This is a genomic window from Roseovarius roseus, from assembly GCF_043355935.2.
Lineage (GTDB): Bacteria > Pseudomonadota > Alphaproteobacteria > Rhodobacterales > Rhodobacteraceae > Roseovarius > Roseovarius roseus.
This window is the reverse complement of sequence record NZ_JBHFPE020000011.1, coordinates 1-55,848: the sequence shown is the minus strand read 5'-3', so window position 1 is coordinate 55,848 and position 55,848 is coordinate 1. Positions and strand designations below refer to the sequence as shown.

Here is a 55,848-nt window from a genome sequence, read left to right as displayed (position 1 = left end):
TGTGCAATGGGTTTCATGATATCTCCGGTATTGGGGTTTCTGGACATGATCGTAAAACGGGCGGTGGCGGCGGCCAGTTCCCATGTGGCCCAACGGGGCAGGCGGCTGGACGCGGGCGCGCCCTGCGCATAGGGTCCGCGCATCTCAAATGACCGGAGCGTGCCCCATGCCTTTCACCCTTGCCACCTGGAACATCAATTCGGTGCGGCTGCGGGCGCCGCTGGTCTGCAAGCTCTTGGCCGAAGAAGGGCCGGACATCCTGTGCCTGCAGGAATGCAAGAGCCCGGTCGACAAGATCCCGGCCGAGGAGTTTGCCGCGCTGGGCTATACCCACATGATCGCGCGCGGGCAGAAGGGCTATAACGGCGTTGCGATCCTGTCGAAGTTGCCGATCGAGGATGTGGGCGCGCATGATTTCGCGGGCCTTGGCCATGCGCGCCACGTCGCCGGGAGGCTGGAGAATGGCGTGACCATCCACAATTTCTACGTCCCCGCCGGGGGTGATGTGCCTGACCGCGACGTGAACGCGAAATTCGGCCAGAAGCTGGATTACCTGACCGAGATGCGCGATTGGGCCAGGGGCGACGGCGTCGCGCGCTCAATCCTGGTGGGCGATCTGAACATCGCGCCGCGCGAGGATGACGTTTGGAGCCACAAGCAGCTCTTGAAGGTGGTCAGCCATACGCCGATCGAGGTGGACCATTTGAACGAGGCAATGGAGGCGGGCGATTGGCGCGACGTGACGCGCGCCGATATCCCCGAAGGTCAGCTTTACAGCTGGTGGTCCTACCGCGCCAGGGATTGGGACGCCGCTGACAAGGGGCGGCGGCTCGATCACGTCTGGGCGACGGGCGATATCGCCGCCGCGGGCCATTCCAGCCGCATCCTGCGCCCTGTGCGCGGGTGGGAGCAGCCGAGTGACCATGCGCCGGTCTTTGCGACTTTCGACCTGTGAGCGTCGCTGGCCGCCGGGGGCGCTGCCTTCGGACCCTTGCAACGACGGGGGCGCCGGGCCATTTAAGGGGCAACGCGAAATTCAGCGAGCGAGGCGAGACGAGATGATAGAACTTGGTGGCCAGGCCCCCGCAACCGATCTGATCAAGGACGTATCCGAGGCCGATTTCATGGCGGAGGTCGTCGAACTGTCGCAGACCGTGCCTGTGATCGTCGATTTCTGGGCGCCGTGGTGCGGCCCGTGCAAGACGCTGGGCCCCGCGCTGGAGGCGGCGGTGACCAAGGCCAAGGGCGCGGTGCGCATGGCCAAGGTGAATGTCGACGAGAACCAGGGCATCGCGGGCCAGTTGCGGGTGCAATCCATCCCGACGGTCTATGCGTTCTGGCAGGGCCAGCCGATTGACGGATTTCAGGGCAATGTGCCCGCCTCCGAGCTGGACGCCTTTGTCGCGCGCGTGATCGAGGCGTCGGGCGGCGCCGCAGGTGAGGAAGACGGTCTGGCCGAGGCGGTCACGGCCGCCGATGAAATGCTGGAGGCAGGCGACGCGGCTGGCGCGCTTCAGGTCTTCGCCGCCATTGCCGCCGAGGATGAGACCAGCGCCGCTGCATTTGGCGGCATGGCGCGCGCGCATATCGCCGCAGGCGATCTGGATCAGGCCGAGGCCGTGCTGAACGGCGTGCCCGCCGATCTGCACAGCAAGCCCGAGATCGAGGCCGCTCATGCGCAGCTGGCCCTTGCCCAGCAGGGCGAGGATGCAGGCCCCGTGGCCGATCTGGAGGCCGCTGTCGAGGCCGACCCGGACAACCATCAGGCGCGGTTCGATCTGGCGCAGGCGCTGGCCGCCAAAGGGCGCAGCGCGGAGGCGGTCGACCATCTGCTAGAGCTCTTTCGCCGCGACAGGGAATGGAATGACGGTGCGGCCAAGACGCAACTCTTCACCGTGTTCGACGCGCTCAAGCCGAATGATCCGGTGGTGTTGAACGGGCGGCGCAAGCTCAGCTCCCTGATCTTTGCGTGAGCGTTTGTGCGCGGTCAAATGGCCGCGCTTGTCCGGTCTGCGGGGCGGGCTAAGTGCATGACCATGACACGCAAGATCGACCTTCCGGACATCATTCCGATCTTTCCGCTGCCCGGCGCGCTATTGCTGCCCCGGGCGCGGCTTCCCTTGCACCTGTTCGAGCCGCGCTACCTGGCGATGCTGGAAGACGCGCTGAAAACGCCCGAGCGGCTGATCGGCATGATTCAGCCCAACAAGCTGCCGGGCCGCGCGGGCCCCGGCCTGCACAGCATCGGCTGCGTCGGGCGGGTTACCCAATTCTCGGAAACCGAGGACGGCCGCTATATGGTGACGCTGGCCGGCGTGTCGCGCTTTCGTCTGATCGAGGAAGTCGAGGGGTTCACGCCCTATCGGCGCGCCCGCGTGTCCTGGGCCGGGTTCGAGCGGGACCAGGGCGGCGAGGAAACCGATGCCGCGTTCGACCGCGAGGCGTTTCTGGCCTCTCTGGCGCAGTTTTTTGACGCGCAAGACCTGCAGACCGATTGGGACAGCCTCAAGGAGGCGGATGAAGAGTTGTTGATCAACTCTCTCTCCATGCTTTTAGGGTTCGAGCCCGAGGACAAGCAGGCATTGCTGGAGGCGCCATCGCTGAGCACGCGCCGCGAGACGTTGATCACCCTGATAGAGTTCACCATGCGCGGCGGAGACGATGAAGGGATCATGCAATGAGTGATGAAGTGGCGGGCCCGGCCTTTGACCGGCGGATGCTGGAGGCACTGGTCTGCCCGCATACGCATCAGCGGCTGGAATACGATGCCAAGGCGGGCGAGTTGATCAGCCGGGCGGCTGGTATGGCCTTTCCGATCCGTGCCGGCATCCCGATTTTGCTGACCAGTGAGGCGCGCGCGCTGGACTAGGGGCTAGCGCGGGGCGGCAGCCCGGCGCAGGCGGTCATTGATCGCGCGGCCCAGTCCCTTATCGGGAATGGGCGCGACGGCGATGGCCTTGGTGCCGCCCTTATCGAGCTGGTGAAGGTGGTCAAAGAGATTGGCCGCCGCCTCGACCAGATCCCCTGACCGTGACAGATCCAATGCCGCGCCCTCCGTGCCGCCAAAACCCAGCAACGTCTCGCCAGGATGTCCGGTATCGGCATTGAGCCGCATCGGCGCATTCGGCGCGTAATGTGATGAGAGTTGGCCCGGCGCGGTAATCGCATCCCCCGCCGCGCGCAGGGCAAGGGGGGCGCCGAGGGCAGCCTCGAGCGCCTCGGCAGGCAGGCCGCCCGGTCGCAGCAACGTGGGCGCGCCCGTGAGGCCCAGAATGGTCGATTCCACCCCAACATCGCAGGCGCCGCCATCCAGAATGGCGGCGATGCGCCCGTCCAGTCCGGCGCGCACATGCTCGGGCCGGGTCGGGCTGATACGTCCCGACGGGTTGGCCGACGGCGCGGCGAGGGGCGCGCCGCTGGCCCGCAAGAGCGCCTGGGCCGCGGGATGCGCAGGCATGCGCAGGGCCACGCTGCCTTGGCCCGCGGTGACAAGAGGCGAAAGGCCCGAGCCACCCTGCAGCGGCAGGACCAGCGTGAGCGGGCCGGGCCAGAAAGCCTGCGCAAGGCGGTCTGCCTCATTGCTCCAGACGGCGTAGTGCCGGGCCGTCTCGATATCCGGAACATGCACGATCAGCGGGTTGAAGCTGGGCCGACCCTTGGCCTCGAAAATGCGGGCCACGGCAGTGCCATTGCGCGCGTCACCGGCAAGGCCGTAGACCGTTTCGGTCGGTATCGCGACCAACTGGCCCTCAGCGATCAGCGCGACGGCGGCGGCGATCCCGGCGGGGTCGGTGGCAAGCTCGCGGGTCTGCATGATTGCTGGGATCCTTGGCGCGGAGGGGATAGATAGGACTGAACCCCGTGACTACAGCGCAGCCGCCCGATTGCCAAGGAGGCCCGATGACCCGACCCGACCCCGAGACACAGGCCGAAGGCGGCATCCGCTATCCGTGGCCCGACCCGCCCGAGGAAGGAACCGCGACCGAGGTGGCGCCAGACGTTCTGTGGATGCGCCTGCCCCTGCCGATGGCGCTGGATCACGTCAATATCTATGCGCTCGAGGATGGCGACGGCTGGACCGTCGTCGATACCGGCATCCACTCGCGCCGCGGCATTGCCCTCTGGGAGGCGCTTATGGCCGGTCCGCTGAAGGGGCGCCCGGTGCAGCGGGTGATCGTCACGCATCACCATCCCGATCATGTGGGCATGGCTGGCTGGCTGATGGAGCGGTTCGGAGCCGAGCTGATCACCACACGCACCGCGTGGCTGATGGCGCGCATGCTGATCCTCGATGCCGAGGAGCGCCCGACGCCGCAAGCGCTGAAATACTGGCGCAGCGCGGGGATGGACCCGCAGATCTACGCCGAGCGCAAGGACGCGCGGCCCTTCAATTTCGCCGATAGCTGCGCGCCCCTGCCGGTGGGCTACACGCGCCTGCAAGAGGGGGACACCCTGCGCGCGGCGGGACGCACCTGGGATGTGCGCATCGGCAACGGTCACGCCCCCGAGCATCTGACCCTGTGGAGCCGCGATTGCAACCTGGTCCTCGCCGGGGATCAGATCCTGCCGTCGATCAGCCCTAACCTCGGCGTCTACCCGACCGAGCCTGAGGCCGACCCGGTGGCGGAATGGCTGGAGGCATGCGGGCGGCTGGCGGATCATGCGCGCGCGGATCACCTCGTTCTGGGCGGTCACAAGCTGCCCTTCACCGGGCTGCCCGTGCGGATGCGGCAACTGATCGAGAATCACCACGGCGCGCTGGTGCGGTTGGAGGCGCATCTGGAGCGGCCGCGCACGGCGGCCGAGTGCTTTGCGCCGCTCTTCAAACGCCGGATCGACGCCGGCACATATGGCCTCGCGCTGGTCGAGGCGGTTGCACATCTCAACCACTTGCATAAGCTGGGTCGGATCACACGCCACCGCCGCGACGACGGCGCATGGCTGTGGCACCGCCGGGGAGACCGCATGTGAGCGACGAGATCATGACCACCGCCGAAGCCGCCGAGGCCGACGCGTTGCCGCGCTGCCACGAGGTGCATACGCGCGAGGATCGCGTCAGCCCGGCCGCCGCCGCGCCGGACAGCATCAAGTCGAAACCCGGCGAGAAGAAAAGCGCGGCACAATGGGCCTACGAGCGGTTGATCCTCTATATCCAGAATTTCGAGAAGACTCTGGATAACGAACATGAGGTCGCGATGGGCTTTGTCGGCGGCGATGCCGGTGTGCTCAAGATCGAGGGGATGGGATATTTCGATCCCGATATCGTCACCTTCTACGGCAGTGACGCGGCGGGCAGCAAGACGCAGCTGGTGCAGCATGTCAGCCAGCTGAGCGTCATCCTGCGGGCACTTCCCAAACCGCGCGCGCAGGCCGAACCGGAACGGATCGGATTTCGCCTGGCTGCGGATCTTGAAAAGGCGTGAGGCGCGCGCGAGCCCCGCTTTGAGGGTGACAGGGCGCTGCAAATAAAGTAATCAGCCGAAAAATTCGGCATGTATAGGACGGGACTACTGATGGCGGACCACGAGCACGGTGAGATGGATATCAAGGATCACGAAAAGACGTTCGACGCCTTCGTGAAATGGGCGACGCGCGTTGCGATCTTTGCGGTCTGCGTCCTGCTCTTCATGGCGCTGGTCAATAGCTAAGCGGCTGGGGCTGCAGCCCTTGGGAGTGTCGTCATGCGCGCAATGATCGTGGCTTTCTGTGCCATTCTGGCCCTTGCGGGCTGTGCGGCGCCTCCGGGCGTCTGGGCCACCAAGGACGAGGTCACGCGCGTCGCCTATCGCCATGAAGGTCCGCCGCGCCTGACGCTGTTCACCATGCTGAACAACAATTCCGGGGCGGGCGCTCATACGTCGCTGATGATCAACGGCTCTCAGCGGATCATCTGGGATCCGGCCGGCTCGTTCAAGCACGAGACGATCCCCGAGCGCCACGACGTCATTTTTGGCGTGACGCCGGGCATCGCGGATGTCTACACGCGGTTTCACGCGCGCAAGACATTTCACGTCAAGATCCAGGAACTTGACGTGACCCCCGCGCAGGCGGAAAAGGCGATGCAGCTGGCCCAAGCCTATGGCCCGGTGCCGCAGGCGCAATGCTCTCGCAGCACGTCCAGCATCCTTGCACAGATATTCCCCGGTCAGATCAGCCAGACCTGGTTCCCGAAAGCCTTGGCCGAGGAGTTCGGCAAGCTGCCGGGCGTGACCGAGCAGGTGCTGTATGAATATGACAGCGACGACAATTCCAAGGTGCTGGCCGCCTGGGATCCGTCGAAGGTCTGAGAAGGTCTGAAATTTTCTGAAAGTCAAAAAATTGGCGCGCGGCCGGGGCTGCGCGCCATTTCTCTTGTTCGTGCCGGTTGCCGCGTTGGAGCCTCCGGCGGGAGTATTTTTGCCAAGATGAAGGATCGGCTGACCTCTGCCGCGCCGAGGGGTTGGGCGGCAGAGGCTTGTGCGATATCAGCCAAAGACCTTGGTCAGCGCCTTGTCGGTGGCGGTGATCAGCTCGTCAATATCGCTTTTTGTGGCGATCAGCGCGGGCGAATAGCAGAGCGTATTGTTGAGGCCCGGAAGCGAGCGGTTGGTCATGCCGATGATGACGCCTTGCGCCATGCAGTCTGCGGTGACAGCGGCGACGGATTTCTCGTCCATCGGCTCGCGGGTGCTGCGGTCCTTGACCAGCTCGGCGCCAAGGAAAAGGCCCTTGCCGCGCACATCTCCGATGACCTTGTGCTTGTCCTTGAGGGCGTGCAGCTGGTCGAGCATGTAGTCGCCCATCTGGATGGTGTTCTCCAGCAGGCCTTCCTCTTCGATGATGTTCATGTTCTCCAGCGCTGCCGCCGGACCGGCCGTGCAGCCGCCGAAAGTGGAGATATCGCGGAAATAATCCATCGGATCGTCCGCATTCTCCTTGAACATGTCGAATACGCGCTCGGAGGTAACGCAGCAGGCGATGGCGGCATAGCCCGAGGCAACGCCTTTGGCCATGGTCACGAAGTCGGGCTCGATGCCGTAATGTTGGTAGCCGAACCATGTACCGGTGCGCCCGACGCCGCAGACGACCTCGTCGATGTGCAGCAGCACATCGTATTTGCGGCAGATCTCCTGCACTCGGGGCCAGTAGCCCTCGGGCGGGACGATGACGCCGCCGCCGGCCGTCACAGGCTCGAGGCAAATGGCGCCGACGGTGTCGGGGCCCTCGCGCAGGATGACCTTCTCGATCGCGTTGGCGGCTGCAAGGCCGTATTCCTCGCCCGTCAGGTCCCATTGTGCGCGGTATTCGAGGCAATGGGGCACCTCGACGAAGCCGGGCGTGAAGGGGCCGTATTGCGCGTTGCGCTCGGGCTGGCCACCGGCCGAAAGGCAGGCGATGGTTGTGCCGTGATAGTCGCGCTCGCGGAAGAGGATCTTGTGCTTCTTGCCGCCATGGCGTTTGTGCGCGATCTGGCGGACCATCTTGAACGCCTTCTCATTGGCCTCGGAGCCGGAATTGGTGAAATAGACGCGGGTGAGGCCCGGCATCTTCTCGATCAGCCGCTCGGAGAACATCGCGCCGGGGATCGAGCCTGCGGAGCCGGCGAAATAGTTCAATTTGATCAACTGGTCGCGCACGGCATTGGCGATACGCTCGCGGCCATAGCCGACATTCACGGTCCAGACGCCGCCCGAGACGCCGTCGATATGCTCCTTGCCCTTCTGGTCCCAGACGCGCATGCCCTTGCCTTCGACGATGATGCGCGGATCGGACGTCTCGTAGGGTTTGTGCTGGCTCAGGTGGTGCCACACATGGGCGCGGTCGGCTGCGACGACCTTGTCGATATCATTATCCTGAAACTTGCCGTCCATGTCTGTCCTCCATCGAGATTCGGCCCGGCGCGTCAGGGCCGGGGCAGGGCTATTACTGTATCATAGCACCTTGACCCGCGATTCGGGGATAAGTCCAGAGAGGCGTTGGCGCGCGCGCGAAATCGGCGCGGTTTCAGCCCTCCGGCAAATCGTCCGACGGGATGAAGCCAAAGAACTCGCCCTGCGACCAGAGGCCGAACCAGCCCTCGTGATGCGCGCCGATATCCACCAGCCGGTAGAAGGATTTGCGGTCGATCAGCGCCTCGAGGTTGTGGCGCACGAGCACATAGGGCGACGGCTCGCCCGTCTCCTCGTCCCGGACCACGCGAATCGGGGCGTCTGGCCCGGCGGAGACGCTGTCATCCACATTGGTGTGAAATGTGATGCGCTGATCCTTGCCGGACCCCTCTACGTCGAAATCAACTGCGACGAAGGGCGCGTCCTCGACGGTGATGCCCACTTTTTCGACGGGCGTGACGAGGAAGTAATCATCGCCATCACGCCGCAGGATGGTCGAGAAGAGGCGCACAAGCGCGTGCCGCCCGATGGGCGTGCCAAGGTAGAACCACGTGCCGTCGCGGGCGATGCGCATGTCCAGGTCGCCGCAGAAGGGCGGGTTCCAGTCATGCACGGGCGGTATCTTGCGGCCCTTGGCTGCGGCGCGGGCCGAGGCGGCGATGCCGTCTGCTGACGGGGTCGTGATCGGTTGGTCGCTCATTGCTTTTGCCATTTTTGTCATGCGCTATACACTCGTCACAAGACTATAGCCCAATCCGGAGAATTTCCATGATGCAGAGCGCCGATAGCCAGACGGGCCCCAATGATGCCGACCTAGTCGCCGATATCGACGCGCTGCAATCGCGGTTGGCCGAGGCGCGTGCGCAGGTGGCGCGGCGCTTTATCGGGCAAGAGCGGGTGGTTGACCTCTCGCTCGCCGCGCTGCTGAGTGGCGGGCACGGCCTGCTAGTGGGCCTGCCGGGCCTCGGCAAGACACGGCTGGTCGAGACGCTGGGCGTCGTCATGGGGCTGAACACGGGCCGGGTGCAGTTCACCCCCGATCTGATGCCCGCCGATATCCTCGGCAGCGAGGTGCTGGAGACCGGGGCGGATGGCAGTCGCGCATTCAAGTTCATTCCCGGCCCGATCTTTTGCCAGCTTCTGATGGCCGATGAGATCAACCGCGCCAGCCCGCGCACGCAATCGGCCCTCTTGCAGGCCATGCAGGAGCGGCAGGTGACCGTCGCCGGCGAGAGCCGCCAGCTGGAGGCGCCGTTCCACGTGCTGGCGACGCAGAACCCGATCGAACAGGAGGGCACATATCCGCTGCCCGAGGCGCAACTGGACCGCTTTCTGGTGCAGATCGACGTGCCCTATCCTGACCGCGCTGCCGAGCGCGACATCCTGCTGGCCACCACCGGCGCCGCCGAGGATCTGGCCGAGCCGGTGTTTACCTCGCCCGAGCTGATCGCCGCACAGGCACTGCTCCGGCGGATGCCTGTTGGCGAGGGGATCATGGACATGATCCTCGATCTGGTGCGCGCCTTCCGTCCGGATCAGCCGGGCGCGTCGCAGCGCGTGCAGGAAAGTGTTGCATGGGGCCCAGGCCCGCGCGCCGCGCAGGCGCTGATGCTGACGGTGCGGGCGCGGGCGCTGCTGCAAGGGCGGCTGGCACCCAGCGCCGAGGATGTGATCGACATGGCACAGCCGGTGCTCATTCACCGCATGGCGTTGACCTTCGCGGCGCGGGCGCGGGGTGACAGTCTGAGTGCGCTGATCGCGGATACGCTGGCCGATCTGGGCCACACGCGCGCCGCCGCTGCATGATGGACACCGCCGCCCTTCCGGCTGCCGATCTGCGCGCGAGGGCCGAGGCCGAGGCCGCGCGCCTGCCTGCGCTTTTGGCGCGGGCGGATCGTCTGGCGGGCGCGGTCCTGCTGGGTCAGCATGGGCGCAGGCGCTCGGGCCTCGGCGATGATTTCTGGCAATACCGCCCGGTGCAGGAGGGCGATCAGCGCCGCCAGGTGGATTGGCGCCGCTCGGCGCGCAGCGATGTGGAATACGTGCGCGAACGAGAATGGCAGATCGCGCAGACGGTGATGCTGTGGGTCGATCCCGCGGCCTCGATGCGCTTTGCCAGTGCTGCCGCGCTGCCGGAAAAGGCGGATCGCGCGCAGCTATTGGCACTGGCCGCCGCCATCGTGCTGGACCGGGGCGGCGAGCGTGTGGGGCTTTCGGGCCATGCGCTGCCACCGCGGCGCGGTGCGGCGCAGATCGCGCGGCTGGCGGCCATGCTGAGCGGCGCAGAGGGCGGCGAGGATTATGCCGCCCCCGATGCCCGGGGCCTGCCGCCACGGGCGCGGGCACTCTTCATATCCGACTTCCTCGGTGATCTGAACGCGGTGCAGCGCGCCGTGGGCGAGGCGGCCGACCGGGGCGTGGGCGGCGTTCTCTTGCAGATCCTCGATCCTGCCGAAGAGAATTTCCCCTATCGCGGCCGCGCCATTTTCGAATCTATTGGCGGCACGCTGGCGCATGAGACGCTGAAGGCCAGCGATCTGCGCGAGCGTTATCTGGAGCGGCTGGCCGCGCGCAAGGATGCACTGCGAAGCCTCTGCCGGACGACCGGCTGGGAGTACGCGTGCCATCACACTGACGCCAGCCCGCAGGCGGCGCTTTTGCATCTCTACCGGATGCTGGGCGAGGGGGCGCGATGACCATCGGTGCCCTCGGTTTCGCCGCGCCCTGGCTGCTGATCGCGCTGGCGCTTCTGCCGGTGCTCTGGGTGCTCTTGCGCGCGGTGCCGCCCGCGCCGGTACGGCGGCGCTTTCCGGGTGTTGCGCTGCTTTTGGGCCTGCGGGACGAGGATAGCGCGGCGGATCGCACGCCCTGGTGGCTGCTGCTCCTGCGGATGCTGGCGCTCGCGGCGGTGATCATCGGGCTGGCGGGTCCGGTGCTGAACCCGCGCAGCGAGGATGCGGCGCAGGGCAATCGCCCCCTGCTGATCGCGCTCGATGCCAGTTGGGCCGCCGCGCGGGATGATCGCGCCGCGCGGGCCCTGCTGGACAGCGTGCTGGCCGAGGCGGGGCGCGACGGGCGCACCGCCGCCGTGATCGAGCTGAGCGATCCCGAAGCGCCTGCCTTTCAGGCCGCCGATGCGTGGCGGAGCCGTCTGACGGGGCTGGCGCCCGCGCCTTGGGCGCCGACTGGCGAGACGATGGAGCGCGCCGCCGCGCTGCTGCCCGAGGGGCCATTCGACACGCTCTGGCTATCGGATGGGCTGGAGCGGGATGGGCGGGCCGCGCTGCTTTCGGCGCTGGAGGCGCGGGGAGGTGTGACCATTCGCGAGGGCGCGGCGCCCCTTGTCACGCTGGCGCCGCCTCGCAGTGACGGTGGCGCGCTGGAACTGACGGCGCAGCGCCTTGCGCCCGGCGCCGCCCGGCAGATCGACGTGCTGGCGCATGGGCGTGACCCGGCAGGCGCGCCGCGCATTCTGGCAACCCTGCCGCTCACGTTTGAGGAGGGCGCAGGCGAGGCGACCGAGGCGCTCAGCCTGCCATCCGAGTTGCGCGCGCGTCTCACCCGGTTCGAAATCGCGGGTCAGGGCCATGCGGGTGCCGTGCAACTGGTGGGCGATGCGTTGGGCCGGCGCGAGGTGGCGCTGATCGCGGGCCGCGAGGATCGCGAAGGGCTGGAGCTGCTCTCGCCGCTGCATTACCTCGAGCGCGCTTTGCGCCCTTCGGCGGACCTGCTGACCGGCGCCCTGATGGAGGTTCTGCCCGCCAATCCCGATGCCATCATCCTTGCCGATGTCGCTACGCTGTCGCCGGACGAGGCCGAGGGCCTGCGCAGCTGGGCCGAGGAGGGCGGCACGCTGGTGCGCTTTGCCGGGCCACGGCTTGCCGCCAGCGATATCTCTCGCCGGGCCGAGGACCCGCTGATGCCCGTCCGCCTGCGCGCCGGGGGCCGCAGCGTCGGCGGCGCGATGAGCTGGGGCGCGCCCAAATCGCTGGCCCCCTTCGCCGAGGACAGCCCCTTTGCAGGGCTGGGCATCCCCGAGGATGTGACCGTTACCGCGCAGGTCATGGCGCAGCCCGACCCGACGCTGGCCGACCGCGTGATTGCGCAGCTGAGCGACGGCACCCCGCTGGTCACGCGCAAGCGGATCGGGCAGGGGCAGGTCGTGCTCTTTCACGTCACCGCCAATGCCGAGTGGAGCAGCCTGCCCCTCTCGGGTCTTTTCGTGCAGATGCTGGAACGGCTGGCCGTGTCGGACAATGACGGCACGCCCGCGCCCGAGGAGCTGGCGGGCACCACATGGCAACCGGCCGAGGTGCTGGACGGCTATGGCATCCTGCGCAGCGGCGATACCCTGCCCGGCGTCGCGGGCGAGGCGCTGTTGTCGGATGCCCTTGGCCCCGATCTGCGCCCCGGCCTATACGAGGGCGAGGATCGCCGCATCGCACGCAACGTGATGGCCGAGGGCGACGTTCTGACCCCGGCGGCATGGCCCGCGGGCGCCAATGTGATCGGGCTGGAGCGGCAGGAGGAGACGCCTCTGGCGGGCTGGCTCCTCGCCGCTGCGCTGCTGTTGCTCAGCGCCGATATCCTCGCCTCGCTGGGCCTGTCGGGGCGGCTTTTGCCCGCGCGCGCCGCCGCGCTGGTGGCGGCGGCGCTGCTGCTGTCGGATCCCTCTGCCGCGCAGACCCGCCCGCCCGAGGCGCTGGCCAGCGAGGTGACGCTGGCGCATGTGATCACCGGCGATGCGGCGGTGGACGATCTGGCGGCGGCGGGCCTCGAAGGGCTGGGCCAGACGCTGTTCTTTCGCAGCACGGTCGAGCCTGCATCCCCACAGGGCGTCGATCTGGAAACCGACGAGCTGGCGTTTTTCCCGCTGCTTTACTGGCCGATCACCCCTGCGCAGCCGATTCCCTCGGATGCCGCCTATGCCAAGCTGAACGAATACCTGCGCAGCGGTGGCATGATCCTATTCGACACGCGCGACGCGGATATCGCGGGCTTCGGCGCATCCTCTCCCAATGGCGCGATGCTGCAACGGCTGGCCGCGCCGCTGGACATCCCCCCGCTCGAGCCTGTGCCGAGCGATCATGTGTTGACGCGCGGCTTCTACCTTTTGCAGGATTTTCCGGGCCGCTATTCAGGCCGCCCCGTCTGGGTCGAGGCCGCGCCAGAGGACGCCGAAGCCGCCCCCGGCATGCCCTTTCGCAATCTCAACGACGGTGTGACGCCTGTGGTGATCGGCGGCAATGACTGGGCTTCGGCCTGGGCGGTGGACGAGAACGGTAATGCGATGCTGCCCGTTGGGCGCGGCTATGCGGGCGAGCGTCAGCGCGAGATGGCCTACCGCTTTGGCGTCAATCTGGTGATGCATGTGCTGACGGGAAATTACAAATCCGACCAGGTCCATGTGCCTGCGCTACTCGACAGGCTGGGCCAATGACGAGCGAGATTGTCTTCGATCCGGCGCTGCCGGTCTGGTTGATCGCTATGCTGGGCGGCATGGCGCTGACCGCGCTGGCGCTGGCGGCGTGGCGGGGGCTTTCGGGCTGGGCGCTGCGGGGCGCGGGGGCGCTGATCATTCTTGCGGCGCTGATGGGCCCCAGCCTTAGCCGCGAGGATCGCGAGGATCTGACCGACATTGCCATTCTGGTCGAGGATGCCAGCGCCAGTCAGCAACTCAGCGATCGCGCGGCCATGACCGCCGAGGCCGCCGAGACGCTGGAGGCACGGCTGGCCGCGCGGGGCGTCGAGGTGCGGCGCGTGCAGGTTGCCGATGGCGCCGACAATAGCGGCACGCAGTTGATGACAGCCCTCTCAGACGCGCTGGCAAGCGAGCCGCAGGGCCGCATCGCAGGCATGTTTCTGCTGAGCGACGGGCGCTTGCACGACCTGGAGCGCGCGCCGGGCCTGCCTGCGCCGCTGCACCTTGTCCACACAGGCCGCGAGGCGGATTGGGACCGCCGCCTGATCGTGGAGGGCGCGCCGGCCTTCGCCATTCTGGACGAGGAAATTACGCTGACACTGCGCATCGAGGATAGCGGCGCCGCGCCCGGCGACGTCGAGGTGCCGCTGGATATCTCGGTTGATGGCGAGACGCCGCAACGCTTTACCGTGCCCGTGGGCCGCCCCATCGAGCTGCCCCTTGCGCTGCCCCATGGCGGGCGCAATGTGCTGGAGTTCGTTACGCCCGAGGGCGAGGGCGAGCTGACCGGGCGCAACAATACCGCGCTGGTCCAGATCAACGGCGTGCGCGATCGGCTGCGCGTCCTTCTGGTCTCGGGCGAGCCGCATGCGGGCGGGCGCACATGGCGCAACCTGCTGAAATCCGACAGCTCGGTCGATCTGGTGCACTTCACGATTTTGAGGCCGCCAGAGAAGCAGGATGGCGTCCCGGTGGACGAGCTGAGCCTGATCGCCTTTCCGACGCGCGAGCTCTTCCTTGAGAAGATCGACGATTTCGATCTGATCATCTTTGACCGCTACAAGCGGCGCGGCATTCTGCCTGCGCTCTACCTCGAGAATGTGGCCGATTACGTGCAAAAGGGTGGCGCCGTCCTCTTTGCCGCCGGGCCGGATTTTGCTGGGGCGAACAGCCTCTATCGCTCGCCGCTGGAGGCCATCGTGCCCGCCGCGCCCACCGCCCGCGTGATGAGCGAGGCGTATCGCCCGGAGGTCACGGATCTGGGCGAGCGTCATCCGGTCACGGCAGGGTTGACGCAGATGCATGACGGGTCATGGGGCCGCTGGCTGCGCCAGATCGAGGTCGCGCAGCCGACCGGCGATGTGCTGATGTCGGGGGCCGAGGATGCACCGCTTTTGATGCTCGACCGTGTGGGCGAGGGGCGCGTGTCGCTGCTGGCCTCGGATCACGCCTGGCTGTGGAATCGTGGCTACGAGGGGGGCGGGCCGCAGCTGGAACTGCTGCGACGCCTTGCCCATTGGATGATGAAGGAGCCGGAGCTGGAGGAAGAGGCGCTCTGGGCCGACGCGACGGGCCAGACCATGCGTATCATCCGCCGCTCGCTGGGCGATGATGTGGAGGACGTGACCATCACCGGGCCGGATGGCGCCGAGGTGACGCTGCCGCTGGAGGAAGTGTCCCCTGGCCGCTTCGAAGCGATCTTCGAGGGGCCGCAGATCGGCCTTTATCGCCTCTCCAGTGGCGATCAGAGCGCGGTGATCGGCCTCGGCCCCGCCGCCCCGCTGGAATTCGAGCAGACTATTGCCACAGGAGACGCGCTGGAGCCGCTGATCGAAGGGACCGGCGGCGGTATCCGCGCGATCGAGGACGGTGTGCCCGCCATCCGCGAAGTGCGCGAGGGCCGCCCCGCCGCCGGGCGCGGGTGGTTGGGGATCACGCCGCGCGGCGCGTATCAGACACGCTCGGTCACGCAGATCGCACTTTTGCCGGCTTGGCTGGTTCTGGCGCTGATCGCCGCGCTGGTCACAGGGGCATGGCTGCGCGAGGGGCGACGCTGACTGATCGGAAGCTGGCGAGCGTCAGAACTGAAGATCGACCGGTGTAAGCGGCTCCGATACATCCCCGTGCGAGCAATGAGCCCGGATATAGACGCGCCGCGTGCCATCGGGCAGCATCACCTGCCGCAGACTGCGGGTGAACGGCTGCTCGTTCACATGGGGGTGATGGAGCGTGCGGCTAGCCAGCACCGTGCCATCCTCGTTCAGCACGTCCCAGCCATCGGCATAGTGATCCCAGCCGGTATCGTCATGGCGGATCGCGACCGAAAGCTGCCATCCCATGCCGTCGCGCTGGGCCGAGGCGGCGGTCACGACAGGCGGCTCGGCCAGGGCCGGGACTGTGGCAAGGGCGGCGACAAGCGCCGACAGGGCGGGGACGAGAATCGATTTCATGCGCCCCTTCTACACGCCGCCGGGTGCCTGCGCACGCCTGCCCCTGTGACAACCGCGTGTCTTGCGCCCGCACGGCGCGCACAATACCGTGACACTTAGGAGGACATCTCATGGATATGCCAGCCCCCGACGCGGCCATCATCGCCGCCAAGGACAGCATCGTCGCGCGCCTGCTGCAGGTGCTGCCCGCCGATGCCGTGATTTCGGACCCGGCCGAAACACGCGCCTATGAATGTGACGCGCTCGCCGCCTATCGCTGCGCGCCTCTGGCGGCGGTGCTGCCACGCACGACCGCCGAGGTTTCGGCGGCGCTGCGCGTCTGCCATGAGATGGGCGTGCCGGTGGTGCCGCGCGGGGCGGGCACGTCCCTGGCCGGTGGGTCTTTGCCCACCGCCGATAGCGTGATCCTCGGGACCGCGCGCATGACCGAGGTGCTGGAGACGGATCTGGACAGCCGCATCATCCGGGTCGAAGCGGGGCGCACGAACCTCTCCGTCACCGGCGCGGTGGAAGAGCACGGATTTTTCTACGCGCCCGATCCGTCGAGTCAACTGGCCTGCGCCATTTCGGGCAATATCGCGATGAATTCGGGCGGGGCCCATTGTCTGAAATATGGCGTCACCACGAACAACCTTCTGGGTGTCACGCTGGTGCTGATGGACGGTACCGTGACCGAGATCGGCGGCGCACATCTGGATGCGGGCGGGCTGGACCTTCTGGGGCTCATATGCGGCAGCGAGGGACAGCTGGGCGTCGTGACTGAGGCGACCTTGCGCATCCTGCCCAAGCCCGAAGGCGCGCGCCCCGTGCTGATCGGATATGACAGCAACGAAGTGGCGGGCGCTTGCGTGTCGGACATCATCAAGGCGGGCGTTTTGCCTGTCGCCATCGAATTCATGGACCGGCCCATCATCCGCGCGACCGAGGAATATGCACATGCCGGCTATCCCGATTGCGAGGCGCTGCTGATCGTCGAGGTTGAGGGCAGCCCCGCCGAGATCGACGAGCAACTGGCGATTATCCTGGAGATAGCGCGTCGCCATGACCCGGTGGAGCTGCGCGAGAGTGGCTCGACAGATGAATCGGCGCGCATCTGGCTGGGCCGCAAATCAGCCTTTGGCGCGATGGGGCAGATGGGCGACTATATGTGCCTCGACGGCACGATCCCGGTCAGCCAGTTGCCTTTCGTGCTGCGCCGCATCGGCGAGCTGAGCGAGGAATTCGGGCTGATGGTGGGTAATGTCTTTCATGCCGGTGACGGCAACATGCATCCGTTGATCCTCTATGATGCCAACACGCCCGGCCAGCAGGAGAAATGCGAGGGTCTGGGGGCCGAGATCCTGAAGCTCTGCGTCGAGGCGGGCGGCTGCCTGACCGGCGAGCATGGGGTCGGCATCGAGAAGCGCGACCTCATGAGCTATCAATACGCGCCCGAGGATCTGGACATTCAGATGGCGGTCAAGGATGTGTTCGACCCCGGCTGGCTGCTGAACCCGGCCAAGGTGTTTCCGCTCGGCGTGAGCGAGGCTCGGCGGATGGCGGCGGAATAGAGCCTGCGGCCCGGCGCCCCGTGGCGGGCGTCCTTTGGATATTTGAGGCAAGAAGAACGTGATGCGTCCCGAGACCGAAGAAGAACTGGCGCGAATGGTGGCCGAGGCGACCGGGCCGGTGGCCATCAAAGGCGGCGGCACGCGTGGCTTTGGCGGTGCGCCGGGCGAGGTCCTGTCGACGGGCGGGCTGTCGGGCATCACGCTTTATGAGCCCGGGGCGCTGACGCTGGTGGTGCGCGCGGGCACGCCGCTGGCCGAGGTCGAGGAGGCGCTGGCGCAAGAGGGTCAGAGGTTGGCTTTCGAGCCGATGGATCACCGCCCGCTCTTGGGCACCGAAGGCGTGCCGACGATCGGCGGCGTCGTGGCGGCGAATGTTTCGGGGCCGCGCCGAATCGCGGTGGGCGCGTGCCGCGATTTCATGCTGGGCGTGCGGTTTGTCGATGGGGCAGGGCGCATCGTCAAGAATGGCGGGCGCGTGATGAAGAACGTGACCGGCTACGACCTGACCAAGCTGATGGCGGGCAGCCATGGCACGCTGGGGGTGCTGACCGAACTGTCGCTCAAGGTGATGCCGATCCCGCGTGCGTCTGTGACGCTGGCGCTGGACGGGCTGGAGGAGGCCCGCGCCGTTGCGGCGCTGTCGCGGGCGATGGGATCGCCCTTCGAAATATCGGGTGCTGCGCATGTGGCTGTGGGCACGCCGCGCACCCTGCTGCGGCTTGAAGGGTTCGAGGCGTCGGTCGCCTATCGCGCCGAGCGCCTTCGGACGCTGTTGGGCGAGTTCGGGTCCTGGGACGTGATCGAGGACGGCGCGTCGCTGTGGCAGGGCATCCGCGACGTCACGGCCCTGCAGGGCGGCGGTGATGTCTGGCGCGTGTCGGCGCGGCCCACAGAGGGACCGACGCTGGCTGCGCGGGTGCCGGACGCCGACGCGGTCTATGACTGGGGCGGTGGCCTGATCTGGCTGCGCGTGCCCGAAGGGTTTGATCTGCGCGCCGCGCTGGGCGATTTTGGCGGCCATGCAACGCTGATGCGGGCGGCGCCGGTGACCAAGGCGCGGCTGGGCGTCTTTCATCCGGCATCCGGGCCGGTGGCGACGCTTGAGGCGGGGCTGCGCGCGCGGTTCGATCCGCGCGGCCTTTTCAACCGGGGCCTCATGGCCCCCCGGAAAGGATTCGCCTGATGCAGACGCATTTCACACCCGATCAGCTGAGCGATCCGGATGTCGAGCGTTCGAACCAGATCCTGCGCGCTTGCGTGCATTGCGGGTTCTGCACCGCAACCTGCCCGACCTACCAGATCCTTGGCGACGAGCTCGACAGCCCGCGCGGCCGCATTTATCTGATCAAGGACATGCTGGAGAACGAGCGCGTTCCAGACGCCAAGACGGTCAAGCATATCGATCGGTGCCTGTCCTGCCTTGCTTGCATGACGACCTGCCCGTCGGGCGTGCATTACATGCATCTTGTCGACCATGCGCGCGCCTATATCGACCAGCATTACCAGCGGCCCTGGTCCGACCGCGCGCTGCGCTGGCTGCTGGCGCGCATCCTGCCCTATCCGGGGCGCTTTCGGGTGGCCCTTCTGGGGGCCAAGATAGGGCGGCCTTTCGCGCGGCTGATGCCCGATGTTCGCCTGCGCGCGATGCTGGAAATGGCGCCGAAGCGCATCCCGCCCGTCAGCCGCAATGACGATCCGCAAACGCACAAGGCCAGCGCGCCGCGGCGCAAGCGTGTGGCGCTGATGACGGGCTGCGCGCAAAAGGCGCTGAACACCGATATCAACGACGCCACCATTCGCCTGCTGACGCGGCTGGGCTGCGACGTGGTGGTGGCACCCGGTGCGGGCTGTTGCGGTGCGCTGGTGCATCACATGGGCAAGACCGGCGAGAGCCATGACGCCGCCGCGAAGAACATCCGCGCCTGGAGCGCCGAGATGGATGGCGGCGGCCTTGATGCCATCGTGATCAACACCTCGGGCTGCGGCACGACCGTCAAGGATTACGGGCATATGTTCCGCAATGATCCGCTGGCCAAGGATGCGGCGCGGGTGTCGGACATCGCGATGGATGTGTCCGAACTTCTGATGCAGCTGGACCTGCCGGAGGGTGCGCCTAAGGGGATGACGGTGGCTTATCATGCCGCCTGCTCGCTGCAGCATGGCCAGCAGATCAAGACCTATCCCAAGGACCTTCTGCGCCGCGCGGGGTTCGACGTGGTCGAGCCTGCTGAGAGCCATCTGTGCTGCGGCTCGGCGGGCACCTACAACTTGATGCAGCCGGTGATTTCAAAGCAGTTGAAGGCGCGCAAGGTCGCGGCAATCGAGGCGCGCGCACCCGATGTGATCGCGGCGGGCAATATCGGCTGCATGATGCAGATCGGCAGCGGCACGGCCATCCCGATGGTGCACACAGCCGAGCTGCTGGACTGGGCAACCGGCGGCCCGCTGCCCCCCGCGATGAGCGACGCTGAGCGCGTACCGGATTTGCGCCGAAGCGTGGAGGGCGCCCAAATTTTGCCCTGAATCGTTGATACCAGAGCCGAACCTGACCGCCCCTCAATCCCCGGAGACCTTATGCTGCGTATCCTGCTGACCGCCCTGACGCTGGGCCTGATCTTCGGTAGCGCGCCGGTGATGGGGTATGCGCAGGAGGCCGGGCTCAAGCGTCTGGATACCGGCGATGACGGGCGCGGCTGGGAGGCGGTGGGCCGGCTGGAGCTGGCCGGGCGCGGGTTCTGCACCGGGGCGCTGATTGCGCCCGATCTGGTGCTGACGGCGGCGCATTGCCTTTTCGACAGCGACACGGGCCTGCGTCTCGACCATGAAAAGATCGAGTTTCTGGCCGGCTGGCGCAATGGACGCGCCTCGGCCTATCGATGGGTGCGGCGGGCTGTGGTGCATCCCAGCTATGTGCAGGATGGCGAGGTTGCGGCCGAGCGGGTGCGCAATGACGTCGCCCTGTTGGAGCTGCGGCACCCCATTCGCAATGCACGCGTCGCGCCCTTTGCAACCGACGAGCGCCCCGAGCCGGGGCAGCGCGTGGGCGTCGTCAGCTATGCGCGCGGTCGGTCGGATGCGCCTTCCCTGCAGGAGGTTTGCGAGGTGATGGCGAGGCAGGAGGGCGTGCTGGTGATGTCCTGCGACGTGGATTACGGCAGCTCGGGCGCGCCCATTTTCACCTTTGACGGCGGCGCGCCGCGGGTTGTGTCGGTGGTGTCGGCCATGGCCGAGGTCGACGGACAGAAAGTGTCCCTCGGCACGCAGCTGCAACTGCCGTTGGAACTGCTCAAGGCCGAGTTGGCCGCCGGGCAGGGCGCGCGCGTGGGTGTGGGCCCGATCATGGCCGAGGTTGGCCAAGCGCGCGACACAGGCGCCAAATTCGCCAAGCCGTGAGAGGGCTGCGGAATATCCTGGCGGCCTGCGCCGCGCTGGTCGCCCTGGCGGTGCCGCTCAGCGCGGGCAGCAACCTGATCCGGCTAACGGACCGCGAGGATCTTTTCGGTTGGGAAGCGGTCGGGCGGCTTGACCTCGAGGGCAAGGGATATTGCAGCGGTGCGCTGATCGCGCCTGATCTGGTCCTGACTGCAGCGCATTGCGTTTACGATGATACCGGCGCACTGATCGCGCCTGATCGCATCACCTTCAGCGCCGGCCTGCGCGATGGCATATTCATCTCGCAAACCGGAGTCGCCCGGATCGCGGCGCATGACGGATATTCTCCCGGACGCCGCATGGATGCGGAGATGATCCGCCACGATGCCGCTCTTCTCAAACTCTCGAAGCCGATCCCGGCAGCGGTGGCCAGCCCGTTCGCCCTGTCCAGCGCCGAGGCCGAGGCGGGCCTGACGGTGAGCGTCGTCAGCTATGGACAGGGGCGAGACGCGGCCCTGTCGTGGCAGCGCGAATGCGGGGTGACGGCGGCGGGGCAGGGCCTGATGGCGTTCGATTGCGACGTGACCTTCGGCAGTTCCGGTGCCCCCGTCTTTGCGCGGGGCATGGGGCAGCGCGTGCGGATCGTGTCGCTGATCTCGGCGGGCACGCCCGACACCGCTTACGGGATGGAGCTTCCGGGCCTCGTGAAGGATCTGAAACGCGCTCTGCGCACCACCCCGCGCGCGGTGGGCACGATCCCCCGCAGCAACAATCTCGGCCTTGGCGGCGCGGCCAATGGTGCGAAATTCGCCAAGCCGTAGGGCCATCCGGCAGGTCTTGAAACCGGGCTCAAACTCTCCCAGATATTAAGGGCGGGACGCTTCACGGGTCCGCGCGAAGACCGCCTGTCCCATATGGGAAGGCATTTCATAATGGTATCGCTCAATGGAGGATGACCCATGCGAAACTTTGATCTGGCCCCGCTTTACCGGGCCACTGTCGGCTTTGACCAGATCGCGGACATGATGGACCGCGTGCTGACTGCGGATACGCCGCAGCCGACCTATCCCCCCTACAATATCGAAAAGACCGGCGAGGATGCTTGGCGCATTTCGATCGCTGTCGCAGGCTTTGCCGAGGATGACCTGTCGGTCGAGCTGCGCGAGGGCGCGCTGATCGTCTCGGCCCGCAAGGCAGATGACGGCGAAGAGCGCACCTACCTGCATCGCGGCATCGCCACTCGCGCCTTTGAGCGTCGGTTCCAACTGGCCGATCACGTGCGCGCGCTGAACGCGGCCCATGCGGACGGCATGCTGCATATCGACCTCGTGCGCGAAGTGCCCGAGGCGCTGAAGCCCCGCCGCATCGCGATCAAGAGCCGCAAGAGTGCGGACAAGGACGCGATCGACGCGAAATCGGTGAACTGAAACGACAGCGCCCCGCCGGATAACCGGCGGGGCGCATGATTTTCTCTGAAGAAAATCGAGAAGAAAATTCAGGGAATTTTCTTAGACCGACATGCAGATGTATTTCATCTCCAGATAATCCTCGATGCCGTGATGGCTGCCTTCGCGGCCCAGCCCTGATTGCTTGACGCCGCCAAAGGGCGCCAGTTCGGTCGAGATGATGCCGGTGTTCACGCCCACGATGCCATATTCCAGCGCCTCGGCCACCTTGTAGACGCGGCTGAGATCCTTGGCGTAGAAATAGCTGGCAAGGCCGAAGATCGTGTCATTGGCCATCGCGATCACGTCATCCACATCCTCGAACTTGAAGAGCGGCGCAAGCGGGCCGAACGTCTCATCCGTGGCGAACTGCATGTCCTGCGTTGCGCCGGTGATGATGGTGGGGGGAAGGAAGTTGCCCTCGCGCTGCGCAGGCTCGCCGCCGCCCAGGATCACTTTGCCGCCTTTGGCCTTGGCGTCTGCCACGTGCTCTTGCACCTTGGTGATGGCGTCCTTGTTGATGAGCGGACCGAGGTTCACGCCCTCTTCCATGCCGTCGCCCATCTTCAGCTTTTCAACAGCCGCCTTCAACTTCTCGGCGAAGGCATCATAGACACCGGCCTGCACATAGATCCGGTTGGCGCAGACGCAGGTCTGGCCGTTGTTGCGGAACTTGCACATGATCGCGCCTTCGACGGCGGCATCGAGATCGGCGTCGTCGAACACGATGAAGGGCGCGTTGCCGCCCAGCTCCATCGAGCATTTCATGACCTGATCGGCGGCCTGTTTCAGCAGGATCCGCCCCACTTCGGTCGACCCGGTAAAGGTCAGCTTGCGCACGGCGGGATTCTCGCAGAATTCCTTGCCGACGTCGGAGGAGCGCGACGAAGTCACGATGTTGAAGACGCCTGCGGGGATGCCCGCACGCTCGGCTAGCACGCCGAGGGCGGTGGCGCTCAGCGGCGTCTCGGCGGCGGGGCGACCGACAAAGGCACAGCCGGCGGCCAGCGCCGGCGCGGCCTTGCGGGTGATCATCGCGTTGGGGAAGTTCCAGGGCGTGATCGAGGCGGCGACGCCGATGGGCTGCTTGATGACCATGATGCGTTTATCGCGCTGATGGCCGGGGATCGTTTCGCCGTAGACGCGCTTGGCCTCTTCGCCAAAGAATTCGACGAAGGACGCGCCATAGGCGATCTCGCCCTTGGCCTCGGCCAGCGGCTTGCCCTGCTCGGCGGTCATGATGGTGCCCAGATCATCCTGGTTCTCCATCATCAGGTCGAACCACTTGCGCAGGACGGCCGCGCGCTCCTTGCCGGTCCACTTTGCCCAGTCCTTCTGCGCCTTCTCGGCGGCGGCGATGGCCTTGGCCACCTGATCGCGGCTGAGATCGGCCACCTGCGCGATGACATCGCCGCGCGCGGGGTTCATCACGTCGAACGTCTTGTCGCCGCTGACCCACTCGCCGTTCACATAGGCCTTGTCGGCCAAGAGGCTGGGGTCCTTGAGCAGTGATTTGAGATCTGTCGTGCTCATGTCATGCATCCTTTCGGGTTGATTTTGGCGCAAGGCAAAGCACCTTGCGCCGGTCTTGTCCAGCCTCGGGCGCGTTTGGCGGCCATAGGCGTCAGTTATTGCCGAGATACCTGCTTTGAACATCGGCCCAGCGGTTGCTGCGCAAATACTCCAGAAGGGCCTGGTTCATCGGCTCGCGCAGGGGCGAATCGGCCTGAAGGGCGATGCCGTAATCCTGCCGCCCCACCGCATCCTCCAGCACGCGCACCTCGCTGTCATACTCCTGCAAGGCGACCCATTGTAGCAGCGGGCGGTCATGCACCACGGCGCCGACATGGCCGGCAAGCAGCGCGTCAAAAGCCTCCTCGACATCGTCATAGCGCGCGATACGAACTCGGCGGGCGACCATTTCCTCGGCGCCGGTGGTGCCGTCGATGACGCCCACGCGCACGTCGCTGAGATCCGTGACGCTCTGAATCGGATTGCCAAGGCTGCCCACTGTCAGGGATGCCGCGATTGCGGCGGTAAAGCTGGCGACAATCAGCATCGAGGTGAACATCCAGATCAGCCCGACGATGCGCCCGCCCAGGCTGCGCGGTGCCTTGTCGCCATAGCCCACGGTCGTCATGGTCACGGCGGCCCACCAGAACCCGTCGCCAAGGCCGCGCGCCGCGTCCTTCGGGAACTCCTCGTTATGGCCCCGCTCAAAGGCCCAGACGGCGGCACCCGCCGACAAAAGGACCGCCGACAGCGTCGCGATAGCGACCGCGAATTGCCAGGTAAAGAAGTTGCGCAACACCTGCATCCAGCCGCTTCCGGCCTCGGGGTCGACCGCGATGCCAAGTCCTGTCGTGTAGTACGGAAATGTGAAATCCAGTTTGGCCTCGCGTGCCGGGGTGATCGTGATGGCGGCGGCAGCGGCATCGACAGCGCCGGCTTCGACAGAGTCCAGCATGCCCTCCAGCGTATCGTCTCGCCATTCGACAGTGCGGCCCAAATCGGCGGCGACGGCAGTGACCACGTCGATGGCGATGCCGGTCCACTCGCCTTCCGCCCCCACATAGGCAAAGGGCGGGGTCGTCTTGGTGGCCACGATCAGCGGGGCCTCCACGGTCTCGCTGGCGGCATTCTGAGCTGTGACGGTTAGCGGTGAAAGGATGCTTGCGGTCAAAAGAATGAGACAGGCGGCGAGGCGGCGCAGTTGGGATCTTGGCAAGTCGTAAAGCTCCGTATCAATTCGTCGAATAGTGGGCGCAACAGGCCCGCGCTGGAGGTGGTTCATGCGTCATCGCCCGTGAAGATCGCTCCAGCAGGGCACAGTATCACCATCGGCAGGCTGCGCCAGCCATACCGCCCGCGCGATGGCGCGCGCAAGGCAGGTGGCGGCGGCATGGCCCAGCATCATCGCCTCGCTTGGATCACCAAGGGGCCGCGCGCCCGTGCTGGCGGCAAAGACCAGATCGCCATCCATCGGCGTGTGCGACGGGAGTAGCGCGCGCGCCATACCGTCATGCGCCGATGTGGCGAGGCGCGTGCATTGCGACTGATCCAGCGTAGCATCGGTGGCGACGATGGCGATGGTGGTGTTGCCGCCGCCCATCTTGGTGCGCGGCCGATGCACCTCACCGAAATCCCCCGCCGCGCCCAGCCCGCCGAACTCGCCCGCGATCTCGAACGGAGCGGCCCAGAAATGCGGGCCTGTCCCGACGGTGGCCGATCCCAGGGCATTGACCGCGACGAGCGCGCCAACCGTATGCCCCGATGGCAGGATGTAGGAGGCCGAGCCGAGGCCGCCCTTTAGCGCCACCGTCAGCGCTCCGGTGCCCGCGCCGAAACTGCCCAGATCGAAACCCGTATTGCAGACGGCCAGCGCCTCGGCCCCGAGGCGTTTGTAAGGGTTCTCGGACCAGTCCTTGTCGCCGCCATTCAGCAGATCGAAAAGGATCGCGCCCGGCACGATGGGCACCTGCACCGTACCCACGGCAAAGCCGCGCCCCGCGGCGGCCAGCGCATCAGCCACGCCCGAGGCGGCATCAAGGCCGAAGGCCGACCCGCCCGAGAGCACCAGCGCATCGACCTGCTGGACGGTGCGGTCCGGCGCCAGCAAATCCGTCTCGCGCGTGCCGGGCGCGCCGCCCATCACATGCACGCCTGCTGTAAACGGCGCATCTGCCGTCAGAACGGTGACGCCCGTCTTGATGCGCGCATCCGAGGCATTGCCGACGCGCAGCCCCGCGACATCGGTAATCAGGTTCAGCGGGCCGGGCCGCGCCAAGGAGGATTGATCCATCATGCGAAACATCTTGCCAGAATGCGCGGGATCGGCAAGAACAGCCTTGGCCGGAGCGGTGGCGCCGCTCGCCCGTCCCGGGCCAAGGCCTCATATCCCAACAGTCCTGAACGCCGGGACCTTTTCTGAACAAGGAAAGGTTTATTATGACTGCACGTCCCGAAATGTATCGCTTTCACAATGGTGAAAAGGCGCCTCTTCAATTCGAGGCCGCCGAATACGAGACACGCCTGCGTGGCCTGCGCGCCCGCATGAATGATCTGGGTGTCGAGGTGGCCGTCTTCACCTCGATGCACAACATCGCCTATTACTCGGGTTTTCTTTATTGCGCCTTCGGTCGCCCCTACGGCCTTGTCGTCACCGCCGATCAGGACGTGACGATCAGCGCGGGCATCGACGCGGGCCAGCCTTGGCGCCGCTGCCATGGCGACAACATCACCTATACCGACTGGCAGCGCGATAATTATTGGCGCGCGATCGTCTCGGTCTGCGGTGAGGGCCGCGTTATCGGCTACGAGGCCGATCATCTGACGCTGGTGCAGAAGTCCAAGCTTGATGGCTTCCTCAAGCCCTCCAAATCGGTCGACGTCGCGCCGACGACGATGGTGCAGCGGATGCACAAGAGCGCAGCCGAGATCGCCCTCATTCGCCGTTGCTGCAAGGTCGCCGATGTGGGCGGCTATGCGGTCCGCGATGCCGTCAAGGTCGGCACGCGCGAGATCGACGTGGCGATGGCGGGCCGCGACGCGATGGAGATGGAGATCGCCCGCGAGTTCCCGGACGCCGAATATCGCGACACCTGGGTCTGGTTTCAGTCGGGCATCAACACTGACGGCGCGCATAACCCGGTGACTGCGCGCGAGCTGGAGCGCGGCGATATCCTGTCGCTCAACACCTTCCCGATGATCAGCGCCTATTATGTCGCGCTGGAGCGCACAATGTTCGTGGGCGAAGTCGATGATGCCTCGCTCAAGATCTGGGAGGCGAATGTTGCCGCGCATGAATACGGCATGAGCCTGCTCAAACCCGGCGCCTCCTGCGCCGAGGTGACGAACAAGATCAACGACTTCCTCGAAGAGCGGCAGCTCCTGCAATACCGCACCTTCGGCTATGGCCACTCATTCGGTGTGCTCTCGCATTATTACGGCCGCGAGGCAGGTCTGGAGCTGCGCGAGGATATCGATACTGTCTTGGAGCCCGGCATGGTTATCTCGATGGAGCCGATGCTGACGATCGCCGATGGCCAGCCCGGTGCCGGCGGCTACCGCGAGCATGACGTGCTGATCATCACCGAGGACGGCAACGAGGACATCACCGGCTATCCCTATGGCCCGGAGTTCAACGTCATCGGGTGAAACCGGCAAACCGGAAAGGGCGGGCCGTTGCGGGCCGTCCTTTCCCGATGGCGCGTGTCATTTGCGCTCGAACATGATGGTGACCTCGCCCACCGGAATGCCGTATCGCTCCATATAAGCGCGGTTCAGCAGGCGATCTTCGGTCAAGAGCCACATCCAGTCATCGAAGGTGACGCGCGTCGTCTCGCCATCTCCGGTCGGCAGATCGATCGTGTAGTGCCAGTTGAACATATCGGCCCGCTCGCGTCCGCGCGCGGTGCCGATGACGCCCGGCGCGGTGCCTTGCCACGTATCCTCGCCGGTTTTGCGCAGCGTCCAGATGCGCTGTTCGGTTGATTGGTCCTCGTAGACGAAATCCTCGACCAGCCTGAGCGTTTCGCCATCCCATCTCCCCTCCACCTCGACGGTAAAGCGGCGACTGACATTGCCGAGGATATCCTGGAACTGACCATGGGCGACCAGATCACCGGCAAAGAACTCCTCAAGGTTCAGCTTGCGCTCGGACAGGGCCGGATCTTCGAGCGAGGGCCGGCCCGCGCAGGCCGCGATGGTCAGTAGAGCGGCGGTGAGGATGAGGGCGCGAAACGGTCTCATGATGCAGGTCCTTTCCAGGTGGTAGTAGGGAAACTGAGCGCACCGGACGGAAAATCAAATCAAATCTCCACGACGCGCCCGGCGTCCCTGCGGCAAAGCGCGCGCCAGGCTCTGGCCGGATGTCCCCAAACCCTGTTTCCATATCCCCCCGATCCGCCCTACAAAGGGGCAGCGCATCCGGAGGGGACGTATCATGGTCGCACTCTTGAAACTGGTCCTTGTCGGCGGGATCATCCTGACGGTGATCTACGTCCTGCTCTCTATCTATTCGCGCCGGGTGCGGCGGGGCAAGCTGGAGGCGGAGTGGCTGATCGCGGGCAAGCCGGGCGATGAGGACGCATTTGTCGAGGCGGGTCTGAAGGAATATGACGCCTCGTTGCGACGAAAACTGATCCTGGGCGTTTACGTGGTGCCGGTAACGGTGGTGGCGATTATCGTCTACCTGACGAATTTCAACTGAGGGGGCCCGAATGGTCTATGTGAAATGGGTTTTCTGGGGCGTGTTCTGGGCGGTGATCCTCGCCTTTCTGCACTACACGCTGCCGCAGCACGATGTCGTCCGCATCACCGACACCTATGAGACCCGCGAGGATTTCGATTACCCGTTTTTTTGGGCCAATCCCCCCAGCAGCGACACGGGGGCACCGACCAACCGCGATGTCTTCTTCATCCAGACCTTTCTCGAGAGCGGCAAGCCGATGATCTATCGCAACGAGGACACCGGCTGGGGCTGGCCGCCCTATTTCAAGTTCGACACGGCGAACCTTCAGGCCGAGGCGTCAGACCTCGTCTCGACGCGCAGCGCAAGCGTCGCGCAATGGGTGTCCATCACGCATTACGGCTGGCGCAACGAGTTCCTGTCGATCTATCCAAACGCCGTTTCCGTAAGGCCCGTCGCCGGCTCGGACGTGCGCATCATCCCGTGGTTTAACATCATCCTGCTAACGGTCCTTGCGGCCTTCGCCTGGGGTATCTGGGCGCGCTGGCGCAAGTTCCGCGCCCGGCGCGAGCAGCGCAAGGTGGATGAATTCACCGAAGGCTGGGGCTGATCGCCGGGTGCCATCCCATCGCCGCGTGCGCCGCCAGTCCGCTGACCGCGCAGAAGGACCGTGACAAGAGCGGGGCGGTTCTGCTTAGATCGGGCTGACCAAAGGCCGCTTCTGCCCGCGCGGCGCCCCAGATGAAAGGCACCACGCCCGCCGTGACGCACCGCCAGCCTGACCTCGACCTCAGCCCGCACGTCTCGGACGAGGTGCGCAAGACCACCTGCTACATGTGCGCCTGTCGCTGCGGCATCGACGTGCATATGAAGGATGGAAAGGTGGCTTATATCGAGGGCAACCGCGACCACCCGATCAACAAGGGCGTGCTCTGCGCCAAGGGCAGCGCGGGGATCATGCAGCACAACTCGCCCGCCCGCCTGCGCGCGCCGTTAAAGCGCATCGGGCCGCGTGGATCGGGTAAGTTCGAGGAAATCAGCTGGGACGAGGCGCTATCGCTGGCAACCGAATGGCTCGCCCCCCTGCGCGAAAAGGCGCCGGAGAAGCTTGCGTTTTTCACCGGGCGCGACCAGTCGCAGAGCTTTACCAGCTACTGGGCGCAGAATTTCGGCACCCCGAATTACGCGGCGCATGGCGGCTTTTGCTCGGTCAACATGGCGGCGGCGGGCATCTACACGGTTGGCGGCTCCTTTTGGGAGTTCGGCAGTCCCGATTGGGAGAACACCAAGCTCTTCATGCTGTTCGGCGTGGCCGAGGATCATGACAGCAACCCGATCAAGATGGGGATCGGCAAGATCAAGGCGCGCGGCGCCCGCGTCATCGGCGTCAATCCCATCCGCTCAGGCTATAACGCCGTGGCCGATGACTGGGTCGGAATTACGCCGGGTACCGATGGTCTTTTTATCCTCGCTCTGGTGCATGAGTTGATGAAGGCGGGCCGGATCGACGTCGATTACCTCTCGCGCTACACCAATGCGCCCGTGCTGGTGAATTGTGATCCGAAATCGCCCGAACATGGCCTCTTCCTGCGGAATGCGGACGGCAAGCCGCAGGTAATCGACCGGAACACAGGCAAGCTGGCCGCTTTTGACGCCAAGGGCATCCGCCCCGATCTGCACGCGACTCACCGCGCGGCAGGCGTGACGCACCGGCCGGTGATGCACCTGATGGCCGAGCGCTACCTCGATCCGCAATACGCGCCCGAGGCAGTGGCCGAGCGCTGCGGTGTCACCCCGCAGAAGATCAAGGCAGTCGCCGCCGAGCTGGCCCGCGTCGCCTTCGATGAGGCGATCACGCTCGATCGCGAGTGGACGGATTTTCGCGGCGAGACGCACCAGACCATGACAGGCCGCCCGGTCAGCTTTCACGCGATGCGCGGTATCTCGGCCCATTCCAACGGGTTTCAGACCTGCCGGGCGCTGCACTTGCTGCAGATCCTTCTGGGCACGGTCGAGGTGCCCGGCGGCATGCGGTTCAAGCCGCCATACCCCAAGCCCGCCTATGCCCATCCCAAACCGCATTCAAACAGCACCCCCGGCAAGCCGCTGGATGGCCCGCATCTGGGATATCCCGCCGGTCCCGAGGATCTCTGCCTCAAACCCGATGGCAGCCCCGCACGCATCGACAAGGCTTTTACCTGGGAAAATCCGCTGAGCGCGCATGGCCTGATGCATATGGTCATTTCCAACGCCCATGCAGGCGACCCCTACCGGATCGACACCCTCTTCATGTATATGGCGAACATGGCGTGGAATTCGTCAATGAACACGTCGGGCGTGATGCAAATGCTGACCGACAAGGGCGAGGATGGCGAGTACATCATCCCGCGCATCATCTATTCCGACTCCTATAGCAGCGAGATGGTGGCCTATGCCGACCTCATCCTGCCTGATACGACCTATCTTGAGCGCTACGATTGCATCTCGCTGCTCGATCGCCCGATCAGCGAGCCGAACGGCGCCGCCGACGCCATCCGCTGGCCCGTGGTCGAGCCGGACCGCGATGTGCGCAGCTTCCAATCCGCGCTTTGCGAGCTGGGCGCGCGCCTGAAGCTGCCGGGCTTCGTCAATGAGGACGGCAGCGCGCGATATGCCGATTATGCCGACTACATCACCCATCACGAGCGCAAGCCCGGCATCGGCCCGCTGGCCGGCTGGCGCATGGGCGCCAATGGCCTGACCCACGGGCGCGGCGCCCCGAACGAGGCGCAACTGGACAGCTATATCGCGAATGGCGGCTTCTGCGTGCAGCACATCCCCGAAGAGGCGCAATACTACAAGCCGTGGAACATGGCCTACCAGGAATGGGCGGTGAAGATCGGCCTTTTCGACGCGCCTCAGCCCTATCTCTTCGAACTCTACTCCGAGCCCCTCCGCCGCTTCCAACTGGCCGCCGAGGGCCATGGCGACCGCCAGCCTCCCGATGACCTCCGCGAACGCATCAAGGCTACGATGGACCCGCTGCCCATCTGGTATGCCGCGCTCGAGGATGGCTATGTAGACGAGGCCGAATACCCGATCCACGCGCTGACTCAGCGCCCGATGGCGATGTATCACAGCTGGGGCAGTCAGAACGCATGGTTGCGGCAGATCCACGGGTACAACCCGCTTTACCTGCCCGCGCACGTCTTCGAAGAGCATGGGTTCAAGGATGGCGACTGGGCGCGCGTCACCTCGCCTCATGGCGAGATCACTGTGCCTGTCGCGCATATGGCCGCGCTCAACCCGCATACCGTCTGGACTTGGAACGCCATCGGTAAGCGCAAGGGCGCCTGGGCGCTCAAGGACAATGCCCCCGAGGTCACCAAGGGCTTTCTCTTGAATCACCTCATCCACGAATTGCTTCCGCCCAAGGGCGACGGCCTGCGCTGGTCAAACTCCGACCCCATCACCGGCCAAGCCGCTTGGTTCGACCTGCGCGTGAAGATCGAAAAAGTGCCCGCCCCCGCCGAGGCGCATCCTGTTACCCCGGCGCAAGCCTCCCCCGTCGGCCAAGGCCCGGATAGCCTGGCATGGAAGGTGGGCACATGACCGGCCCGCAACGCACCCTCCTCATCATCCTCGCCTTTGTGGCCCTCGTCGTCGGCTCCTTCGTCTGGTTCATCTCCACATGGGACGCGGATCACGAAGAACCTGTGACCCTCCGCACCGCCGCCCCCATTCTTCTTGCGAGAAATATCCCGGGGTCCGGGGCAGCGCCCCGGTCCGCCGCCGCAAAAGGAGCCGGCACATGACCGCGCTCCCCCCGTCCACTCCGCGCAAGCTCGGCCTCGTGATCGACCTCGACACCTGCGTCGGCTGCCATGCCTGCGTCATCTCCTGCAAGGGCTGGAACACCGAGAATTACGGCGCCCCCCTCAGCGACCAGCGCCCCTACGGCGAGGACCCCACCGGCACCTTTCTCAACCGCGTGCACAGCTACGAGGTGCAGCCCGAGGCGGGAGCCGCCCAGCTCGTCCATTTCCCGAAATCGTGTCTTCATTGCGAGGATGCGCCCTGCGTTACCGTCTGCCCCACGGGGGCCAGTTACAAACGCGCGGAGGACGGCATCGTTCTGGTCAACGAGACCGACTGCATCGGCTGCGGTCTCTGCGCCTGGGCCTGCCCCTATGGTGCGCGCGAGATGGATGCCGAGGAAGGGGTGATGAAAAAATGCACCCTCTGCGTCGATCGCATCTACAACCAGAACCTGCCCGAGGTTGACCGCGTCCCCGCCTGCGTGCGCAGTTGCCCCGCCGGCGCGCGCCATTTCGGCGATCTCAATGACCCCGAAAGCCATGTCAGCCAGCTGACCGCCGAGCGCGGCGGGTTCGACCTGATGCCCGAGCAAGGTACAAAGCCGGTCAATAAGTACCTGCCAGCCCGCCCGCGCGATCAACTAGATCAGGCGCCTCAGACCGATATCCTCGCTCCTTTCCTCGATACGCCCATGACCGAGCCCAAGGGCTTCGTCGCCTGGCTCGACCGCGCGCTCTCGAAGGTCTGACATGCATCCCGCACCGTCCGTCATCATCTTCACCACGCTCTCGGGCCTCGGCTTTGGCCTGCTTTTCTGGCTGGGCGCGGGCCTCATCGTGCCCACCGGCTGGGCCGGCTTCGCCTTCTTCGCCATCGCCTACCTTCTGGCGGTGGGCGGCCTTCTGGCTTCTGCCTTCCATCTCGGTCACCCCGAGCGTGCACTCAAGGCGTTCACCCAATGGCGCACCAGCTGGCTCAGCCGCGAGGCGTGCGCGGCGGTGGCGGCGCTCATTGTCATGGCACTCTACGGCGCAGGTCTGGTCTTTTTCAATCAGCGCTGGGCGCCCCTTGGCTGGCTTGGCGCGGCGCTCAGCCTCGGTGTCACCTTCATCACCTCGATGATTTACGCCCAGATGCGCCCTGTGCCGCGCTGGCATACATGGCTGACGCCGGCGCTTTACCTCTCGATCTCGCTCGCCGGCGGGGCGCTCATGGCCGGGCAGGTGACGCTGGCCATCACGCTCCTGCCCATCGCGGGGCTGATCCAGATCGCATGGTGGGTGCGCGGCGATGGCGCGCTCGCCCGGTCAGGCACCGATCTGAAGACCGCTACCGGCCTCGGCGCCACCGGCACGCCCCGCGCGTTCGAGCCGCCCCATACCGGCACCAACTACCTCTTGCGCGAATTCGTGCATGTGGTCGGCCGCCGCCACGCGTTCAAGCTGCGCCTCATCGCGCTGACTCTGGGCTATGTGCTGCCGGTCATGCTGCTGGGCCTGCCGGGCGGCCATGTCACGGCGGCGATCGCGGTCCTCAGCCATATCGCCGGTATCGCCGCCTCGCGCTGGCTCTTCTTTGCCGAGGCCGAACATGTCGTCGGCCTCTACTACGGCAAGCGGCAGGCCTGACCGGCCCTCTTTCATTGTTCCGAAAATACTCAAACACCGCCCGTGCGACAGGCGCGAGATATCTATTTCGCGCAGGACCTTGCAGTCCGGCGGCCGCGTTGTCACTTGCAAGCGATCAACAGCCCGGAAGCGGAGCCATCATGGATTATCTCTACGTCGCCCTCGGCCTCATCGGCCTTTTTCTGGGGGGTGATGCGCTGGTGCGCGGCAGCGTCGGTCTGGCCCGGCGCATGGCAATTTCGCCCCTGCTGATCGGGCTCACCGTGGTCGGCTTCGGCACGTCCACGCCCGAGCTTCTGGTGTCGGTGGACGCCGCACTAGGTGGCGTGCCGGATGTGGCGCTGGGCAACGTGGTGGGCTCGAACATCGCCAACGTCCTGCTGATCGTGGGCGCGACGGCGCTGATCTGGCCAATCACGGTATCGGGGGCGACGCTGCGCCGCGACACGATGGTCATGGTAGCCGCCGCGCTGGCGCTGGTGCCGATCCTGGCGCTGGGCGAGGTGGGGCGCCTGCCGGGCGCAGCGTTGGTCATGGCGCTCGCCGGATACCTTGTCTGGGCCTATCTGCATCCGGGCGATGCCGCACCGGACGAGGCGGATCTTCCGCCACCCATGCCGGCCCTGCGCGCCGGACTCTGGCTCGGGGGCGGGCTGGCCGCGCTGATGCTGGGCGCGCGGTTTCTGGTCGATGGCGCCGTGGCCATCGCGCAGGATTTCGGCTTGTCGGAGGCGTTCATCGGCCTCACCATCGTGGCCGTGGGCACGTCGCTGCCCGAGCTGGCGACATCGGTGGTCGCCGCCTTCCGCCGCCAATCGGCCATCGCCATCGGCAACGTCATTGGCTCGAACATCTTCAACGTGCTGGGCATTCTGGGCCTGACGGCCGTCATCTCGCCCATTCCGGTCGCGCCGCGCTTCCTTGGCTTCGATCTGCCGGTGATGATCGCGGCGTCGCTACTGCTGACCGCACTCTTGCTGCTGCGTCCGGTGATCGGGCGCGCCATGGGTGTAGGGATGCTGATCGCCTATATCGCCTATATCCTCGCCGCGCAGGGCTGACGCGGCACACACGAAAAAGGCCCCGCAGTTTCCTGCGGGGCCTTTCCCAATTCAAGCCTTGAGGCAGATCAGTCCTTTTCGGACTTCAGCGCCGCGCCAAGGATGTCGCCCAGCGACGCACCCGAGTCGGACGAGCCATACTGCTCGACGGCTTCTTTCTCTTCGGCGATCTCGCGTGCCTTGATCGACAGGCCCAGACGGTGCGATTTGCTGTCCACGTTGGTCACGCGCACATCGACCTTGTCACCGACCGAGAAACGGTCAGGGCGCTGCTCGGCGCGGTCACGGCTGAGGTCCGAGCGGCGGATGAAGGACTTCATGCCCTCATATTCCACTTCGACGCCGCCATCCTCGATCGAGGTCACCGTCACGGTGATGATCGAGCCGCGCTTCACGCCGCCAACCGCTTCGGCAAACTTGTCGCCGCCGAGGTTTTTGATCGAAAGCGAAATGCGCTCCTTGTCGGTGTCGACTTCCGAGACGACCGCCTGAACCATATCGCCTTTGCGGTAGTTCTGGATCGCATCCTCGCCACGCTCGTCCCAGCTGATGTCGCTGAGGTGAACCATGCCGTCGATCTCGCCTTCGAGGCCGATGAACAGACCGAATTCGGTGATGTTCTTGACCTCGCCCTCGACCTCGGTGCCCTCGGGATGGGTCTCGGCAAAGACTTCCCACGGGTTGCGCATGGTCTGCTTGAGACCAAGGCTGACGCGGCGCTTGGCCTGGTCGATTTCGAGCACCATGACCTCAACCTCTTGCGAGGTGGACACGATCTTGCCGGGATGGACGTTCTTCTTGGTCCAGGACATTTCCGAGACGTGGACGAGGCCCTCGACACCCGGCTCCAGCTCGACGAACGCGCCGTAATCGGTGATGTTGGTCACGCGGCCCGTATGGGTCGATTCCAGCGGGTACTTGGCCGCAACCATGTCCCACGGATCTTCCTGAAGCTGCTTCATGCCCAAGGAGATACGGTGGGTTTCCTTGTTGATCTTGATGACCTGAACCTTGACCGTCTCGCCGATCGACAGGATCTCGGAGGGGTGGTTCACGCGGCGCCATGCCATGTCGGTGACGTGCAAGAGGCCGTCCACACCGCCCAGGTCGACGAATGCGCCGTACTCGGTGATGTTCTTGACGACGCCGTCCACGTTGTCACCCTCGGTCAGCTTGCCGATGACTTCGGCGCGCTGCTCGGCGCGGCTCTCTTCGAGGATCGCACGGCGCGAGACCACGATGTTGCCACGGCGGCGGTCCATCTTGAGGATCTGGAACGGCTGCTTGAGACCCATGAGCGGGCCGGCATCGCGCACGGGGCGCACATCGACCTGAGAGCCGGGCAGGAAGGCCACGGCGCCGCCGAGATCGACGGTGAAGCCGCCTTTGACGCGGCCAAAGATCGCGCCTTCGACGCGCTCTTCTGCGGCATATGCCTTCTCGAGGCGATCCCATGCTTCTTCGCGGCGGGCCATTTCGCGGCTGATGACGGCTTCGCCACGCGCGTTTTCGGCCGAACGCAGGAAGACTTCGACTTCATCGCCGACGTTGATGTCGGGCTGCTCGCCGGGGTTCGCGAATTCCTTGAGATCGACGCGGCCTTCCATCTTGTAGCCTACGTCGATGATGGCCTGGCCCGCTTCGACAGCGATGACCTTGCCCTTGACGACTGTGCCCTCTTCGGGCGTGTCCATTTCGAAGCTTTCGTTCAGGAGGGCTTCGAATTCCTCCATAGATGTATCTTGAGCCATGTGGTCTCGGGTTCCTTTATGGGTTTATTCGGGCCGTGCGGTTGTCTCCGCCGGTCTGGGTGACGTCCACGGGATCGTGGAGCGGGTTTCGTTGGTCAGGCGATATGCGAAAACCCGAAAGAGGCCGCGGGGTGAGCCGGGCCCTGCTCGGGTACTTTCGGAATCGCGATAGGTATCGCCCTAGTGACAGGCGCGCGTATACGGGCAATCCGCCCGATTGGCAAGGGCAGGCGAGTGGCCTAGCCCTGTTGCACGCGCTCCACCTCGGCGATGGCGGCGGCCACCGCCTCTTCGATGGTCATGCGCGATGTATCCAGCTGCACGGCATCCTCGGCGGGTTTGAGGGGCGCGGCGGCACGGGCGCTGTCGCGGGCATCGCGCTGGCGCAGATCGGCCAGCACGTCCTCATAGGTGACATCATGGCCGGTGCTGGTCAGCTCGGCCAGGCGCCGCGCCGCGCGCACCTCGTCCGAGGCGGTGACATAGAGCTTCACATCGGCGTCAGGGCAGATGACAGTGCCGATATCGCGCCCATCCAGAATGGCGCCGCCCGCGCGCGCCGCGAAGGCCCGCTGAAAATCGATAAGCGCCTGGCGCACTTCGGGGATGGCGGCCACGCGGCTGGCGGCCTGGCCGACCTCGGGGGTGCGCAGATCGGGCGCTTCCAGATCCTTGGGCTGAAGTTTGAGGGCCGCCTCGACCGCGCCCTCGCCGTCGAGCATCCGCCGCCCCGTCGCGCGGTAAAGGAGCCCGGTATCGAGATGGGCAAATCCGAAATGCGCGGCCAGCCTGCGCCCGACGGTGCCCTTGCCCGCCGCTGCCGGTCCGTCGATCGCGATCGTGAATGCCATAGCCTGACTGCCCTTGCCGCTGCGCCCTCTGCATGGGTACTGCAACGCGGTCCCGGCCTCAAGCGAGGGCGCGAAAATATGCGCGACCCGTGCGCCGGCCGCGTAGCGCCATGGGTATTTTTACTAAGAAAAACCGTGGCGCTCGGCGCTTGATGTGTCTGGAAAAGGCGGGTGACCTATCCTTCGTCCATCGGAAGGTTCAGGGTCACGATCAGGCCGTCCGGCTGCCAGTCGAAGTGAAGCGCGCCATTCGATGCGGCGATCAGCTTGCTGACGATATCCGCGCCGCTTTCCCTTGTGGGGGGCGTGACCTCGGGGCCGCCGACCTCGTGCCAGACCATTTGAAACTCGTTCGCTTCGGTCAGGGACCATGACAGATCGACCCGCCCCGTTTCACTGCCAAGGCTGCCGTGCTTGACCGAATTCGTCGCCAACTCATGCAGCAAGAGCGTCAGGGACGTGACCATGTCGCCGGTCAGATCGATATCGGTGCCGCTGAAGCGAACCTGCCGCTCACCCAGTGGCGCATAGGCGAGCAAGAGTGTGCGCGCCAGATGTTCGAATTTCAGCTGGCTGGGCCGGGTGCTGGTCAGAGTGTCGAAATGGGTCTGGCCGAGGGCGACAAGCCGCTCGATGACCTTTTCGCTGTATTCCTCGGGATCGGTTTCTGCGCGCCCGGTCATCTTGATAACGACGCTCATCACGTTGACGATGTTCTTGAGCCGGTGCAGCAATTCCGAGGTGCGCAACTCCGCCTCGCGGCGCTCCTTGGCGCGGGCCTCGGAGATATCCAGTTGCGAGCCGAAGCGGAAGATCAGCTGCCCCTCTTCGTCGTAGATCGGACCGATCTGAAGCGCGTTGATGAATTTCTCGCCACCTTTGCGATAATTCACGATCTCGATCATCGCCACCTCGCGCGAGGTCATTGCAGCGCGGATCGCTTCCACGCTTTCGCGGGTGGTCTCGGGGCCTTGCAGAAACCGGCAGTTCCGTCCGACGAATTCATGCTCGTCATAGCCGGTCAGATCGCAAAATGCCTGATTGGCAAAGACGATCGGTTCGTCCGGCCTGGTCGGATCGGTGATGCAGAGGGGCAGGCGGCTGTGTTTGATGGCATGGGCGAAAACGTCGTTTTCGCGGATCGTCTCGGGCGAGAGACTGACAACATCCTTGAGATCGAGTGACATTCTGGCAAGCCAATTCAGTTAACAAGTCTGATCTTATATGACGAAGCTTTTGGGCGGTGCAAGTGATGCGCAGGGCGCGCGTGCGCAGTTTGTTCCCTGGGCGGTCAGCTTGCCGCGCGGTCAAGCGCCTGCTCCAGATCCTCGATGAGGTCAGCGGCATCCTCGATGCCGATCGACAGGCGCAGGAGGTTCGGGTGCACGTCGAAACCGGGGCCTGAGACGGTCTTGCGATGCTCGATCAGGCTCTCAACGCCGCCCAGCGACGTGGCCGGGTAGAAAAGGCGGCAGTGGCGGGCGGTGTCGATAGCGGTTTGCTCGCCCCCCTTGGTGATGATCGAGAGCATGCCGCCGAATATGCCGCCGGTCTGGCGGCGGGCGATGTCATGGCCGGGATGCGCGGGCAGGCCGGGATAGAGCACCGATTGCAGCAGGGGATGCCCCTCGAAGTGTTTGGCGATGGCCAGCGCGCTGGCGGTTTGCCGCTCAACGCGGAGCATGAGGGTGCGCATGCCCCGGATCAGCAGCCAAGCGTCGAAGCTGTGCAGGACGGTGCCGTGAAGGGTGCGGATCGACGTGATCTCGTCCCACATCCCGCCCATCTCACGCACGGCGAGCGAGCCTGCGGTGACGTCTGAATGACCGCCCAGGTACTTGGTGGCCGAATGAAACGAGATATCGGCGCCATGATCCAGCGCGCGGCAGCCGGGGGGCGGCGTGCCGGTGCAGTCGGTGACCAGCTTCGCGCCCGCATCATGCGCGACCCTTGCGGCGGCGGCGATGTCGGTGACGGTCCAGTCAGGATTGCTGGGCGTTTCAACCCAGACCAGCGCGGTCTGACCGGGGCGCATTGCAGCGCGCATCGCGTCCAGATCGCCGACCGGGTGAAAATCGACCTGGAGCCTGCCGGTGGCGTGATGTTTGCGCAGCTGGTGGAGGACGCCGTGATACATGACGCCGGGCGCGACCACATGCGCGCCCATCGGGAGCGCCTCGAGCACGGCATTGGCTGCCGACATGCCCGACGCAAAGAGAAGCGTGGAGGCCGCACCCTCGATATCGTTGATGACGGCCTCGGCCAGTTCTGTCGTCTCATTGCCGTCGCGGCGGTAGATATAGGGCTGGCGGGGGGCATAATCGGCGCCGCGCGCATAGGTCGATGAGGGCTGGATCGCGGGGGTGACGGCGCCGGTGCGTTCCTCGACATGGTGGAGGGCCTGCGCAAGGCGGGTCGCCGGGGAAAGGGGCGCGTTGCGGCGGTCGTGGGTCATATGCTGGCCTTTGCGGTCATGGCCGGGCGGGACGCCTTCGGCGAGAGTATTTTTGCCAAGATGAAGCCGGGCGCGAAAGGGGAATTCCGCGCCCCGCCGTTTCGTCAATCCAGAGCGTCCGAGCAGCGCTGGCAGGTGCCGGGATGTTTGTGCGTGCCGACATCGGGCAGGATCTTCCAGCAGCGCAGGCATTTCTCGCCGGGGGCCTTTTGGAAGATGACGCCGATGCCTTCGGTTTCGGGCAGGCGGAAGGCCTGCTGGGGGGCGTCGCCCTCGCGGATGTCGATGGCCGAGGTGATGCACACATCCTCGAACGGCACGGATCTCAGCGCCTCCTCGGTGGCGGCATCCGCGACGAAGACCTGCGGCGCGGCCTCGAGCGAGGAGCCGATGACCTTGTTCGTGCGCTCGACCTCGAGCGCTGCCGTCACAGTGCGGCGCGCCTGACGGATGCCGGCCCATTTCGCGGCAAGGTCAGGGTTCAGCCAGCTTTGGGGCGTCTCTGGGATATCCTGCAAATGCAGGGACGACCCGTCGCCCGGGAACCGTTCGAGCCAGACCTCCTCCATGGTGAAGACCATGACGGGGGCCAGCCACGTGGTGAGGCGGTGGAACAGCAGGTCCAGCACCGTGCGCGCGGCGCGGCGGCGGGTGGTATCGCCGTCGCAATAGAGTACATCCTTGCGCACATCGAAATAGAAGGCCGACAGGTCGAGCGTGCAAAAGTTCAGCAGCGTTTGCGTGACGCCCTGGAAATCGTAGGCGGCATAGCCTTCGCGCACGCGCGCATCCAGCTCGGCCAGGCGGTGCAGAACCCATTGCTCCAGTTCGGGCATCTCAGCGGGGTTGATCCGATCGGATTCTTCGAAATGCGCGAGCGCGCCCAAGAGGTAGCGCATCGTGTTGCGCATCCGGCGATAGCTGTCGGAGACGCCCTTGAGGATCTCCTGTCCGATGCGCAAATCGCCGGTGTAGTCCGATTGGGCAACCCAGAGGCGCAGGATATCGGCGCCGTATTGCTTGGTCACATCTTCGGGGGACACGGTATTGCCGACCGATTTGGACATCTTGTTGCCCTTCTCGTCCAGCGTGAAGCCATGGGTCAGCACGCCGCGATAGGGCGCGCGGCCGATCGTGCCGCAGGCCTGCAACATGGACGAGTGGAACCAGCCGCGATGCTGGTCGGTACCCTCCAGATAGAGATCGGCCAGACCGTCCTCCGAGCCGTCCTCGCGGTCGCGCAGCACGAAAGCGTGGGTCGAGCCGCTATCGAACCAGACGTCGAGGATGTCGTCGACCTTGTCCCACTCATCGGGGTTCACGAGACCCGAGAGGAAACGCTCCTTGGCGCCCTCCTTGTACCAGGCGTCGGCACCTTCGGCCTCGAAGGCCTCGAGGATGCGGGCGTTGACCTCTGCATTTTGCAGCAAGAAGCCCTCATCCGTGGGTTTCGCCCCCTTGCGGGTAAAGCAGGTCAGCGGCACGCCCCATGCGCGCTGGCGCGAAAGCACCCAGTCCGGGCGCGCCTCGATCATCGAATAGAGGCGGTTGCGGCCCTTTTGCGGGGTCCATGTCACCAGCTCGTCAATGGAGGTCAGCGCGCGCTCGCGGATCGTCTTGCCATAGGTGTCCTGCCCGTCCCCCACGGGACGGTCGATCGCGGCGAACCATTGGGGCGTGTTGCGGTAGATGATCGGCGCCTTGGAGCGCCAGCTATGCGGGTAGCTATGCTTGATCTTGCCACGTGCCAGAAGGCCGCCGACCTCGGTCAGCTTGTCGATGATAGCCTTGTTGGCGTCGCCTTCCTTGCCCTTGGCGGTCAGGATCGCCTTGCCGCCGAAGAAGGGCAGATCGTCGCGAAACGTGCCGTCATCCATGACGTTATAGGTGATGACCTCCTGCAGGCGGCCCAGATCGCGGTAGAGCTCGAACTCCTCCATGCCGTGGCTGGGCGCGCAATGCACGAAGCCGGTGCCTTCCTCGTCGGTGACGAAATCGGCGGCGCGGAAATCGCGGGGCTGGTCCCATTCGCCCATCGAGCCATCGCTGCCCGCAAGGGGGTGCTTGAGCGAGAGGCCCGCCAGCTCGTCCGAGGTGACCCCGCGCACGCGTTTCCACATGCCTTCGTCGAGGCGGGCCCGCTTGAAGACCTCGCCCGCCAGCTTGTCGGCCAGAAGGAAGCGGTCGCCGGGGGCGGCCCAGCACTCGTCAGGCGTGTCGATGACCTCGTAGAGGCCGTAGTCATAGTTCGCGCCGTAGACGACCGCCTTGTTGGACGGGATGGTCCAAGGTGTCGTGGTCCAGATGACGACATTGGCGCCGATTAGGTCAGGTGAGGCTGCTTGAGGAGTGCGCTCGTAGGCTCGTCCTGACGCCAGTTCGCGAGGCCAAAGTTTCCCATCGCCATTGTCAACGCCCTGCACGACCTCGAACTTCACCCAGATCGTGAAGCTTTCCTTGTCGTGATACTCAACCTCCGCCTCGGCCAGCGCGGTTTTCTCGACGGGCGACCACATCACGGGCTTGGACCCCTGATAGAGCGTGCCGGTCATCAGGAACTTCTGGAACTCCTCCGCGATGATCCGCTCGGCACGGAAATCCATCGTGAGGTAGGGTTTTTCCCAGTTGCCGGTGACGCCGAGGCGCTTGAACTCGCTGCGCTGGATGTCGATCCAGCCATCGGCGAACTTGCGGCATTCCTGCCGGAAATCGACGATATCGACCTCGTCCTTGTTCTGGCCCTTGGCGCGGTATTGCTCTTCGATCTTCCACTCGATGGGCAGGCCGTGGCAATCCCAGCCGGGGATGTAGCGGGCATCCTTGCCCATCATCTGCTGGCTGCGCACCACCATGTCCTTGAGGATCTTGTTCAGCGCGTGGCCGATATGCAGGTGCCCATTGGCATAGGGAGGGCCGTCATGGAGGGTGAAGGGCTGGCGGCCCTCTGCGCGCTCGCGCAGGCGGTCATAGATGCCGATCTCTTCCCAGCGGGCCAGCCAATCGGGCTCGCGCTTGGGCAGGCCGGCGCGCATCGGAAAATCGGTCTGCGGCAGGTTCAGCGTGTGTTTGTATTCAGGGGCAGTTGTGGTCGTGTCGGCGCACATTACGGGCGTCCTTTATCTCGTGTCTTGGCAAGGATATGAGGGGGCGGCGCGAGTGGCTCGAACGCCTTGTCCCGGCGGCTCAGGTTTCAGAGCGCCGGGCATGTAATTCGAATGATGATCGCAATGAAACGCATCATGGCGGCGTTATAGGCGCGGTGGCGCTCGGCGTCCAGAGGGCGAAAGGAGACGGGGATGACCAATCCGCTGGCACAGTTCGAGATCAGCCGCGACGAGATTGCGCGCGTTGTCGCGCGGTTCTACGCGCAAGTGCGGCGCGATGCCGTGCTGGGACCTGTCTTTGCCGCGCATGTGGATGATTGGCCCGCGCATGAGGAAAAGATCACGCGCTTCTGGGCCAATGCCATCTTGCGCGAGCGGGATTATGACGGCAATCCGATGATGGTGCACAAACAAGCGGGGGACGTGAAGGGCGAGCATTTCGCCGTCTGGCTGGACCTGTTCGACGAGGTGCTGGCGCAGGAGTTGCCCGAGGAGACGGCGCGGCGCTGGTCTGCGCTGGCGCACCGGATCGGGCGCGCGCTGAAGATCGGGCTGGAGATGCGCGCGCCCACGGGTGCGGTGCCGAACCTGCGCTAAAGCGTTTCGCCTTTCTCTGATATCTCAGATTAATGGCGAAATGCTTTAGCTGGGAAAGAGCCCGCTGAGGGCCGTGGTGATGATACGGCGCACCTTGGGGCGTTTGGCGGGCGAAAAGGGCAGGGGGCGGCAGACCTCCATCGCGGCAACGCCGACACGGGCGGTCAGCGCGCCGTTGACCACACCCTCGCCAAAGCGGCGCGAGACCTTGCTGAGTAGGCTTCCGCCCGCGACCGAGCTGATCACGTCATCGCCAACGGCAACCGCGCCGGTGGCAACCAGATGCGTCATCACGGCGCGCGTCAGGCGCAGACTGCCCAGCGTGCCCGAGCGGCCGCCATAGATCTCGGCGATACGGCGGATCATGCGGATATTCGCGGTAAGTGCGGTGATCACATCGGCCAGCGCCAACGGCACCAGCGCGGTCACTGCAGCCACCTGCCGAGCCGCGCCTTCGACCTGCCGCAGCGCGGCGGCATCGAGAGGGGTTAGAAGCTCGGCCTCGGCCAGCGCCAGAAGGGTGCTGGCATCGAACTGATCGCCGCGCTGCTCGGCCAGCCGCGTGCGGCCCCAGCGCGTATCCTCGCGGCCCTTGTAGAGGGCGACCAGATCATCGGTCAGCGCGCGCGCTGCGGGCAGATCCTCGGCCGCGAGGGCGGCATCGGCGCGGCGGTGGAGCGTGTCGATCCGGCCCAGCCGGGCAAAGGCAGCCATTTCGCGAATCGCGATAACGACGAGCACGATCAGCAGCGCGGCGATAAGGGCCGTGACGGCATAGCCCAGCATCGGCACCCGCGCGATGAGGCTGGTGGCAAAATCCCAAGCGGCCAGCGAGATCGCCACGCCAAGGAGCGTGCCGACCAGCCCCCAGAAAAGCCGCGCCAGACGCGAGGGGCGGCGCGCGGCCAGAACGGCGGCGGTCTGCATCGCGGCGCCCTGGGGGTTGCCATAAGGCGGCTCGGGCAGGTCCGGCTCGGGCACCGGGGGCGCCTCAGACGGCGCGGCGCGGGGGGCGCTTTCGTCCAGATCGAAAAGAACAGGGCCTTTGGGGCGGGTCATTGCGCGCGCCTTTCACTTTGCCAGAGCATTTGGATATCGGGCAGACGCTCGTCATTATCCGCGCCATCGCTGCGCCGGGTTTCGGCAAAGCCCTGCGCGGTGTAGAAGGCGCGGGCGGTCTGGTTGGCCTCGGCCACCCACAGCTCCAGCTTGGGCGCGGCGCGCTTGGCATCATCCAAGAGCGCCCGTCCCAGCCCGCGCCCCTGCGCGCGCGGATGAACGTAAAGCGCATGCACACGTGCGCCATCGCGCGCTATGAAGGCGGCAGGCCCGCGCGTATCATGCAGTACGCGCACCCAGCCTGCACGCGTGATCCGCGCCATCACGCGCAGATCCGTGCGGTATGGACGCACGCGCGGCAGCCATGGTGTGCGGCGGCCAAATCCCCAGAGGATCGCGGCCATCTGCGGCACGTGCCACATGCGCGCGCGCAAAGGGGCTGGCGCGCTCATAGCCGGTCCCCGATCAGGAACTGCGCCGCGCGGTCGAGGCGGATATGGGGCGGGCCCATGCCAGGTTTCAGCTGCAGACTCGCAGGCGCGAATTTCATGATCTGGTAGTCGCGGTCCAGCCAAGTCTCATGCCCCTGCCGGGCGGCTGCAATCAGGCTGGCCGGGCTGTCGGGCAGCGCGCCGGGATAGAATGCTGCCTCTTTGCCGCGCGTTCCATCGGGTTTCTGGAGCGTTCCGCGCACGCAGTCCAGTGTCTCGCCCTCATGCTCGCGCACCTCCTCGACCGTCGCGCGCAGCGAGGCCAGCGCGAGGGACGCCGTCTGTGCGCCCTGAAAATCGGCGCGCGCGCGGGCCTCGCTGGTCAGTGCCTCCATGAAGGCGGTCAGGCGGGCGTGTTGCGAATGGTGCAGGTGATCGGCCTTGGTCGTGGCAAAGAGGATCTTTTCCACCCGGCGGCCAAAGAAAATGCGGCTGAGGAACGCGTTGCGTCCCGGGCGAAAGGCGCTGAGGATATCGGCCATCGTATCCTGCAGATCGGCCACGGCAGGCGGGCCTGCATGGATCGCCTCCAGCGCGTCCACCAGCACGATCTGCCGGTCAATCTTGGAGAAATGATCGCGAAAGAAGGGCGCGACGATCTGCGATTTATAGGCGTCATAGCGCCGCTCCATCTCGCGCCAGAGGCTGCGGCGGGCGGGGCTCTCGGGCCTTTGCATCGGCGCGAAGGTCAGCGCGGGCGAGCCGGCCATGTCGCCGGGTAAAAGGAACCGGCCCGGCGCGATGCCGCTGAGGCCCTTCTGCCGCGCCGCTTGCAGATAGGTGGTGAAACTCTCGGCTAGCGCCCTGATCTGCGGCTCTTCCCACGTGCCCGCGCCGTCGGCCTCGGCCTCCTGCGCAAGGTACTCTGCGGCGATGTCGCGGCGCTGCATCGCCTCCAGCGCGGCGGCGCTCCATTCGGTGTAGGATTTCTCCATCAGGGCCAGGTCCAGCAGCCATTCGCCCGGATAATCCACGATATCGACATGCACCGTGCGCGGCCCCGACAGGCCAGACAGAAGGCCGGTGGGGCGCACGCGCAAGCTGAGGCGCAGTTCGGATATGGTGCGGGTGCTCTCGGGCCAATGGGGCATGGGCGCGGTCAGCGCATCGAGGTGATGCTCGAAATCAAACCGTGGCACGGTATCGTCCGGCTGCGGCTGCAGGAAGGCCGCGCTGATACGCCCCTCGGCAGCTGCGGCAAGGCCGGGCATGCGCCCCCGCTCCAGCAGGTTGGCAACCAGCGAGGTGATGAAAACCGTCTTGCCGGCGCGTGCAAGGCCGGTCACGCCGATGCGGATCACAGGCTCGAAAAACGTCTCGGAAACGGTGCCCGATATCCGCTCGGCCCCGCGGGTGAGGCCGTCTGCCAGGTTCGATATGCCCAATGCGCGGCCCTTTCCGTGATGCCTTGCGTCCATAGATAACGGCGGGATCGCTTGGATTCCAGTGGCAGGGTCCGGATCGCCTGTCGCAAGAGTATTTCAAGGACGGTGAAAGCCTTGGAGGGTTCTCCCGGGGATGCTTTCACAGGGGCGGCAATTGGAGTATGGCGGGCGCCATGCCCAGATTTGCATTGAAAGTCGAATATCACGGGGGCCCCTTCGCGGGTTGGCAGCGCCAGCGTGACCAGCCATCCGTGCAAGGTTCGATCGAGGGGGCGCTGGCGCGGCTTGAGCCGGGGCCGCAGACCATCGCCGCCGCCGGGCGCACCGATGCGGGTGTGCATGCGTTGGGGCAGGTGGCCCATTGCGATCTGGCCAAGCCCTGGGCGCCTTTCAGACTGATGGAGGCGCTGAATTATCATCTGAAGCCTCAGCCGGTGGCCATTGTCGACTGTGCCGAAGTGGAGGAGGATTGGCACGCGCGGTTTTCGGCGGTCGAGCGGCGCTATTTCTTTCGCCTCGTGATGCGGCGCGCGCCGGTGACGCATGACAAGGGGCTAGTGTGGCAGGTGCCGCACGATCTGGACGAGGCGGCGATGCGCGCGGGCGCGGCGCATCTGATCGGGCTGCATGATTTCACCACGTTCCGATCCGCGATGTGCCAGTCGGCTAGCCCGGTCAAGACGCTGGACGCAATTGATATCGACCGCGTAGAGGGACCGGGCGGCGCGGAGTTGCAGTTTCGCCTTCGTGCGCGGTCTTTCCTGCACAACCAGGTGCGCAGCATCGTCGGCACGCTCGAGCGTGTCGGGCGCGGCGCTTGGATGCCAGATGATGTGCGCACGGCGCTGGAGGCGACCGACCGAGCGGCCTGCGGGCCCGTCTGCCCGCCGCAAGGACTTTACCTTGCTGGGGTAAGCTATCCCAATGAGCCTTTCGGCTCGGATTAGCCTTTGCGCTGGGCGGGTCCCAGCGCTGGAAAAGGGTCGCGCGGCCTATTGGCTGAATTGGATCGAGCAGCTCGCTTTCAGTCCTTACCGCCTATCAGTCGGCTGCATGCGATGTCCGAGAGCGACCGGCCGTGATGGCGACTAAACCGACGCACGACCGTTCTCGCCTAGCGGCGAGCTTGGCAAGGGAATCAATGTCATGACCACCTTGCCCAACACGGCCCGACCGTTTAAGCACTGCATCGGGATGCTCCCTTAGCTCAGCTGGATAGAGCAGCCGACTTCTAATCGTCTGGTCAAGACCCAATTTCGCTTTGATTCATGGGATAATTGGAAGTAGGTGAGTGTCACGGACTGTAATGCAGACCGTTTTGTGGCTCCGTAGCTCAACTGGATAGAGCAAGGACCTTCTAAGTCCGAGGTTGTAGGTTCGAGCCCTACCGGAGTCGCCATTCGGACATTCTGTGTAGCATGCTTACGACACGCTGCATAGGGGCGTCCTTACGACACGCTGCATAGGGGCGTCGTAGAGAGGCAGTCCGCGCGAGGGCTGCTCTCGAGTTCTTCCCCCAAACAAACCTGCATGAAACAGAAAAGAACATGGCCGCTTTTTCGGTTGCCGTGCTCTTCTTTGCGAGAGCACGGCAACCGAAAAAAGTGCCTCAAGAAAAACACAGGCTGGCGATCAAAAACCTCTGCTGCGGTTGGACAGCCAGTCATCACACACGCCCGGAAAAAAGGAGGAGCCCCGGGTTTTGGCGCCGCCATGAATAGCGGTGCAAACAAGGAGACGAACATGTCCAATTTCCATCTCAAGTCCACGAAAATTTCGCAAGATGAAAGCCTGAACGCTGTTCGCGCATTTTTCTCGAAACATGGGGAGGCCGCACAGAACGCTTCTCTTCTGCTCGGTGGCGCAACAGCGTATCGCAGGTGCCTTCGCCTGCTGTCTAGCCTGCGCGACGCGCCAATTTTATCTCGCCACCTCAAGCACGAGCTGGTGCAGCTGCATCGGCTGCTGATGCTGGACCCGATTGGTGATCCTGACGCCTTGGAAACAAAACTTTTTCTGGAGATCCATCCCGCAGACCCGATCGTCGAAGATCTTTGCATGTTAGCTGATCAACTGTTCGATCTGTTGGAAGTGATCGGCGCAAACTCGGACGAACAGGAAGCAAGGGCTGCACTTGCAGAGAAGCAGACAGCCGCGTGATTTTTTCCGCCGGCCCTGTGAGGGCCGGCACCTTGAAGGTGCAGTCGTGTTCTGCGCCAGAACCTGGAGAAGGTCACATGGATAAAATATTCTACGAAATTTCACTGGAGGAACTCTGCGCGAAAGTCATCCTCGAGAAAAACCGCCTCCTCGAGGAAATCCAAGCACCAGATGTTGCGGGAAGTTCATCTGATGCGGCTAAGATCGCTCGGTCAGCAGCCCTGCTGAATGGAGAAGGTCTTGTCGCAGATGGTGGCAAGCGGCACCTGGAAATCGTGGACGCGCTTCTTCAGCGACGGCTCGAGGAGGAGACCCTGGAAATGTACCCTGTGTTCGACGGTCGGAACGATGAAGAAGAAGGCGCAATTGGAACAGTTCGTGAAGAGCGTCTGCTCACTGTGGACGGTGTGAAAGTCGACAGGTGCCTCCGGCGGATGGACATGCTCTGCCAGATGCAACGTATTCTTTGTGCGCGGGTAGAAGCAGAAAGGGTAATTAATCGCAGGGCGTGTTTCTAAACTTCAAGGGCTTGCGCCGGGTCAATGGTCCGGCGCTCCTTATTGCATTTCCCTTTGGCCACTTCTTGTTTTTACGAAGGAAACAATTAAAATAAATGTCGACTTGTAGGGTTGATTTGTAGTCTCGTACGGTCCAATTATCAAACACGATGGAACCACGCCGAATCTCTTGAAGCAGACCTTCAGTCTGCTCTTTCCAGCACGAATGCTGGTGATTTTTTAGATTTGCACCTCATTGAGAGGGCGCAGCCAAGAGAAAAGAGGCTTTGAATGTTAAGCATGCCATTGCGCGCGAGATATGACAAATTCCAAGAAGTGCTTTGTAAGAATAGTCCAATACGAGATTGAACGGGACCCCAAGCCGTAGACCCAAAGACTCCTGATTTGCTGTTTTCAGCTTCCTTGACAGGCCAATGAAGGCCAGTCCGGACTTTTTAGTCCGAGGCTAAGTGGCGCACCTTGCGTCCAACAAGGAGTTTCGACATGGGTTATCAAACACGTAGTTCTTCCAGCCCGATGCCAAGTGTGAGCCTTTTCGATCATGAGCAGCTGAGAGAGATTATTCAACAGTGCCTCGTAGAGCACACAAGTGCACAGTCTGCTGAGCCGGAACCCGAATATCTTACGACGCGCGAAGTTGTAGCGATAACTAAGTTTTCCAAAGCAGCGCTTGAGGCATTTCGCGCAAAAAAGAACGCCGGACCGCCGTTTTATAAGCAAGGCGTGAATGTGCGATATCGGGCGGATGAAGTTCGTGCATGGATGGAGGCCAAAAGGTTCGAGTGATACTCGGTCGATAACTCGAGTAGTTTAAACATCCGTAAGCGATATTCTGGTCGCTTCCGGTGAGCTACTCCCCATCGGGTGGACATGTTCTGGGGTAATTTAAGCTACGTTCTGCACCTGCTGATCAAGGTTGGTTGTTTCATTTCTCAGCCAGTAGACCACGGTGGGTGGTCTGCCGCCAAGGGCTGAGTGTGGGCGTTGGGATTGTAGAAGGTCATCCATTTTCGGATGCCTGCCTTTGCCACTGAGCCAGTTTGCAAAGCATCCAGGTAGGACGCGCAACGTTCTAAGCTGCCAAATTGAGCCTTGAACCTGTAATTGACTTGAGCCTGTGCCTTAATTCATGGGGGTGTCCGCAATTCGTGTTGGTCGATATCGCCTCGGTCTACCGATCGAGTTCAGTTTGGCATCTTTGCCTGGCTGGCGAACCATATCCAGGTTCGATGAAGGGCGAAGGTGGCGAGGAGCACTACCGGGAGAAGGACGGCCGAAATCACAGTTAATATCATCGCAAGTTCGGGCAGATCGTAGTAGTGCTCACCGACCAGGGGCCAGAATGCAAGATGAAAAACTGCGCTCGAGATCACGAGAGCTACCCCGGAAAGCAAGCATGACGGAAGCATTTTGTCAGGCGTAAAGCCCTTGCGACGCAGGCCGAGAGCAAGAACGACGGTCGAGGCAGGCAATCTTGGAGTGAGAGCCAGACAGATCAGAGTCGCGATTTCAAGCAGGCGAATCTCGATGCCTGCTAAATATGCCAAGAGACCAAGCATTGGCACACTGAAGACGATGCTATGAGCAAGCACCGCAGCGATGGTCGCCTTGCTTCGCGAAGCTTTGGGTTCGGGATGAAGCGGCAATAGAGAGATCCCCAACGATTGGATGCACTGGACGTAGCTCCATAGATGGCAGCGCGGAAATCACGAACAGCCTGAAAGGGCGGTCGCGCCCTACGACATTCGAATGACATCTGCGGGTTGCACCCCTGCCAGCCGCACCTCCAGCCATCGAATATAGCCGACCAGGTTCTTGGTGGCCGGGCCGCAGAACGGCTTGATGAAGGCGCCATAGCGGGCGTGAAGAGAGTTCACATTCTGGATGTGATAGCAGCCTGCGGCAACGCGTGTTCCGGGCCTGCTGCCCACCACGAAATGTTCGATACCTCGTGCCGCTGCAAGGTTTTTGTAGCCGTTGCCTCCGTCCGAGCACAGCACGGCATCACCCGGAACCAAGGGTCTCATTGCGCGCTCCACCGTCGCGCTTTTGCGGTTCGGTAGCCGCTGGAACAGAAGAGAACCGCCACGGTCAGCAACGGTGAGAATAGGGAGGTGCCACCTCGACAGACCGCGCATCATCTTCAATCCTTGGGTCGTGAAATCCTCCCATCGCGGACGCGGCGGTTGAAGGACATTCTGCGGATCAGCGAAATGACGGACCCACTCGCGCGATCCCTTTCGAGACTCCCGCTGGTAGGTCTCGTCTGCCTCGATGATCCCGGAGAAATTCGTTGATGAGATGCTGCTCCCGATAATTGAGAAAACCAGCATACGCCAGCGCCAGACCTTGTATTTGTTGAGGTCAAGCTGCTTTGCGAGCTTGCGGACCGATTGCGGCGCGGAGCTGCCCAACATATCCCTCATCGCCTCCATGAACAGGTCAGGGCGATGGATGCGGCCGATGGCGCTCCCAGTTCGACCGGAATAGGTCTTCTCGCAGCCGTTGCAACGATAACGCTGAACCTTGGTCCGTGTGCGGCCCCATTTCTGGCGTCGTTCGTCGCCGCAGAATGGACACTTGCGCTCCCGGTTTGTCCGTGCTTCGATCTCTGAAATAACCTCCGTTTTGCGCCGGAGATCACAGATCTTCGTCTGTGCATCCTCGATCTGGGCTGGGTTTAGCTTGGCGAGAGCATTGAGAAAACGGCGAAAATCGTGGTGTAGCAAGGGCATCCTCCGCTGGAAAGGCGGAGTGATATAAGCCTTTTCAAGAAATCACGAAGCTCACCAACACGGTTTGCGGACACCCCCTAATTCATAATCGAATTATATCTTTAGTTGAGGATGTCCGTCATCTCACCAAAAAGTGTGCCATAAAAAACACGCCCCCGCAAACCCCACCCAAATATTGCATTCATGAGTGACGATATCTGGCTCAGAAGGTTAATAAAAGAGAAGCCTCCAGCCCTGTGTAAAATATCTAAGGATCACGAAATGAAGTATCTCTTTTCTGCCGTCGTCGCATCTGCACTAATGACTGGCGCAGCATTCGCCGACAACGTCGGTGCTACACCTAACTGGACTGGCTTCTACGCTGGTGGCCAGCTGGGCTATGCAAATGTCGAACTTAGCGTTGGCGGAGTCAGCAGTGACGAGAGCGGCGTTATTGGCGGTTTGGTCGCTGGTTACGACTACGACCTGGGCGCTTTCGTCGTCGGTGCTGGCTTTGACTACGACTGGTCCGACATCGGCGATAGTAGCGCTGGTGTTAGCCTGGACCTCGACAGCATCTGGCGCGCCAAGCTGCGCGGCGGCTACAAGATTGGTAACGGCTTGCTTTACGCGACAGCTGGTTACGCGGAAGCGACAGTCTCTGCGTCTGTTGCCGGCCTCTCTGTTGACGCCGACGACGACGGCTACTTTGCCGGTGCAGGCTACGATCATATGGTCGCACCGAACATGTCGCTCGGTGGCGAGCTTCTTTATCACGAGTTTGACAACTTCCTTTCAAGCGGCGTCGACGCTGATACATTCACGGCTCAAATTCGTGCGACTTACCGCTTCTAAGTTGGCAATTGGGCCAATCGCAGCCTGACATAAGAAGAAAACGCGCGACCTCTCCGGGCCGCGCGTTTGCGTGCGGCAATACACTGCCGGTAACAGATGCACGCCGAACCGGCTCGCTAACTCCGACACGGTCGCCTCGCCATTCAGCGCTTTCAGCGCCACCCTCGCCCTGAACTAAGGGGGCATGCTGCTTTCGTTTCGACATCTTCGATCTCCTTCGTGGTGAAGATCAGCAGACAGCAAATCCGAGCTTACGTCATTGTACAGTTTTCGGGGACCACCTCACTTGGATATGCCCGACAGCCCCATGGCCTGCACGAGATCGTCAGCCTTGCGGGTCGAGACGCCGCTGATCCAGGCCTCCTGTATCACCGCCAAAGGCTTGCTCAGAAGTCTTGCGGGCCTCGAGAAAGCCCGGAACGTAGCTGCCCTGCCGCAACTTCGGCACCTTCAGGTTCAGCGTGCCAAGCCGGGTGCCGAGCGAGCGATCCCGATACCCGTTGCGCCACGTAGTGCGGTCGCCGTTGCGTTCATGCCGTCCGGCACCAATCAAGCCATCGACATCGGCCTCCATCATCAGCTGAAGGACAGCCTCGGCGATGTTGCGCAATAGATCGCCCTGATCGTGCTTGGCCAGAAGCTCGGACAGGTCCATGTTGGTCTTGGTCATCGGGGTCTCCGTGTGGTTCGTGGTTGAAGCGTCGAAACTCCACCTCGATCATACACCTCGATGGCCACCTCGCCCTACACCGGCAGCGCCGATGAAATTACACCACGTCCTCGGACGCTACCCGGGATAGCCTCCAACTCGGTGTTTCTTCATGTGACATTCAGCGTCCTCCTTTCGGTTCTGGCATCAGTGTGGGCAGAGTGTCCTTACAATTGGTCCGACCCTAAACATTCTACGGTCCTTAGTAAGGGTTTGAGGCTTTGTGCTCCGGTCCGCAACTTCGGACCCCCGGACGCTGGATTCCAGCTTTTTTGGGCCTGCACTCCTTAATTGGACCACCCAGCTGAAGATTGCTCGTGGCTTAAGGCTCAGGGCGGTTGGCCGGCGTCTGGGACATTCATAAACATGTTCAACGGCTTGACTCTGATGGCGCTATGCGGACCGACGTCTTCGTAGACCCTACGCCACTCCTGATTTTTTCCAAGCATGGTCAAGGCGCATGAACCAATTTGTGTACATTGAGATTGTGACCGGCATGCCGTGGTGACGGGCTGCAGATGCAAGCAGATTTGCCGTGGTGAAGGAGCGCGCGGTTCTGATCCCTGTCGCTAAGGACGCCGGCCGCAAAGTGCTCTGTGTAGATCGATCTCACGTCAGTACTGACTAAAAGCTGGGGGATGGGGCGTGGGGACGCGTATAGACATCTTTCACAGCTCGCCTTAGAGCTGTGAAGGATAGGCGCAAGCCTGAAAGGCGCGCGCTTTATCAGCGCTGACGTCGTTCGCCAGTACTTGTTTAGGACCACAACAAGGAGAATGGGATTACAGATGAAAAAAATTCCACTTTGGAAGCTCAAACGCGAAAGTCAAAGACTTTTAAAGAATGTTGGTATGTTGCCGTATCAGGCGTTGGAGTATTACATTTTAACCAGTTACTACGACTTAAAAGTATCGCGGCTGCGTCGGAGCCATGCTGGTGAAGTACCCCTTACAAATGAAGCCGCCATATATCTCATTTACCCTTCAAACGGCCTCCTTGGTTCTCATCTTCAGATGCTGCGACAACTTAACATGCATGACATCAGTCCCATTTTGGTTTCCAATCTGCCACTGTCAAAGCAGGATATGGCAGCTCTGAAGCCGCTCTGCAATCGTGTAATCGAACGGCCAAATGTTGGATATGATTTCGGCGGATATCGAGATGGAGTACTTGGCATATCGGGCTTACTTCATGATCTTGATCGCTTATATTTGCTCAATGACTCATGCTGGATGATTGATCAGAATCGAAGCTGGTTTGACGAAGTGCGAGAAAAGAACGTCGATTTTTGTGGTGCCTCAGCGCATCTCGGTTTGAGTTCACGCGAAGTTCGTGAGCTCATCTGGTCCGATGAGGATGTGTTTCCTTGCTTTCATTACACTGCCTACGCACTATCCATTGGATCCCGGATATTGACCGATGCGGGGTTTCTGAAATTCTGGCGAAAGTTCCATCTATCTAATGACAAGAACGCGACTGTGCGCAGAGGAGAGATTGGGCTGACGCAGTGGGTCTTGCGTAGAAAAAAATTTAGTCACCTAGCGACTTGCCCTTTGACCAACCTCGATAAAGAAATTTCATCGCTAGACGACAACGAGCTAGATGCGCTGCTACGCAACTTGGTTCTGCCGAGCCATCCAAAACTACGAAAGGAGCTCAGTGAAATTCTAGACAGAAATACCTCGTCATTGAATGAAGTGCGACACGAAAGAATTGAATTTGTACTCAAAGCTATCAGTTCTTCCGGGTTAAGTTACGCCTTACCTTATTATACAACGCACTACCGCAAATTCCAGTTCGTAAAAAAATCTCCATTATGGTTGTCTCGCAGCGGATCCGATACGACGATGCTCCTGTTAAGCAAGATGACTGGTCCAATGGGACTCCAGGCAGCGGAAGAGGGAAAAAGTATCAGGCCACCCGACTGGCCAGTCTAAAATGTGCCAGTTTACCCTGTGTACCATTTGGCCTGATCGCTGGATCCGGGATAGCTTTAGGCTCTGGACCCATTGATTTCAGGTTCTCTGCGTGATTCACGGCTCCGAAAAGGAGCGATCTCATGTCTGATCTTTTCTGGTTGAGCGATGCGCAGATGGCGCGTCTGGAGTCCTATTTCCCCAAGCCTCACGGCAAGCCACGCGTTGATGACCGCAGGGTTCTGAGCGGGATTATATTCATCAATCGCAATGGCTTGCGTTGGCGCGATGCGCCTGCGGAATACGGTCCGCACAAGACGCTCTACAACCGATGGAAGCGATGGAGCGATAAGGGCGTCTTTGCTCGGATAATGGCCGGCTTGGCCGCCGAACACCGCGAAAAGAAGACGGTCATGATCGATGCAACCTACCTCAAGGCACACCGGACCGCGACCAGCATGGGCGTGAAAAAGGGGGGCGCGGACGCCTGATCGGGCGC

52 protein-coding genes, 1 tRNA gene and 2 pseudogenes (1 of these 55 only partly in view) are annotated in these 55,848 nt (G+C 63.8%); 35 read left to right on the top strand and 20 right to left on the bottom strand.

Annotated features, from left to right (window positions below; genetic code table 11):
• Positions 1-143 carry the 5' end (the start) of a hypothetical protein gene (locus ACEWPL_RS14850; protein ID WP_393929396.1) on the bottom strand. 517 nt of this gene lie to the left of the window's left edge, so the window shows 143 of its 660 coding nt (coding positions 1-143); the start codon lies at positions 141-143; its stop codon lies beyond the left edge, outside the window.
• A 23-nt stretch (positions 144-166) separates the two neighbouring features.
• Here ACEWPL_RS14850 and ACEWPL_RS14845 point away from each other — a divergent pair, with 23 nt between their 5' ends.
• From ACEWPL_RS14845 to ACEWPL_RS14830, 4 genes are all read left to right on the top strand, one after another.
• Positions 167-955, top strand: coding sequence for an exodeoxyribonuclease III (locus tag ACEWPL_RS14845; RefSeq protein ID WP_393929398.1), 789 nt, complete (start codon positions 167-169; stop codon positions 953-955).
• Positions 956-1,058: 103 nt separating this feature from the next.
• The gene (locus ACEWPL_RS14840; RefSeq protein ID WP_393929400.1) at positions 1,059-1,973 is read left to right on the top strand and encodes a tetratricopeptide repeat protein; all 915 of its coding nucleotides are present in this window, start codon (positions 1,059-1,061) and stop codon (positions 1,971-1,973) included.
• 63 nt (positions 1,974-2,036) lie between these two features.
• Complete coding sequence (locus ACEWPL_RS14835; RefSeq protein WP_393929504.1) at positions 2,037-2,681, top strand: LON peptidase substrate-binding domain-containing protein; 645 nt, start codon at positions 2,037-2,039, stop codon at positions 2,679-2,681.
• Positions 2,678-2,869, top strand: coding sequence for a Trm112 family protein (locus ACEWPL_RS14830; protein WP_393929403.1), 192 nt, complete (start codon positions 2,678-2,680; stop codon positions 2,867-2,869). The genes ACEWPL_RS14835 and ACEWPL_RS14830 overlap by 4 nt, the downstream gene beginning before the upstream one ends.
• A 3-nt stretch (positions 2,870-2,872) precedes the next feature.
• On the opposite strand, the gene ACEWPL_RS14825 is transcribed toward ACEWPL_RS14830, so the two are convergent.
• Positions 2,873-3,814, bottom strand: coding sequence for an L-threonylcarbamoyladenylate synthase (locus ACEWPL_RS14825; RefSeq protein ID WP_393929405.1), 942 nt, complete (start codon positions 3,812-3,814; stop codon positions 2,873-2,875).
• 86 nt (positions 3,815-3,900) lie between these two features.
• Between ACEWPL_RS14825 and ACEWPL_RS14820 the strand changes: the two genes are divergently transcribed.
• The 4 genes from ACEWPL_RS14820 (at position 3,901) to ACEWPL_RS14805 (ending at position 6,287) form a co-directional block, all read left to right on the top strand.
• On the top strand, positions 3,901-4,971 hold the full coding sequence (locus tag ACEWPL_RS14820) for an MBL fold metallo-hydrolase (protein ID WP_393929407.1): 1,071 nt from the start codon (positions 3,901-3,903) through the stop codon (positions 4,969-4,971).
• Positions 4,968-5,423, top strand: a complete 456-nt coding sequence (locus ACEWPL_RS14815) for a DUF6173 family protein (protein ID WP_393929409.1) — start codon at positions 4,968-4,970, stop codon at positions 5,421-5,423. The genes ACEWPL_RS14820 and ACEWPL_RS14815 overlap by 4 nt, the downstream gene beginning before the upstream one ends.
• Before the next feature lie 90 nt (positions 5,424-5,513).
• Complete coding sequence (locus ACEWPL_RS14810; RefSeq protein ID WP_393929410.1) at positions 5,514-5,648, top strand: aa3-type cytochrome c oxidase subunit IV; 135 nt, start codon at positions 5,514-5,516, stop codon at positions 5,646-5,648.
• Positions 5,649-5,681: 33 nt separating this feature from the next.
• Positions 5,682-6,287: a hypothetical protein gene (locus ACEWPL_RS14805; protein ID WP_393929412.1), complete on the top strand. Its 606-nt coding sequence runs from the start codon at positions 5,682-5,684 to the stop codon at positions 6,285-6,287.
• A 177-nt stretch (positions 6,288-6,464) separates the two neighbouring features.
• Here the strand turns inward: ACEWPL_RS14805 and ACEWPL_RS14800 are convergent, their stop codons facing one another.
• Together ACEWPL_RS14800 and ACEWPL_RS14795 are read right to left on the bottom strand one after the other, a co-directional pair.
• Complete coding sequence (locus ACEWPL_RS14800) at positions 6,465-7,850, bottom strand: aminotransferase family protein (protein ID WP_393929414.1); 1,386 nt, start codon at positions 7,848-7,850, stop codon at positions 6,465-6,467.
• Between the two features lie 133 nt (positions 7,851-7,983).
• Entirely contained in the window at positions 7,984-8,568 is a 585-nt protein-coding gene (locus tag ACEWPL_RS14795) for a DUF1285 domain-containing protein (RefSeq protein ID WP_393929416.1), read from the bottom strand.
• A gap of 71 nt (positions 8,569-8,639) precedes the next feature.
• On the opposite strand from ACEWPL_RS14795, the gene ACEWPL_RS14790 reads away from it, so the two are divergent.
• Genes ACEWPL_RS14790 through ACEWPL_RS14775 form a run of 4 tightly spaced genes read left to right on the top strand, consistent with a single transcriptional unit; the run spans position 8,640 to position 15,347 of the window.
• Positions 8,640-9,674: an AAA family ATPase gene (locus ACEWPL_RS14790; protein WP_393929506.1), complete on the top strand. Its 1,035-nt coding sequence runs from the start codon at positions 8,640-8,642 to the stop codon at positions 9,672-9,674.
• The gene (locus tag ACEWPL_RS14785) at positions 9,671-10,564 is read left to right on the top strand and encodes a DUF58 domain-containing protein (RefSeq protein WP_393929418.1); all 894 of its coding nucleotides are present in this window, start codon (positions 9,671-9,673) and stop codon (positions 10,562-10,564) included. The genes ACEWPL_RS14790 and ACEWPL_RS14785 overlap by 4 nt, the downstream gene beginning before the upstream one ends.
• Positions 10,561-13,308, top strand: coding sequence for a DUF4159 domain-containing protein (locus ACEWPL_RS14780; protein WP_393929420.1), 2,748 nt, complete (start codon positions 10,561-10,563; stop codon positions 13,306-13,308). Before ACEWPL_RS14785 ends, ACEWPL_RS14780 begins: the two co-directional genes overlap by 4 nt.
• On the top strand, positions 13,305-15,347 hold the full coding sequence (locus ACEWPL_RS14775; protein ID WP_393929422.1) for a hypothetical protein: 2,043 nt from the start codon (positions 13,305-13,307) through the stop codon (positions 15,345-15,347). The genes ACEWPL_RS14780 and ACEWPL_RS14775 overlap by 4 nt, the downstream gene beginning before the upstream one ends.
• 21 nt (positions 15,348-15,368) lie before the next feature.
• Here the strand turns inward: ACEWPL_RS14775 and ACEWPL_RS14770 are convergent, their stop codons facing one another.
• Positions 15,369-15,740, bottom strand: a complete 372-nt coding sequence (locus tag ACEWPL_RS14770; protein WP_393929424.1) for a hypothetical protein — start codon at positions 15,738-15,740, stop codon at positions 15,369-15,371.
• A gap of 110 nt (positions 15,741-15,850) precedes the next feature.
• Between ACEWPL_RS14770 and ACEWPL_RS14765 the strand changes: the two genes are divergently transcribed.
• The 6 genes from ACEWPL_RS14765 to ACEWPL_RS14740 all read left to right on the top strand — a co-directional run bounded on the left by ACEWPL_RS14765 (position 15,851) and on the right by ACEWPL_RS14740 (position 22,089).
• A complete protein-coding gene (locus ACEWPL_RS14765; protein ID WP_393929426.1) occupies positions 15,851-17,290 on the top strand; it encodes an FAD-linked oxidase C-terminal domain-containing protein in 1,440 nt (479 codons plus the stop codon).
• Between the two features lie 61 nt (positions 17,291-17,351).
• The gene (locus tag ACEWPL_RS14760; protein WP_393929428.1) at positions 17,352-18,473 is read left to right on the top strand and encodes an FAD-binding protein; all 1,122 of its coding nucleotides are present in this window, start codon (positions 17,352-17,354) and stop codon (positions 18,471-18,473) included.
• Positions 18,473-19,813, top strand: coding sequence for a glycolate oxidase subunit GlcF (gene glcF / locus ACEWPL_RS14755; protein ID WP_393929430.1), 1,341 nt, complete (start codon positions 18,473-18,475; stop codon positions 19,811-19,813). Before ACEWPL_RS14760 ends, glcF begins: the two co-directional genes overlap by 1 nt.
• A gap of 51 nt (positions 19,814-19,864) precedes the next feature.
• The gene (locus ACEWPL_RS14750) at positions 19,865-20,683 is read left to right on the top strand and encodes a trypsin-like serine peptidase (protein ID WP_393929432.1); all 819 of its coding nucleotides are present in this window, start codon (positions 19,865-19,867) and stop codon (positions 20,681-20,683) included.
• Positions 20,680-21,483 carry a trypsin-like serine peptidase gene (locus ACEWPL_RS14745; RefSeq protein WP_393929434.1) on the top strand — a complete coding sequence of 268 codons (804 nt, stop codon included), beginning with the start codon at positions 20,680-20,682 and terminating at the stop codon, positions 21,481-21,483. Before ACEWPL_RS14750 ends, ACEWPL_RS14745 begins: the two co-directional genes overlap by 4 nt.
• Before the next feature lie 138 nt (positions 21,484-21,621).
• Positions 21,622-22,089: an Hsp20 family protein gene (locus tag ACEWPL_RS14740; RefSeq protein WP_393929436.1), complete on the top strand. Its 468-nt coding sequence runs from the start codon at positions 21,622-21,624 to the stop codon at positions 22,087-22,089.
• An 81-nt stretch (positions 22,090-22,170) separates the two neighbouring features.
• Here the strand turns inward: ACEWPL_RS14740 and ACEWPL_RS14735 are convergent, their stop codons facing one another.
• The 3 genes from ACEWPL_RS14735 to ACEWPL_RS14725 form a co-directional block, all read right to left on the bottom strand.
• Positions 22,171-23,640, bottom strand: a complete 1,470-nt coding sequence (locus ACEWPL_RS14735; RefSeq protein ID WP_393929438.1) for an NAD-dependent succinate-semialdehyde dehydrogenase — start codon at positions 23,638-23,640, stop codon at positions 22,171-22,173.
• A gap of 91 nt (positions 23,641-23,731) precedes the next feature.
• Positions 23,732-24,835: a transporter substrate-binding domain-containing protein gene (locus ACEWPL_RS14730; RefSeq protein WP_393929440.1), complete on the bottom strand. Its 1,104-nt coding sequence runs from the start codon at positions 24,833-24,835 to the stop codon at positions 23,732-23,734.
• 69 nt (positions 24,836-24,904) lie between these two features.
• Entirely contained in the window at positions 24,905-25,912 is a 1,008-nt protein-coding gene (locus ACEWPL_RS14725; protein WP_393929442.1) for a P1 family peptidase, read from the bottom strand.
• 143 nt (positions 25,913-26,055) lie between these two features.
• On the opposite strand from ACEWPL_RS14725, the gene ACEWPL_RS14720 reads away from it, so the two are divergent.
• The gene (locus tag ACEWPL_RS14720; protein ID WP_393929444.1) at positions 26,056-27,264 is read left to right on the top strand and encodes an aminopeptidase P family protein; all 1,209 of its coding nucleotides are present in this window, start codon (positions 26,056-26,058) and stop codon (positions 27,262-27,264) included.
• 57 nt (positions 27,265-27,321) lie between these two features.
• Here the strand turns inward: ACEWPL_RS14720 and ACEWPL_RS14715 are convergent, their stop codons facing one another.
• Positions 27,322-27,858 carry a DUF3833 domain-containing protein gene (locus ACEWPL_RS14715; RefSeq protein WP_393929446.1) on the bottom strand — a complete coding sequence of 179 codons (537 nt, stop codon included), beginning with the start codon at positions 27,856-27,858 and terminating at the stop codon, positions 27,322-27,324.
• A 193-nt stretch (positions 27,859-28,051) separates the two neighbouring features.
• On the opposite strand from ACEWPL_RS14715, the gene ACEWPL_RS14710 reads away from it, so the two are divergent.
• The 7 genes from ACEWPL_RS14710 to ACEWPL_RS14680 all read left to right on the top strand — a co-directional run bounded on the left by ACEWPL_RS14710 (position 28,052) and on the right by ACEWPL_RS14680 (position 34,784).
• On the top strand, positions 28,052-28,318 hold the full coding sequence (locus tag ACEWPL_RS14710) for a hypothetical protein (RefSeq protein ID WP_393929448.1): 267 nt from the start codon (positions 28,052-28,054) through the stop codon (positions 28,316-28,318).
• A 10-nt stretch (positions 28,319-28,328) separates the two neighbouring features.
• Positions 28,329-28,907 carry a DUF1523 family protein gene (locus ACEWPL_RS14705; RefSeq protein ID WP_393929450.1) on the top strand — a complete coding sequence of 193 codons (579 nt, stop codon included), beginning with the start codon at positions 28,329-28,331 and terminating at the stop codon, positions 28,905-28,907.
• 131 nt (positions 28,908-29,038) lie between these two features.
• On the top strand, positions 29,039-31,888 hold the full coding sequence (locus ACEWPL_RS14700; protein WP_393929452.1) for a molybdopterin oxidoreductase family protein: 2,850 nt from the start codon (positions 29,039-29,041) through the stop codon (positions 31,886-31,888).
• Positions 31,885-32,091 (top strand): hypothetical protein, encoded by a 207-nt coding sequence (locus ACEWPL_RS14695; RefSeq protein WP_393929454.1) that lies wholly within the window; start codon positions 31,885-31,887, stop codon positions 32,089-32,091. Before ACEWPL_RS14700 ends, ACEWPL_RS14695 begins: the two co-directional genes overlap by 4 nt.
• Positions 32,088-32,843 (top strand): 4Fe-4S dicluster domain-containing protein, encoded by a 756-nt coding sequence (locus ACEWPL_RS14690; protein ID WP_393929456.1) that lies wholly within the window; start codon positions 32,088-32,090, stop codon positions 32,841-32,843. The genes ACEWPL_RS14695 and ACEWPL_RS14690 overlap by 4 nt, the downstream gene beginning before the upstream one ends.
• Before the next feature lies 1 nt (position 32,844).
• Positions 32,845-33,723, top strand: a complete 879-nt coding sequence (locus ACEWPL_RS14685; RefSeq protein ID WP_393929459.1) for a dimethyl sulfoxide reductase anchor subunit family protein — start codon at positions 32,845-32,847, stop codon at positions 33,721-33,723.
• A 140-nt stretch (positions 33,724-33,863) separates the two neighbouring features.
• Positions 33,864-34,784 (top strand): calcium/sodium antiporter, encoded by a 921-nt coding sequence (locus ACEWPL_RS14680; protein ID WP_393929462.1) that lies wholly within the window; start codon positions 33,864-33,866, stop codon positions 34,782-34,784.
• Between the two features lie 68 nt (positions 34,785-34,852).
• Here ACEWPL_RS14680 and rpsA read toward each other — a convergent pair whose 3' ends face one another.
• The 5 genes from rpsA to ileS all read right to left on the bottom strand — a co-directional run bounded on the left by rpsA (position 34,853) and on the right by ileS (position 42,945).
• Entirely contained in the window at positions 34,853-36,535 is a 1,683-nt protein-coding gene (gene rpsA, locus ACEWPL_RS14675; protein WP_393929464.1) for a 30S ribosomal protein S1, read from the bottom strand.
• A 239-nt stretch (positions 36,536-36,774) separates the two neighbouring features.
• Positions 36,775-37,386, bottom strand: a complete 612-nt coding sequence (gene cmk, locus ACEWPL_RS14670) for a (d)CMP kinase (protein ID WP_393929466.1) — start codon at positions 37,384-37,386, stop codon at positions 36,775-36,777.
• Between the two features lie 176 nt (positions 37,387-37,562).
• Positions 37,563-38,573, bottom strand: coding sequence for a PAS domain-containing protein (locus ACEWPL_RS14665; protein WP_393929468.1), 1,011 nt, complete (start codon positions 38,571-38,573; stop codon positions 37,563-37,565).
• A 104-nt stretch (positions 38,574-38,677) separates the two neighbouring features.
• Entirely contained in the window at positions 38,678-39,841 is a 1,164-nt protein-coding gene (locus ACEWPL_RS14660) for a trans-sulfuration enzyme family protein (protein WP_393929470.1), read from the bottom strand.
• Between the two features lie 104 nt (positions 39,842-39,945).
• Positions 39,946-42,945, bottom strand: a complete 3,000-nt coding sequence (gene ileS / locus ACEWPL_RS14655) for an isoleucine--tRNA ligase (RefSeq protein ID WP_393929472.1) — start codon at positions 42,943-42,945, stop codon at positions 39,946-39,948.
• A 192-nt stretch (positions 42,946-43,137) separates the two neighbouring features.
• Here ileS and ACEWPL_RS14650 point away from each other — a divergent pair, with 192 nt between their 5' ends.
• Positions 43,138-43,542, top strand: a complete 405-nt coding sequence (locus ACEWPL_RS14650; RefSeq protein WP_393929474.1) for a group III truncated hemoglobin — start codon at positions 43,138-43,140, stop codon at positions 43,540-43,542.
• A 45-nt stretch (positions 43,543-43,587) separates the two neighbouring features.
• On the opposite strand, the gene ACEWPL_RS14645 is transcribed toward ACEWPL_RS14650, so the two are convergent.
• From ACEWPL_RS14645 to ACEWPL_RS14635, 3 genes are read right to left on the bottom strand one after another with little or no spacing between them, the layout of a single operon-like run.
• Complete coding sequence (locus ACEWPL_RS14645) at positions 43,588-44,601, bottom strand: YcjF family protein (protein WP_393929476.1); 1,014 nt, start codon at positions 44,599-44,601, stop codon at positions 43,588-43,590.
• Entirely contained in the window at positions 44,598-45,053 is a 456-nt protein-coding gene (locus ACEWPL_RS14640) for a GNAT family N-acetyltransferase (protein WP_393929478.1), read from the bottom strand. Before ACEWPL_RS14640 ends, ACEWPL_RS14645 begins: the two co-directional genes overlap by 4 nt.
• A complete protein-coding gene (locus tag ACEWPL_RS14635; RefSeq protein WP_393929480.1) occupies positions 45,050-46,477 on the bottom strand; it encodes a YcjX family GTP-binding protein in 1,428 nt (475 codons plus the stop codon). The genes ACEWPL_RS14640 and ACEWPL_RS14635 overlap by 4 nt, the downstream gene beginning before the upstream one ends.
• Positions 46,478-46,650: 173 nt before the next feature.
• On the opposite strand from ACEWPL_RS14635, the gene truA reads away from it, so the two are divergent.
• From truA to ACEWPL_RS14610, 5 genes are all read left to right on the top strand, one after another.
• Positions 46,651-47,424: a tRNA pseudouridine(38-40) synthase TruA gene (gene truA, locus ACEWPL_RS14630; RefSeq protein WP_393929482.1), complete on the top strand. Its 774-nt coding sequence runs from the start codon at positions 46,651-46,653 to the stop codon at positions 47,422-47,424.
• A 375-nt stretch (positions 47,425-47,799) separates the two neighbouring features.
• A tRNA-Arg gene (locus ACEWPL_RS14625) sits at positions 47,800-47,876 on the top strand.
• A 131-nt stretch (positions 47,877-48,007) separates the two neighbouring features.
• Complete coding sequence (locus ACEWPL_RS14620; protein WP_393929484.1) at positions 48,008-48,637, top strand: hypothetical protein; 630 nt, start codon at positions 48,008-48,010, stop codon at positions 48,635-48,637.
• Positions 48,638-48,714: 77 nt separating this feature from the next.
• Entirely contained in the window at positions 48,715-49,155 is a 441-nt protein-coding gene (locus ACEWPL_RS14615; RefSeq protein WP_393929486.1) for a hypothetical protein, read from the top strand.
• 483 nt (positions 49,156-49,638) lie between these two features.
• A complete protein-coding gene (locus tag ACEWPL_RS14610) occupies positions 49,639-49,941 on the top strand; it encodes a helix-turn-helix transcriptional regulator (RefSeq protein ID WP_393929488.1) in 303 nt (100 codons plus the stop codon).
• Between the two features lie 398 nt (positions 49,942-50,339).
• Here ACEWPL_RS14610 and ACEWPL_RS14605 read toward each other — a convergent pair whose 3' ends face one another.
• Together ACEWPL_RS14605 and ACEWPL_RS14600 are read right to left on the bottom strand one after the other, a co-directional pair.
• A complete protein-coding gene (locus tag ACEWPL_RS14605) occupies positions 50,340-50,801 on the bottom strand; it encodes a hypothetical protein (RefSeq protein WP_393929490.1) in 462 nt (153 codons plus the stop codon).
• 90 nt (positions 50,802-50,891) lie between these two features.
• Positions 50,892-51,884, bottom strand: a complete 993-nt coding sequence (locus ACEWPL_RS14600) for an IS1595 family transposase (protein WP_393929492.1) — start codon at positions 51,882-51,884, stop codon at positions 50,892-50,894.
• A 267-nt stretch (positions 51,885-52,151) separates the two neighbouring features.
• Here ACEWPL_RS14600 and ACEWPL_RS14595 point away from each other — a divergent pair, with 267 nt between their 5' ends.
• A complete protein-coding gene (locus tag ACEWPL_RS14595) occupies positions 52,152-52,724 on the top strand; it encodes an outer membrane protein (RefSeq protein WP_393929494.1) in 573 nt (190 codons plus the stop codon).
• Positions 52,725-53,009: 285 nt separating this feature from the next.
• Here ACEWPL_RS14595 and ACEWPL_RS14590 read toward each other — a convergent pair.
• Positions 53,010-53,394 (bottom strand): annotated as a pseudogene (locus ACEWPL_RS14590) (transposase); the annotation flags it as partial.
• 827 nt (positions 53,395-54,221) lie between these two features.
• On the opposite strand from ACEWPL_RS14590, the gene ACEWPL_RS14585 reads away from it, so the two are divergent.
• Both ACEWPL_RS14585 and ACEWPL_RS14580 read left to right on the top strand, forming a co-directional pair.
• Positions 54,222-55,370, top strand: coding sequence for a rhamnan synthesis F family protein (locus ACEWPL_RS14585; RefSeq protein WP_393929496.1), 1,149 nt, complete (start codon positions 54,222-54,224; stop codon positions 55,368-55,370).
• A gap of 122 nt (positions 55,371-55,492) precedes the next feature.
• Positions 55,493-55,848 (top strand): annotated as a pseudogene (locus tag ACEWPL_RS14580) (IS5 family transposase); the annotation flags it as partial.

Excerpts from the sequence above, each read along its gene's own strand:
- ACEWPL_RS14615 (WP_393929486.1), top strand. The coding sequence starts at position 48,715 with ATGGATAAAATATTCTACGAAATTTCACTGGAGGAACTCTGCGCGAAA.
- ACEWPL_RS14765 (WP_393929426.1), top strand. The coding sequence starts at position 15,851 with ATGGATATGCCAGCCCCCGACGCGGCCATCATCGCCGCCAAGGACAGC.
- ACEWPL_RS14700 (WP_393929452.1), top strand. The coding sequence starts at position 29,039 with ATGAAAGGCACCACGCCCGCCGTGACGCACCGCCAGCCTGACCTCGAC.
- ACEWPL_RS14800 (WP_393929414.1), bottom strand. The coding sequence starts at position 7,850 with ATGGACGGCAAGTTTCAGGATAATGATATCGACAAGGTCGTCGCAGCC.
- rpsA (WP_393929464.1), bottom strand. The coding sequence starts at position 36,535 with ATGGCTCAAGATACATCTATGGAGGAATTCGAAGCCCTCCTGAACGAA.
- ileS (WP_393929472.1), bottom strand. The coding sequence starts at position 42,945 with ATGTGCGCCGACACGACCACAACTGCCCCTGAATACAAACACACGCTG.
- ACEWPL_RS14810 (WP_393929410.1), top strand. The coding sequence starts at position 5,514 with ATGGCGGACCACGAGCACGGTGAGATGGATATCAAGGATCACGAAAAG.
- ACEWPL_RS14610 (WP_393929488.1), top strand. The coding sequence starts at position 49,639 with ATGGGTTATCAAACACGTAGTTCTTCCAGCCCGATGCCAAGTGTGAGC.
- ACEWPL_RS14680 (WP_393929462.1), top strand. The coding sequence starts at position 33,864 with ATGGATTATCTCTACGTCGCCCTCGGCCTCATCGGCCTTTTTCTGGGG.
- ACEWPL_RS14690 (WP_393929456.1), top strand. The coding sequence starts at position 32,088 with ATGACCGCGCTCCCCCCGTCCACTCCGCGCAAGCTCGGCCTCGTGATC.
- ACEWPL_RS14665 (WP_393929468.1), bottom strand. The coding sequence starts at position 38,573 with ATGTCACTCGATCTCAAGGATGTTGTCAGTCTCTCGCCCGAGACGATC.
- ACEWPL_RS14770 (WP_393929424.1), bottom strand. The coding sequence starts at position 15,740 with ATGAAATCGATTCTCGTCCCCGCCCTGTCGGCGCTTGTCGCCGCCCTT.
- ACEWPL_RS14805 (WP_393929412.1), top strand. The coding sequence starts at position 5,682 with ATGCGCGCAATGATCGTGGCTTTCTGTGCCATTCTGGCCCTTGCGGGC.
- ACEWPL_RS14725 (WP_393929442.1), bottom strand. The coding sequence starts at position 25,912 with ATGATGGATCAATCCTCCTTGGCGCGGCCCGGCCCGCTGAACCTGATT.
- ACEWPL_RS14720 (WP_393929444.1), top strand. The coding sequence starts at position 26,056 with ATGACTGCACGTCCCGAAATGTATCGCTTTCACAATGGTGAAAAGGCG.
- truA (WP_393929482.1), top strand. The coding sequence starts at position 46,651 with ATGCCCAGATTTGCATTGAAAGTCGAATATCACGGGGGCCCCTTCGCG.
- ACEWPL_RS14620 (WP_393929484.1), top strand. The coding sequence starts at position 48,008 with ATGAAACAGAAAAGAACATGGCCGCTTTTTCGGTTGCCGTGCTCTTCT.
- ACEWPL_RS14695 (WP_393929454.1), top strand. The coding sequence starts at position 31,885 with ATGACCGGCCCGCAACGCACCCTCCTCATCATCCTCGCCTTTGTGGCC.
- ACEWPL_RS14740 (WP_393929436.1), top strand. The coding sequence starts at position 21,622 with ATGCGAAACTTTGATCTGGCCCCGCTTTACCGGGCCACTGTCGGCTTT.
- ACEWPL_RS14750 (WP_393929432.1), top strand. The coding sequence starts at position 19,865 with ATGCTGCGTATCCTGCTGACCGCCCTGACGCTGGGCCTGATCTTCGGT.
- ACEWPL_RS14650 (WP_393929474.1), top strand. The coding sequence starts at position 43,138 with ATGACCAATCCGCTGGCACAGTTCGAGATCAGCCGCGACGAGATTGCG.
- ACEWPL_RS14595 (WP_393929494.1), top strand. The coding sequence starts at position 52,152 with ATGAAGTATCTCTTTTCTGCCGTCGTCGCATCTGCACTAATGACTGGC.
- ACEWPL_RS14705 (WP_393929450.1), top strand. The coding sequence starts at position 28,329 with ATGGTCTATGTGAAATGGGTTTTCTGGGGCGTGTTCTGGGCGGTGATC.
- ACEWPL_RS14585 (WP_393929496.1), top strand. The coding sequence starts at position 54,222 with ATGAAAAAAATTCCACTTTGGAAGCTCAAACGCGAAAGTCAAAGACTT.
- ACEWPL_RS14775 (WP_393929422.1), top strand. The coding sequence starts at position 13,305 with ATGACGAGCGAGATTGTCTTCGATCCGGCGCTGCCGGTCTGGTTGATC.
- glcF (WP_393929430.1), top strand. The coding sequence starts at position 18,473 with ATGCAGACGCATTTCACACCCGATCAGCTGAGCGATCCGGATGTCGAG.
- ACEWPL_RS14685 (WP_393929459.1), top strand. The coding sequence starts at position 32,845 with ATGCATCCCGCACCGTCCGTCATCATCTTCACCACGCTCTCGGGCCTC.
- ACEWPL_RS14710 (WP_393929448.1), top strand. The coding sequence starts at position 28,052 with ATGGTCGCACTCTTGAAACTGGTCCTTGTCGGCGGGATCATCCTGACG.
- ACEWPL_RS14795 (WP_393929416.1), bottom strand. The coding sequence starts at position 8,568 with ATGAGCGACCAACCGATCACGACCCCGTCAGCAGACGGCATCGCCGCC.
- ACEWPL_RS14825 (WP_393929405.1), bottom strand. The coding sequence starts at position 3,814 with ATGCAGACCCGCGAGCTTGCCACCGACCCCGCCGGGATCGCCGCCGCC.
- ACEWPL_RS14780 (WP_393929420.1), top strand. The coding sequence starts at position 10,561 with ATGACCATCGGTGCCCTCGGTTTCGCCGCGCCCTGGCTGCTGATCGCG.
- ACEWPL_RS14785 (WP_393929418.1), top strand. The coding sequence starts at position 9,671 with ATGATGGACACCGCCGCCCTTCCGGCTGCCGATCTGCGCGCGAGGGCC.
- ACEWPL_RS14820 (WP_393929407.1), top strand. The coding sequence starts at position 3,901 with ATGACCCGACCCGACCCCGAGACACAGGCCGAAGGCGGCATCCGCTAT.
- ACEWPL_RS14840 (WP_393929400.1), top strand. The coding sequence starts at position 1,059 with ATGATAGAACTTGGTGGCCAGGCCCCCGCAACCGATCTGATCAAGGAC.
- ACEWPL_RS14760 (WP_393929428.1), top strand. The coding sequence starts at position 17,352 with ATGCGTCCCGAGACCGAAGAAGAACTGGCGCGAATGGTGGCCGAGGCG.
- ACEWPL_RS14790 (WP_393929506.1), top strand. The coding sequence starts at position 8,640 with ATGCAGAGCGCCGATAGCCAGACGGGCCCCAATGATGCCGACCTAGTC.
- ACEWPL_RS14645 (WP_393929476.1), bottom strand. The coding sequence starts at position 44,601 with ATGACCCGCCCCAAAGGCCCTGTTCTTTTCGATCTGGACGAAAGCGCC.
- ACEWPL_RS14845 (WP_393929398.1), top strand. The coding sequence starts at position 167 with ATGCCTTTCACCCTTGCCACCTGGAACATCAATTCGGTGCGGCTGCGG.
- ACEWPL_RS14715 (WP_393929446.1), bottom strand. The coding sequence starts at position 27,858 with ATGAGACCGTTTCGCGCCCTCATCCTCACCGCCGCTCTACTGACCATC.
- ACEWPL_RS14660 (WP_393929470.1), bottom strand. The coding sequence starts at position 39,841 with ATGACCCACGACCGCCGCAACGCGCCCCTTTCCCCGGCGACCCGCCTT.
- cmk (WP_393929466.1), bottom strand. The coding sequence starts at position 37,386 with ATGGCATTCACGATCGCGATCGACGGACCGGCAGCGGCGGGCAAGGGC.
- ACEWPL_RS14735 (WP_393929438.1), bottom strand. The coding sequence starts at position 23,640 with ATGAGCACGACAGATCTCAAATCACTGCTCAAGGACCCCAGCCTCTTG.
- ACEWPL_RS14830 (WP_393929403.1), top strand. The coding sequence starts at position 2,678 with ATGAGTGATGAAGTGGCGGGCCCGGCCTTTGACCGGCGGATGCTGGAG.
- ACEWPL_RS14835 (WP_393929504.1), top strand. The coding sequence starts at position 2,037 with ATGACACGCAAGATCGACCTTCCGGACATCATTCCGATCTTTCCGCTG.
- ACEWPL_RS14640 (WP_393929478.1), bottom strand. The coding sequence starts at position 45,053 with ATGAGCGCGCCAGCCCCTTTGCGCGCGCGCATGTGGCACGTGCCGCAG.